Source organism: Marinomonas rhizomae (genome assembly GCF_024397855.1).
In the GTDB taxonomy this organism is placed as follows: Bacteria; Pseudomonadota; Gammaproteobacteria; order Pseudomonadales; family Marinomonadaceae; genus Marinomonas; species Marinomonas rhizomae_A.
This window is the reverse complement of sequence record NZ_CP073343.1, coordinates 230686-288356: the sequence shown is the minus strand read 5'-3', so window position 1 is coordinate 288356 and position 57671 is coordinate 230686. Positions and strand designations below refer to the sequence as shown.

Genomic DNA, 57671 nt, shown 5'->3' with positions numbered 1-57671 from the left:
ATTCCGGAGAAACTAAAGCCCATTACAGCAACCACATTCTCGACCGCATCACGCTGTCCTAAGAATTGCTCAACGTCTTTCATAGTGTCATCAGTTCGGGAAAAAGTAGCACCTGCAGGTAACTGCAAATCGACAATCATATAACCTTGGTCTTCCGTTGGCACGAACGATTCTGGTAAACGCACATAGGCATAACCGAGGCCGATAATCAGCACAAGATACACCAACATGAAACGACCGGAGCGATTAACCAGCTTGCCATTGAGTGTCGAATAACGACGCGTTAAGCCCGCGAATTTTCGGTTAAACCAGCCAAAGAACCCCCCTTTTTCATGATGCTCTTCTGTGTTGATCGGCTTCAATATAGTGGCACATAACGCTGGCGTAAATGTCAGCGCCAAGATACCAGACAACATGATAGAAACGGCAAGCGACATAGAAAACTGTTGATAAATAATACCAACGGAACCGCTCATAAATGCCAACGGGACAAACACCGCAGACAACACTAAGGTGATACCAACAATGGCGCCAGACACTTGTCCCATGGCCTTGATTGTTGCCGCCTTTGGAGGAAGCCCTTCTTCCGCCATGATTCGCTCGACGTTTTCCACCACTACAATGGCATCATCCACCAAGATACCAATCGCCAATACCATACCAAACATGGTCATCATATTGACCGAAAAGCCTATGAAAGACATCACGGCAAAGGTACCTAAAATACACACTGGCACTACGATAGTCGGAATCAAGGTATAGCGTAAATTCTGTAAGAACAGCAACATCACTAAGAAAACCAACAAAATGGCTTCAAGCAAGGTGTAAATTACTTTTTCAATCGCAGCACTAACAAATTTAGAGGTGTCATACGGGAAGCTAATTTGGATATCGTCTGGGAAAGTTTCTTCTAATTCCGCAGCACGGGCTTTCACCGCTTTCACCGTTTCTATGGCATTTGCACCAGGTGATAATTGCACCGCACCCATCACGGCTTTACGACCATTCAGACGCGTCTCAAAGTTATAATCTTGCTTACCTAATTCAACACGAGCCACGTCTTTAAGATACACGGCAGAGCCATCTGAGCTACTGCGCAATACGATATTACGAAACTCTTCAGGGTCTTCTAAAAAGCCTTTAACCACCAAACTGGCGGTTAGCTCTTGTTCATTATCCGCAGGGCGACCACCAAAGCTGCCAGCAGGAACTTGCACGTTTTGGTTTCTAATCGCGTTATTAACATCACCAATGGATAAGCCGTAACTCAACAATTTCTCAGGAGATACCCAAACTCGCATAGCAGCTTCGGTGCCGAAGTATTGCAGCTTACCAACGCCCTCCACACGACGAATATTGTTGTTAATATTACGTGCTGCGTAATCGGCCAGGGCAACGATGCTTTTAGACGAATCATCCCCCTTGAAGGTCAACGCATAAATCATCAAGAAACCAGAGCTCGCTTGGTCTACTTGTACGCCTTGTGCAATCACACTACTTGGTAAACGCGCTTCTGCTTTTTTAAGTCGGTTTTGTATATCAACTTGGGCCAAATCTGGGTCAGTACCTGGTTCAAAAGACGCCGTGATTTGAGCAATACCATTGGCGTTACTAGACGAATCAAAATAGAGCAAACCTTTCGCACCATTTAGCTCTTCTTCGATCACACTAGTAACCGAGTCCACCAATACCTGAGCTGATGCGCCAGGGTACGTTGCACTTACCGTAATCTGCGGTGGCGCGACCACTGGAAATTGCGATACCGGTAGCGTAGGCAAAGCAAGCAGCCCTGCTAACAAAATAAAAATTGCAATTACCCAAGCAAAATTGGGTCGTGCAATAAAGAAATTAGACATGCATTAAGCCTCTAAAAACGTCTTAATAATTGAGATAAAAGGAGCAACGGACTAAATGTTAGAGACCAATTTAACGGAAGGTATTACCTTTTCTCCTGCTTGATACATAGCAGCATTATCAATAATTACTTTATCTTCACTCTTTAAACCGTCAGTAATACGCCACAAATTTTCTGACATAGACCCCGTTGTAATAGAGCGAGACTCCACAGTATTTTGTTCATTCACAACGTAAACAAACGCACCACTATTGCCACGCATAACGGCACGCTGAGGAATTAAAATGGCTGTTGAAGAATAAGATTGAACGGCTTCAACTCGGACATACATACCAGGCAATAGCACTTTATCTGGATTTGGAAATAAGCCACGCAACACAACGTTGCCGGTTTTTTCATCCACTTGGCTATCAGAGAACAACAGCTTACCTTCAAAGCGCTTGTCATAACCGTCTAATCTAGCTATCAATTTCGTGCTATGCGTAGACTCACCTTTTACAGATTGCTTGTATTTCAAGGTATCGGTCACAGACTGAGTAAAATCGATATAAACAGAGTTGAGCTGCTGAATAGTAGCAAGCAGTGTCGCATCACCTTGCCCTACCAACATGCCTTCGCTGACATTCGCTCGCCCAATACGACCCGAAATAGGCGCACGCACCGTTGCATATTCAAGGCTGAGTTCGGCATTCGCCACATCGGCTTTCGCTGAAGCAACCGAGGCGCTAGCACTCAAATAAGCTGCTTGAGCCGCATCAAATGTTTGCTTACTAACAGCCTGAGATTTTAATAACGGAGCATAACGATCCACCAGCATCTTGGCATCGAACAGCGTTGCTTCCGCCATGGCCAATTTACCCTTCGCGCTATCAAGCGCTATTTTTAAAGACGCAGGATCAATTTCGAACAAAACATCTCCCGCCTTAACATCAGATCCCTCTACAAAGGTTCTATGTAAAACGATACCAGGAACACGAGCTCGTACTTCTGCCTCACGAATAGGTTCGATTCTTCCTGGTAAAATGGCATTTTCTTCAAATTCAATAGGTTGCACGGTCATCACGTTCGCCGCTTTTGCACTAGGTGGAGGGCTCGCTTGATCTTCTGGCTCACTAGAAGAACAGCCAGACACAACAAATAACGCGGCCAGCATTAGCAGCGTCCGTCCATTTTTTAGAATTCGTATCATTGTTTTGTACCTTAAAATTTTATCTGACTGGGAAAGATAGGTAAGATACTAAATAAATCCAAATGAATCAACTTAGATTCATTTGATTCTTTATAGCTTTTTATTTCATCTCGTCGACATTCCAAGTAAAATGCCAATATCGAAGAGTTGCACTTACGTCGAAATAAAAGTCAACTGTCAAAAATTTTGGAAAAAGATCATGGCTGAAGAAGAAACGAACAACACATTGCTGAATTCACTTGCACTTGCTTTGGTGGAATATCCTCGAGCATCATTGCAAGAGCTATCCTGTGCTGTCGGTGTGAGCAAGGCTACCTTGTATCGTTTCTGCCGAACGCGAGAAAACCTAATTGAAAGACTGTTACAACGTAGTATTGAGGCTTATCAAGAAGCTATTCGAGACGCCGATCTAGATACAGCGGAACCAAGAGAAGGGATTCGCAAGCTGCTAGAAAACTACTACGCCAATAAAGAGCTAACCATTTTCATCATACAATATTGGCAGCCTGCGTTAGCCGAAAGTGGCGCTTGTGTCGAAACACAAGGCATTCTAGACAAGTTCTTTTTACGAGGTCAGCAAGAAGGTGTTTTTCGAATTGATATAAGCTCAGTTGCCATGACAGAATGCTGCCAAGGCTTGTTCTCTGCGCTTATTGATGCGGAATTAAGAGGTCGAGTACCCAGAATAAAAGTCATCGACATCATAGAAACCATGTTACTAGAAGGCGTTTGCACTCAGTCATACAAGGCCCCCTAACACTCAGCGTTGACTCAATGCGAGCTTTGCACCAAAGCCCAACAACAATATGCCAGTTAGGCCATCTAAGACGAACGCCACTTTTGGTCGCGCCAGCCAAACTCGCGCTTTATGAACCATAAGCGCAAGAAACGTTTGCCACACCATCGCTATGATAAAGTGAAGCGAGGCCATGAAAAGTGATTGAGCCAATGCCGAATGACTCGGATCTATAAACTGCGGCAAAAATGCCATATAAAAAATAATCGGCTTTGGATTCAATACGTTAGATAAAATACCCTGACGAAAGCTAGCCCAAGCCGTCAATGCTTTCGGATTTTTTGCGTCTTTAAAAGTCATCCCAACCGGCTTCATCGCACTACGAATGGCTTGCACACCTAAATACACAAGATACGCCGCACCGGCTAATTTAAACGCCGTAAACAAACCGGCAGAGCCGAGCAAAATCACCGACAGACCTAATGCGGACACGGTGGCATGAGCGAATAACCCCATGCAAATACCTAAGCTGGTCAAAAAGCCCAAACGCCAGCCACCAGACGCCGCGTTGCGCATCACCAAAATCGTGTCTACGCCCGGACTCATCGTCAGCACAGTAATTGCGGCTAAGAAAGGCAACCATTGGAAATGTTCTAACATGTGCTTCTACCTTAAAAAGACGCCAATCAGCGGCATAAAACTAAGACCGACAGGTCAAATCCACCCAAACTGCTACCGATGTTTCTGTCGCTTCACGTTCAGCAGGCGTACAAGTCTCAGCTAGCGCGCCAGATAAACGCACCAAGCCCTCTTCTAAAGGCTCCATGGCAAAATACAATTCATCGTCACCAAAGGCTAAACTCAAAGTCGATGTTTCAAGATTGACCGGAGTGGGTAAATCGATACCCAAGCGAATCCACAACATCTGATCGCGAATGCGAACATCGATAATACGTACGCCTTTTGGCACTAAATCAACACCATCTTGCTTCATTTTGATAAAAAAACCGTACTTATCAAAACTTTTCAGCACCTCGATCATGTCGAGTTTTTCTTGACCTCTGAGCTCTCCATCACCATCCACATCGTATTCGGCGATCAAACTTGTAGAGGTAAAAAGATCCAAACTCCAAGTCGCTTCAAGCGTATCAATACTCGCTTGATCTACCTTGACTCGGTACTGAGAGTCTACCCAAACATGAGGATGCGCCATGGCTGACCCAGCAAAAAAAGCGGCAACACACAAACACAATAAAAAACGCATCAACTGTTACCTTTTAAAAAAACACCTTTTATAAAAACAGCACTTTAAAAAAATCATGCTTTATTGGAACTCTACTAAGCTTGGAGTAAAACGCACTCGCGCCTCTAAAATACGTTGAAACTCCAGCGGATCATGCTGTTGTGCCAAACGCTCTGGATCATGCTTCGCGCCATGCCATGCCTCCAAACGAGACAGCCAAAAACGCAGTGCGGCGATTCTCAACATATATGGCCAAGCAAGCACCTCTTCAGGAGTGGCTTCACGCTCATGCAAATAGGCTTTTATTAACGCCTTATATTTGGCACTGTCCAATTCACCTGTGGTCATATCCGAGCACCAATCATTTACCACAATGGCCAAATCGTACATTACCCAAGAATGGCAAGCATTGTAGAAATCGATAATGGCAGACAGCTTGTTGCCTTCAAACAAAGTGTTGTTGTAAAACAAATCACCGTGGATGGTGGTTTTCGGTAAATCTGGATGCTCGCCAATAAAGTCATCAAATTCAGCAATTTGTGATAACAATAATTGTGCTTGTTCTGGCTCTAACTCGTGGGCAATGGCTTGACTGGTTTTGTGCCACCAAGCAACACCACGGTGGCTATCACGATGTACGGGGAAATCTTCACCAGCAATATGTAACTTAGCTAAGGCTTCGCCCATTAATCGGCAAGAAGTTTCATCTGTGCCTTTTAGCTCTCCACCTGGGAAGCAGTCGACAATAATAGTGGGTCGGCCATTTACTTCACGTAGTCGCTCACCATGAATGTCAATCAAAGCAGCTGGAACATTAAAACCTTTGTGTTTCAAATGGGCTACAACGTCTAAAAAGTACGGTACTTCGTCTAAATCAAACTCTTCAAACAAGGTCACCACATACTTTCCAGTAGTTGTCGTCAGAAAGTAGTTGGTGTTTTCTACCCCTCCGGAAATGCCTTGGAACGAAACCAGTTCACCTAAATAATAATCGGCCACTAAGGCGCGCATGTCAGAGTCCGAAAGGGAAGTGTAAACAGCCAAGTTTCTACCTATTGTTGTCTATAAAGAGATGGAATAAAAAATAATTGCCTATGCTCTACAATTAACCCCAAAAGGTCAATTCTAACTAGCGTAAATAGGTCTTTTTCTGTTCGCATTTTGTCGAGCAATTCATTTACCTGTTACAACCTAGTTAATTAAAGAGACATATATTAACCAAGGAACAACAGCAAGTTGATAACAATGCATCTATGATTAAAAAACAGACTCAACCGAAAGCACTCTATGATGATCCATGACGATGAAAAAAAAATCACTGTATCAGCCGTTTATCGGCTGCTCATTGGAGCGTTTATCACCAGTACCGCTTTTGCTATTTTTTTTAACATCTACCCTACTGCGCACATCATAGACTCCATCATTCCAAGCATCGACGCAATAGTTCTGCTTACCGTACTGATCTACTATCACTACAATCCGCACTCTGATATAAACAAAGTCATTATTTTCTATATCCTTTTCTTCATTATTACTTTTTCACCCGCTACGATCTATTATGTGTGGATGGCATGGAACAATGAATGGCGCTTTGTCGATGAATACCCACCGGTTAGCGGCCTTATCATGGCGGTTATTATGCTTGGTATTATCATGCTGCCAAAGCAATATAAGCGTTACATCGTTCTGATGTGGGCATCCATTTCTCTGCCTATTATTACTTACCTTTTGAGTCATCCTGACGAGTTACAAACACCACGAGGTTATGAGCTAATCGGAACCTTTGGCCCCGCAAGCTTGTTGCTCTATGTTGTTTTTCCTTATCAAAAAAGTATTAATCGACACATGAACAAGGTCACTGGCGACTTACGCCGTTACGAGCTAGAAGCTGGGCGAGATTATTTAACCGATATATACAACCGCAGAGGATTAAGCCTCTGGCTTGGACAACTCAAACATGATGACAATATTGGCGTACTGCTTATCGATGTAGACCATTTCAAACAAATTAATGATCGTCACGGTCACTCGATTGGCGACCGGATTTTGGTTGAACTTGCCTCTCGTCTGCGCACTATCTACTTCGAAAAACACACTATAGCTCGCTGGGGTGGAGAAGAGTTTGCGGTAATACTAGTAAACCCCAAAACCAACACGCTGCCTTTCATTGGCTCTATGTTTCAGCACACATTAAGCGCCTTGCCTTACAAAGCTGTTGGAAAAGTAACCATCAGCGTTGGCATCTCCACGATTGCGCATCATGAGGACTTTTGCAAGCTTATAGAGCAAGCAGACAAAGCGCTCTATTCGGCAAAAAACAATGGCCGAGATCAATCCGTCATGTACAACGACAGCCTTACGGAGCACCATTCGCAAGCCAGTTAACCCCTCTCACATTAAGCTTTCAAAACTTATCAGGCATTTTGGCTGTAAAAACACGCTCAAACACATAGAATAGACCTCATATTTGCCGATTCACAAAGAGGTTCTATTTTGGCTACGGATTCAACAACACAAACACCAATGATCTTGGTAGACGGTTCGTCTTACCTTTACCGAGCATTCCACGCGATTCCACCCATGCACACCAGCGACGGTCACCCAACCAACGCCACGCGCGGTGTGATCAGCATGATCCGCAGCCTAATCAAAACCTACCCAGATTCGCCAATGGTGATCATCTTCGACGCTAAGGGTAAAACCTTCCGTGACGAGATCTACAGCGAATACAAAGCCCACCGTCCACCGATGCCGGACGACTTACGTCCGCAAATAGAACCGATTCATCGCATGGTGGAAGCCATGGGCTTGCCGCTGGTGATCATCGATAATGTAGAGGCAGACGACGTGATCGGTACCATCGCCAAACAAGTGGGCGAAGCGGGTCGCGAAGTGGTGGTTTCCACCGGCGATAAAGACATGGCACAACTGGTTACCGACAAAGTCACCCTTGTGAACACCATGAACAACACCGTCATGGACATCCAAGGTGTGAAAGACAAATTCGGCATTCCGCCAGAACTGATCATCGATTACCTCGCGCTGATGGGCGATAAAGTCGATAACATTCCGGGCGTACCGGGCGTAGGCGAAAAAACCGCCCTTGCTTTACTACAAGGTTTGGGCTGCATCAAAGACATTTACACCCGCCTAGACGAGATCGCTGACTTGGGTTTTCGTGGTTCCAAAACCATGAAGCAAAAAATGGAAGACAACAAAGAGATGGCCGAGCTGTCTTATACCTTGGCGACCATCAAATGCGACGTAGAACTGCCTTTCGAACCACAAGAATTGAAAAACGGCGAAGCCGACAAAGAAAAGCTGCGTGAATGGTTCACCAAGATGGAATTCAAAACTTGGTTGTCCGACCTAGACAAAGCGCCAAGCGTAGAAACCGCAAGCGACACGGTCGGCAATGATGGCCAAGTAGAAACACCGGTAAAATCCAATCTCGAAGCCAACTACGAAACCATCTTAGACAAAACAAGCTTCAACAAATGGCTAGAAAAAATCCAAGCCGCTGAGCTTGTCGCCTTCGACACGGAAACCACCTCGCTTAATTACATGGCTGCAGAACTGGTTGGCTTGTCCTTCTCGGTAGAAGTCGGCGAAGCCGCCTACGTTCCGATGGCGCACGACTATGAAGGCGCGCCAGAACAGCTAGATCGCGCTTGGGTGCTAGAACAACTGAAACCTTGGCTCGAAGATGACAACCAAGCGAAAGTCGGCCAACATCTAAAATACGACGCCAACGTGCTAAACAACTACGACATCACCTTACGCGGCATCGCTTACGACACCATGTTGGAATCTTACGTGTACAACTCCGTGAGTTCACGTCACGACATGGACACCCTTGCCAGCAAGTTCCTCGGCCACACCAATGTGAGCTTTGAAGACATTGCAGGCAAAGGCGCCAAGCAAAAAACCTTTAACCAAATCGACTTAGAAGTCGCCGCGTTTTATGCGGCAGAAGACGCCGACATCACCTTGCGTTTGCATCAAGCCATTTGGCCGAAAATCGAAACCACGCCAGAACTCGTCAGCATTTTTAAAGACATCGAATGCCCATTGATTCCAGTATTGGCGAAAATGGAACAAACTGGTGCCTTGATCGACCCAGAACTCTTGCACCTGCAAAGCACTGAAATCGCCGGCAAGCTGCAAGAACTGGAAATCAAAGCCCACGAAGAAGCGGGCGAAAGCTTCAACCTAAGCTCGCCAAAACAGCTACAAGTCATCTTGTTCGAAAAACAAGGCTTGCCCGTTATCAAAAAAACGCCAAAAGGCCAGCCATCGACCGCCGAACCAATCTTGCAAGAACTGGCGCAAGACTACGAACTGCCTCGCTTGATCATGGAACACCGCAGCCTGTCTAAGTTGAAATCCACTTACACAGACAAACTGCCAGAGATGATCCAGAAAACCGGCCGCATTCATACCTCGTACCACCAAGCCATTACCGCGACAGGTCGTTTGTCGTCGACTGATCCGAACTTGCAGAACATCCCGATTCGTTCTGCTGAAGGTCGCCGCATTCGCCAAGCTTTTATCGCACCTGCTGGCTACAAACTGGTCGCGGCCGACTACTCACAAGTCGAATTACGCATCATGGCGCACCTGTCGCAAGATCCGGGCTTATTAGACGCTTTCACAAAAGACGCCGACGTGCACAAAGCCACCGCCGCGGAAGTCTTCGAAGTCAGCTTAGACGACGTCACCAGCGAACAACGCCGCCGCGCCAAAGCCATCAACTTCGGCTTGATCTACGGCATGTCCGCCTTTGGCCTCGCGAAACAACTTGGCATTGGTCGCCCAGAAGCAGGCAAATACATCAAACGCTACTTCGAGCGTTACCCAGGCGTACAGCAATACATGGAAAACACCCGCGAAAGCGCGAAAGAGAAAGGCTATGTAGAAACCATCTACGGCCGTCGTTTGTACTTGCCAGACATCAAAGCGAAAAACGCCATGATGCGCCAAGCCGCCGAACGCACCGCGATCAACGCCCCGATGCAAGGCTCCGCCGCCGACATCATCAAACGCGCCATGATAAAAATGCACGACTGGCTCGCTGAAACCGACCTAGACGTGAAAATGATCATGCAAGTACACGATGAACTCATCTTCGAAGTGGCCGAAAAAGACCTAGAAAAAGCCCAAGCAAAAATCGTCGACATCATGCAGAACAGTAGTCAGATTGACGTGCCTTTACTTGTTGAGGCTGGGGTTGGGGATAATTGGGATGAGGCGCATTAGGCGCCTTGTATTGTAGCTCTAAAACGAAAAAAGCCATGCTGGGCAGCATGGCTTTCTATTTCGTCTGTCTTCGGTGAGCTGCCTAAGCAAGGAGATTCGAGGCTCTTAACAGCAATATTTAAAAGCATGTAATTTGAATATTTCTCAATAAAACTGAAAAAATCAGTTCAAGTAATAAATCGATTTTCCACTTTTTCCTTTATCTTTATCTTTATCTACTAAGCCTTTTTTCTCCAAAAGGCCAAATATATAGCCTAGACTTCCAGCTAGTGATAACCTGTCAAAATTATAATCATCACTATGAGAACAAATAAAACTTATTATATCACCAATCTTAAAATAATTAGTCTTTGAAGAGCGCGTTATTATGTGCATAGAAATAATAACATGAGCAAATAAAGCAGTATATTTAGGCTCATAATTCTCTTTGAAGAAACCTATCAACGTTTCATCCTCAAAAATACTACTCCTTTTCATAACACCTAAAATAGCTGTTACCCTAGGATTAAGAGTTTTTTTAAATTCAAGACTTTTACCACTTATTTCTTTTATCATGTCACTTTGCGCTAGGATAACACCATGATTTACATCATTTTTTTTTGAAACTTTATTACAAGAAAGGCAAGAACCAGAATGAAAAAGAATTTTTTCATTACAAACAGGACACTTTGCCACAAAAGCATCAAAAGTAAAACTGGAATCTTCCGTCCTTAAATAAAGTGAATTAATACTATTTGGGAAATAATATACAACACTAAAATCTAAATCTAAAGACAGGTATTCGGCCAACAAGACACTCAATATTGGATTCTTATCTGACAAAACAAAATATGACCCAATTTTTTTACTCCAATACACCTTTGTGGGATAAGAAAAAATCAACGTGTTTGAAAAGTCAAGGCTTTCTAATAATTTATTGGTAGACTGAGAAAGAACTAAATCATTTATTTCATTACTTTTATTATCTGTAAGATTTTTTCCTAGCGAATCGTAATCCCCATCATTTATTCTCTTAACATCGAGTATAACTATACATTTAGATGTAGCCCTAGAGTAAGAACAAAAAAACTCAAGGTCTGTTATATTATTTGCACCATATATTATGACTATCGGTTTTTCCAGCCCTCTAAACCGCCCTATACTTTCAACAGTAACTCCCTGAGGTATAAGATCAGTTGCTATACGACCCGAAGAAAAAGGAGCGAGAATGCATATTTCCTCAGGAGATACACCTTCAACAAACAGTTCATCTAATATCTTTCTAACTTCATACTCTTTATCATCGGTTATAATTTCTTGTAATGTATCATCGTCATCATCTCGTTTATTAATAATTGAGTACTTTGGAGACTGAAATAACTTTATACGATCACAAACTTTTTTAGGAATCCTTAAACTTTCACATAATACATAAGCTTTATCTTCAAAGAGCTCTTCTAAAAAGGATAAAGTACAGCCAGTCTCATAAATGAACTTTTGAGATTCATCAATACCTGCTACAATCCTCTTTTCTCTAAAAGCATAGTATAAATGCTGCCAATATTTTTCATTGAAAGCCTGAGATTCATCAATAATTAAAATATCATATTTCTCCACTCCACCATCATCTATTTTTAGTTTCAAAGACTTTTCCATTTTCTCATGATCTTTTATATCAATAGAGCCACCGACGAAGCCATAAAGAGTATAAACATCACAACACCTATAATCCTTAATACAATTATATATTTTATCTCTAAGTAAAGAATTTTGAGTTAGAAACAAAACCTTGAGATTGAGTTTTGAAAAGTAATTGGCGAGCTGCAATAAAACTAAAGTTTTCCCTGACCCTGGCCAACCAGTTATAATACTTTTTCTTTTCATTAACGAAATGATTGCACACTCATATTGCTCTCTAGTAAACTTTAAGAACTTTTTATCATAATCAATACGCTCTGAGAGAAAATCAATACTTCTTTTACTTGGTAATAGAGCATTAACAGCAAAATCAATTGCCTTCCTATCATAATCAGGAATATTATGATATCTCTTTTGCTCCATCATTATTTCAATAATTTTTTCTTCTAAAAAAGGAAGTGATTTTTTTTCAATAAGAAGACTAAAACTTCCATAACATAAAGAAGGCTTCATGATATTTAAATTTGAATCAGGAAATATAAAAGCTCTACTTATTTTAAGCCCCTTCAAAAAAGGATTTAATATATTTTGCAACGGCCACAACCCTCTACTCAATTGTTTTTCAGGGTCTATATATTGCTTTTTTATTTCATTAGAGTAAAAATCACTTTTATCATAATAAAATCCATCTTTATCTATATGCACTTTCCCACCTTTCACCTCAATTGCCAACACGCCATAATGAGGGTGAAAAATAATAAAATCGATCTCACCTATCATACTTTTATTTTGACTTGATCTATTTGGCATTAACCAAGCCAACGAATGAATAACAGTAAAGTCATCATCTAATTTCTTTAATAGATTATAAACATGAGGTTCGGCTTTTAAGCTATCGTTCGTTTTAGGTCCAAAGGTAGGGTAAATTTTCGCCATTTTATTCCTTAATGAGCAATTAGAAAAAGATGCTGAATATCCTCACGAATTTGATATTAATAACAATGAGTTAGCATACGAAGGGAGCGCTCATAATCCTTATAAATCAATAGCTTAGTCAAAAACAATCAAAAATGAGAACCATAAACGGAGCACGATCACTATTCTGAACAAAATACTTCCATTTGTCAGCCCAAATACTCATATAACTCTAAGCAATTGGGGTCAGATGCTGGGGCATACCCACGAATTTCATATAAATAACAACTAGTTAACGCAAGAAGGGAACATTCAGAGTAATTGCAGTAATTGGGGGGCTGCAGCAATTGTGCAGCAATTGGGGTCAGATGAAAAAATTAATCCATCTGACTCGGTTTCCTACCGCGTTTTCTTGGCGTCACTCGCCTACCCGTTAACTTCTCAATCTCTTCTTTGAATCTGTCATTCCCAAGTGCCATATCTGAATGCGTAGCGGATCGAATCCGTCCGAGTTCTTCTTCTGGGATGTGACATTTGAATAAAGCTTGGTAACGCTTCGCTCGAGTTTCTTGCTGACGGCTAAGCTTGAGATAAAGTTCATGGGGTTGCCAAAGCTCACTTTGTAGATCTAGTGACTCCTGGGCGTGAAAGCGATAGCTCGACCATTTGTAGTCAGCAGGATGACCAACCATATTAGCTCTAACGGGATTCAGTTCGATGTATCGCTGGCAGATAAAAAAGTATTCTTCAGCATTGATGACACAAGATTTAAATCGCCCCTCCCACAATGTACCGGTTCTTTGGTAGGTGTAGTTGAAATAACGGACATAGCGGCGCCCCAGTGCTTGCATCATCTTCGAGATACCGCTCTCGCTCATCGGTGTTGCAAGTAAGTGTACGTGATTGGTCATCAAGACCCATGCATGCACTTTAACGTTAAACTCTTGAGCGTATTCCGTTAGCCAATGCGCATAAGCGATGAAGTCATCTTCACTGGCAAAACACACTTGGCGGTTGTTGCCACGTTGGATAATGTGTTGCGGGATGCCAATCGGACAAAGTCGTGGAAGCCTCGCCATATTTCACTCCTTTGAAATAAGCTTTACTGAAAAAACGCTGATACGAACATCCTGTTCATAAATATCAGGCTAACCGATATCTTAGGGTAAACACTTATTGAGTCAAGCTGGCGACCCGTTTTCTATTTTCATCTGACCCCAATTGCTCGGTTTTCTATTTTCATCTGACCCCAATTGCTCGGACCCCAATTGCTCGACCCCAATTGCTCGACCCCAATTGCTCGGTGCTCTATTTTCATCTGACCCCAATTTCACAATTTCACAATTTCAGTGCCCTACCGGAAAGTAGGGCATGAGTCCAAGTTTAAAATTCGATTTCTGTGCCTGCAACGTAGGCCATTTCCGCGCCTTCTTTGTTGGTGTTAGAAAGCTCTGCAAAGACTTTTACGTCTTTAAATTCAGGAAACGCATACGTCACGTTGGTATACCACTCACGAACTTCTTCATCCGATTCAGGCTTATTATTCACATAACCAAGCACCATGGTGGTCGAGTCGGCTACGTCAAACATGGTCACTAGGTTATAGACTTTTAACGTGTCTTTCGCTTCCGAGTAGTCTGCTGCGAAGGTCGCAAAGCCGGCATCGTATTTGGCACTCACACCATACGAGTCCATCTTATCGCCATGAATTGCCACTTCACGATTTTGATAAGCGACGGCGAATTCCACGTCTGAAACATTAAATGATGCAAACGCATCAAATGACTGCTCGTCTTCACTGTCTTCACCTTCTGCTCGTAATTCCGTCGAAAGCATAAGGTTAACTTTGTCTAGGTCGAAGTTTACTAAGATAACGTCGTCGCCACCCGTTTCATCAAAAGCCACATCGTCCGAGTCCATCTCATAGTCCTCCGCCACACCAAACTCATCCGTGGCGTAATCTTGCTTACCAACCGACAGCGCAGTATCACGGTAAGCAAAACCGACATAAGCGTCTTTAAGTGCCGCGCTATTTTGATCTTCGTCATCGTTAGCCGCGTCATCAAAATCAAACTTAATTCGACCAAAAGCACTCAGGTCCTTGGTGAGTTGATAAGAAATTTTGTTATCAAGTTTCAAAGAATCAAAATTCACGTAGAGATTTTTATCTTCACCATTGTCTTTTTGCAATTGGATTTGGATGTCACCATTCAGTTTATATTTAAAGCCGTCTTGATCAACAATGGTGGCCGCCATAACGGAAGTGGTCGTGAGAGAAGAAAGCATCGCGGTTACTAGAATTGTCTGTTTCATTTTAAGTTCCTCGATGAGGCTTGTCCGTGTCGCTAGACAACAGCAACCCCACCTTATTGAAAAGTGTTTATAATTTATTTAAGAGTTCATTAAGTACTGAAAGTGGTGATGTACCGCTAGTGAAGGCTTAATTCATCGCGGTAACAACGTTCTAGTTCGTTTAAACTGTAGAAATACTGAGTGCCTGGAAAGACGTTACAATCGTCTTTAAAGCCGATTTCTTTTTCGTTGTAGAGCATCTTCACCAAAGTGGCACTATTCGGTTTTTTGCTTTTAAACAGATCCCATTGAATGTTCGCAGAGTAAGGCGTGACCCAACCGCCACGCCATGCATTATTTGCTTGGCTATAAAGTTCATCAGGGGCCGCGGATTTCTGGCTGCCTTCGACATGCAGAAGCGCCGCCAAGGGCATAATTTGCTCCGCGTGGGCAAAACGAAGTTTGGCGACATGCTTAACCGCTTGGCGGTCGTTCGCAACGGCGTCCATTTCATTGAACATGTCTTTTAGCAGGGGCTTCGCAATGTTATAAGTCACGCCATGGCCATCCGCAAAGCTTGGCCCTTTTTCATAGAAATCTTCCGCATCAGACTGGTAAGCGAACCAAGCGGACTCTTCTGGCGTAATAAACTGTTTCAGATCCCATTCACCACCTTGTGCTTGGGCCTCTCGCAACATCCCAGGCGCGATAATAAACATGTTGTAAAGCTTGGATGCCGCATCGACTTCGTTTTGCACGTACTTCCAATCGTCTTCTGTTTCATCTGGTTTACGAGTATTGGTTTTAAAGCAATCTCCAGCCGCCACATCGCAGTTTTTGTCATCAGAAATTTGGTGCTCAAGGAAGTCGACAAACTCCTTGCTATAAATGCGTTCTAGCATCTCACGAGCCAATAATTTGGTTTGCGGCAGTCTTGCTAGTTCATCAAAGGCCGCTTCTAGCTTGTCTGATTTTTTAAACGCTTTATACGCTTCATAATTGCCTTTGTACTCTTGATAATTAGCGTTTTTCGCTGGATTGGTTTTGTGGGAGTAAAGCTCGTATTTATTGACCATTTTCTTATCAATTTTATTGGCTTGTGTTTGGGTTTGATAACACTGCGCCGCATCATCACTTACATAATTAACGTCTTTTGCAAGCGACTGCATGAAGAAATGGGCTGTTTGATTGGCCCGCGCTTTACCTGATGTTTGCACTTGGATGCAGACTGGCTGTTGGGATGTATTCCGCATGAGCGGTGACAAACGCTCAGCCATGCGTGTAGCAATACCTGAAGGCTCTTCTTCACCAATTTTTGTGAGTAAGCCGTAGCCTAGAGTTTTGTTTGCGGCGGTTACTTGATCTGTGATCGGCCCAAGTTTTTCACCTAGCTCTGTTAATTGACCGCGTTGTTTCGCCAACGTCCATACTTGCTTAGTCAATATATCGTATTTAGGACTTGATAATGCGCGTGCTCCATGGCGTTCAACCAATTGCGTATAAGCAATTTCATAACCATTAGGTACGGCTTCGTAGCTGTTTAAATCTTGTTTAGGTACATAAGTTGCCTTGCTGCTGTATTGATATTCAACAGACTGAGCGAGGCTACTAGACGCACTCAACAAGGCGATAGTTGCTGAGGCGATGAGAGAATAACGATTCATGAATCTTCCTAAAAATGAAAGTGAAATAGGTATGATGCGATTTCCAAAAAACAAGCGGAACAGTAACCTGTCAATATGACAACCTGATTGCATAAAAATGAATTTTGCACATAGGTGCAAAATTAATCTAACGTCCATTTATTTCATTTGTGATGATTTTTCGGGCTATGAGAGGAGCAATTGGGGGCAGATGAAAATTAGGCTTATGCTCGATCTTTTTACTGGCGACTCAATTGGCTATAGAGATAATGCACTATTTCCATCTTCCCCAATTTTCGCACTTTAAAAAAACCTATTTTCCTTGCAACCCGTACTGGATGTTTTTAGAATCATACACAGTGCTTCAGGGCGCATCCGACTCGCGGAAAAAGGTTAACCTTACCTGTAATGCTCCACTCTTTTATATGACATTTTAGCTTTCTGTGCTTTCGCGAGTTAAGTGCAACCTATGTAGGAGAGCTTAAATGAAAACCTTGCCAAATAACCCCAGCATTGAATATCTACATCGTGCCGCACGTGCTTTGCGATCTAAACATCGCGCAGGCGATCCAAGTGTCGTAGAGCTGATCAGTCATTTCGATACTTCTTTTCAAAATTTGCAATCTGAGCAAGTCTTAGCGCAACCTTTTTCTATTCTAGATGCGCAGAGAGTCACTGCTCGACAGCATGGCTTTGCCAGTTGGCGCCGCTTGAAGTTATTCATTCAAAAATCCACTCAACCAAGTGCCGACTATGACCCAGCACTCGCGGAGCAGTTAACACGACGCAATGCTATGCGTATCGCTATGATGCGCCGTTATTCACCTAAAAAAGCTGGCTGGTTCGACAACTTAGATGATTTTAATGAAGAGTCCATCGAGATGCTCGAAGCGATCTATGACAAATACGGATGGCTCGGCCCTCAAATCGTTGGACGAGAAGGGATGGAGGCGTGTTACTGGTTGGGGATTAACTGCTTAAAGAACAGTCAATTTCAATATCGAAGTGCTGAATTAATGCGTAAGGCTTTGCCTTTAGGCGAGTGCTATGGAGGATATTACGCAGTCTCGATTGATCGTTGGTTATCCCTCTCGTATAAACCATCCATCTTTGGCGCATTCAATGACTTCAATGAGCGCAGTGATCGAGTGGAATACAGCGACAATGTCGTTGATCCAAAGAACCTTGATAAGAGACGCGCGCAAGTAGGTTTGATAAATTTAAACAAAGCCAATAAAGAGTGGGCTGATATGATTCGTCAGCGTAAAGCTTATCGATACACCCAAGATGAGTGGCAGGCACTAAAACGTAAATGGGCATTAGAAGGCGGCTACATTGCTGCATAGCAGCTATTAGCCGATACATGCCACTGCAGTCAGATACTCTTCCATCTGACTGCAATTCTTCGATATATATTTTATTTAACTACTTCACCTGATACATGGCTTCGATGGAAAGTAACCAGAGTCAGGTGAAAATTTAATCCGTCTAACTCGGTTTCCTATCGCGCTTTCTTGGCGTCACCCGGCTGTCCCTTTTACCTTAATTCTCGGTTCATAAAAGTACTTTTCAGCATATAGGCTAATTTTTTATCCATAAAGAGAGAATGGTCTACACTCTATTTATACAAGCATTTTGAATGGAGTTAAAAAATGATGTTATTACCTACTGAAGCAATCGGAAGCATCCCTAGATCACCGGAGTTAATGCGGGCGCAACGGCAATTTGATGAAGGCAAGATAGATTCAGCGGCAATGGAAGCATGCTATGAGGAGGCGATTGAGCAGACCATTCGTGCATTCGAAGCGACTGGGTCGCCGATTTTAAGTGACGGAGAACAGCGAAAGACTCACAACTTCGTAACTTACTCCGTTGAAGGCGCTAAGAATCTCGCCCCAGATGGTCTCGAAATCCCCTTTAAAGATGGGCATGTGCGGCGCTTACCTCGGCTTACAGCTGGCCCATTCCACTTTTTGCTTAATGCCTACAAAACATTCAGCGTAGCCAAGCGTTTCACCGCACTTCCACTCAAGCAATCTATTATTTCTATCTCTGCTTTAAGCTTATTGTACCCAGCAGAAAGCTTGCCGGAATACAGCCGAGAAGACTTTTTAAATGACCTAGTCGATGAGCAGGAAAGAGAAATTCGTGGTTGTTTTGAGGCTGGCGCTTATAAAGTTCAAATTGATTTTACCGAAGGGCGTTTGGCCGTCAAGCTCGATCCAAGTGGTGGTTTATTAAACGCTTTTATAGAGCTTAATAATCGAGTGCTAGTGCGCTTTAGTGAAGAGGAACGGGCTCTAATTGGCATTCATACTTGCCCCGGTGCAGATCACGATTCGACCCACAGCGCGGATGTGGATTACGCTGAACTGCTGCCTAGTCTATTTGAGCTGAAAGCGGGCAACTTTTACATTGCCATGGCGGGGGAAGACAATCCAGAGCGGGCCTTAAAGATAGTGGCACGTTATTTAAAACCAAATCAACGAGCTTTTATCGGTGTGATCGATGTCATTGACCCTAACATTGAAACACCTGAAGAAGTCTGCCAACGAGTGTTACTCGCTGCTCGCTATATACCTTTAGGGCAACTGGGGACTACGGACGACTGTGGCTTTTCCCCTTTTTGTGATGATGTATCAACCACTCGCGAAACAGCGTTTGCTAAGATTCGTGCACGCGTGTTGGGAACCGCTATGGCTGCGGAACAATTAACAAACAAGCAAGGAATGCTGCATGAATGAGTTGCGACCCTTCAGTCGTAGTTTTGCCGTGTTTGATGATCAGCAGTGTTTGTTAGACTGGACGCCGGGCTTCGCCGAAGAGTTTGCTGATGCTGCGCCAATTTTGACAAAAGGCATCAGTGCCAAAGAAATTTACGATGCCTGTTTACTGCCAGAGAGAGCGCTAGACTTGTCATGGGCAGGCCGTGACGAAAACATAAAACCTTTAGAGTATATCAATAATCGGCAAACTGTTTTGGTGGAGCAAGAAGTCAGTGCTTCCGGCAACATTGTTCGTCTGGCGCAAAGCACGAGCATTGCGTCTCAAGTGCACCCTTCCATGCATGATAGTAATGATGAGTTACTTCGTTCCGCTGCGCTTCAAGTCTCTATTTCTGTCCTTAAACAACGTGAGGAAGAAAACTCACGGTTAAGCGCGCAGGCTCAAGCGGCTGCACGCACATCTAAAGTGAAATCTGAATTCTTAGCGAATATGAGCCATGAAATACGTACGCCAATGAACGGTATATTAGGCATGGCAACACAATTATCGCATACACCTTTGACCGACTCACAACAGGAAATGCTCGATATTATTACTTCGTCTGGGCAGAGCTTATTAGTAATAATTAATGACATTCTCAACTTGAGTAAAATCGAAGCCGATAAAATTGAGCTAGAAAGTCGCCCTGTCGTGTTGAGTAAGTTGTTAAAAGATCTTGAGCTGCTATTTAAAGGGCTAGCTGTGTCTAAAGGCGTTAACTTATCGACTAAGAATCAGCTTGAAATGGAAGATATTGTCTTCACCGGTGATGAGACAAGAATCAAGCAAGTACTTATTAATCTGCTCGGTAACGCGATCAAGTTCACCGATCAAGGCGAAGTTATCTTGGCTGCGGAGGTCTCTAAGGGACCAAAAGAAAGTATAAGTGTGATGTTCAGTGTGACTGATACAGGAATGGGCATCGAGCAAGAATATGTCGAAAAGCTGTTTGACGCATTTTCACAAGCAGACACTTCTATTACGAGAAAATTTGGTGGAACAGGGCTGGGGCTGACCATCGCCAGCAAGTTACTCACACTAATGGGATCTGAACTCAAAGTAGAGAGTGAAGTCGCAAAAGGGTCGACGTTCTTTTTTGCCATTGAGACGAGTGCATGCGAAGCCGAAAAGCAGATTATCCCCATACAAGAAAGCGACAATGCGTCAGGACAGGTTGATTGTTCGCAATTATCGGTACTGATCGCCGAGGATAATAAAACCAATCAAATTGTGCTTAACGGATTTCTTAAGCGGTTGGGCGTTGTCACAATCACCATCGCTCAAGATGGTGAAGAAGCCATTACTTTATGCAAAGCTGGGCACTTTGACCTCATCTTTATGGATATGCAAATGCCCGTTAAAGATGGGCTTCAAGCCACCGTTGAGATCAAACAGATGGCAGCCTATCGTGAGGTTCCCATCATCGCGCTCACTGCAAACGTATTGGAAGAAGACAAAAAACGCTGCTTAGACGTAGGCATGTGTGATTTTATTAGTAAGCCGATCAATTTAGCACTACTAGAAAGTGCCCTTAACACATGGTCTCAAAAAACAATTAGTGAGTTTTGATATTGTTGATCGTGCTGGAGCTAACGACAACATTCGCGCTGTAGTCAGTCAAGCCTTTCGAAACAACATCTTTGCCTTTCCCTACCCTTGATTGTTTTGATGATTATTCCACAGTTGCGTATAGAGGGAATCATCATTCGCTAATAACTCTTCATGGTTTCCGGCTTCTACTACGACTCCGCCACCAATGCAGACTATCTTGTCCGCCCACGTTATTGAGGCTAAACGGGAACAATTGGGGGCAGAAAAACTTAATCGCATTGGAATGCATCAACTTCGTTTTTTGTAGTCTGCATAGGCTTTTACATGTTGATGGATTATATCTAAGGCAATTTCATCATCCATCAAGTTGGCTGGAATACCTTCCATCTTATCCATCCCATCGGCTGGATGTAATGGTCGCTCTAGCCATTTCCAAGCTTTGGGAATACTGCCTTCAACACCTTTCTGGCTTAGGGTATTCAGAACCTCTTGAACTCTTTCAGGATACCTAAACCAACTAACAGGCTTTATGGCAGATTTCGCCCCGACGACGCGGCATGGTAGCTGTGAAATTTGCAATTCTTCTTCATGTATATACTTGATAGTCCAATCGGCAAAATCTTTTAAAGACTTATTTCCTTGTCTTTCTGAGTCGCCCTTTCTCATTGGAATGATTAAACCTATTTTGACGGAAGAGCGTTGTTTCAAGGCATTATGAGACTGAATTTTTCGTAATACAGGAATGATATCGGTGTCGTTGGTCACAAAAACAATGTGCTCAAGTGTTAAGTCTGTCACTGCATCATAGACTGCTTCCAAAGCCACATTAACATCGCTTTGTTTCTCTTCCATTTTCCATATTTTCACCCGATCAGAAGACTTGGGCTCTGTCTCTTTGCCTCTTTCATCTCGCTCAACTTTAGGAAATTTGGTTTTATCAATTGAGTATTTGCCCTTTATGGTCTGCAATCTACCTTGGCGGTGATTATGCAACGCAAGATGATAAGCTCGTTGATCCTTCAAAGAGCTGCTATCCGATGCTGCGCGTTCAGAGATTTCAGCGGTAAAAAAATTTAACCGCCAATTCATCAAGAACGGATTCAGGGACACCAGAACGCACCAGTAAGGTTTCAATAAGAGAAACAGGATCCAACCATTTATATGGCGTGCCTTTTAAGCAACCAAAGTAGAAGTTGTAACCATCAATGTAGACTCTCGTTTTCATATTTTCAGTCCACTTACTTAGAGGTCATAGTGACTGGCGAGTCTAATACCAAAGAGACAAAAGAAGAGAGGTAAGGACTTTCCATATCCATTGTTCATTCACGCCTACCAAGGCCGTAGATGTGAAAAAACCGGCACGAGGCCGGCTTATTCGTCCAACTCCAAGGGTCTGTATGTCGCCACGCGTGGAAGAAGGATAAGTTGTGCTCATAATATAGCCAAGTAAAGTTTACATTGCAATATCTATATTATTAAGACAAAACTATTCGCGAGCACGCTGTAAATAGATCACATACAGTCCACTGGCAATGACAATGCCCGCTCCTACAATGGTCCATCTGTCTGGTAGTTCGCTAAATACTAAGAAGCCGATAATAGTGGCAAATACCAATAAGCTGTAGTTGAACGGTTGTAACACTGAGGCAGGCGCATACTCTAGCGCTTTCACTAACAAAAGCTGTGCGGCGACACTCATAATAGAGATCACGGCCAATAACACCCATTCCTGCATGCTTGGAGCTCGCCATGCCGTCACACCAAAGAGGGTTGCACACACTAAGCCGATCAACGCCATATAGAGTATGTTGGTATGAAAACCATCACCCGCAGAGCTGACCTGACGAGTCACCACGTGGTAGCAGGCAAAACACAAGGCTGCGCTTAATGGTATCAATGACTCAGGCTTGAAGACGTCCAATCCAGGTCGAAGGATAACGAGCGTTCCGGCAAAGCCAACACAAACCGCCAACCAAGATTTTATGCTTACCCGTTCCCCTAGAATGGGTGCCGCCAAGGCAATCACCATTAATGGGAACGCCGCCATCAGCGAATGGGATTCTGCCAAGCCAAGATGACGCAGAGCTAGATTAAAAATCGCAATCTCAGCGATGGATAATAAGGACCGCAATACTTGTAACTTAGGGCGAACAGAACGCAATGCATGGCGAATGGTGCTGGTGCGCGACACCCAGATGATGGCAAACAAGGCAAATACCCAATAGCGCACTAATACCACTTGCGCCACGGACATATCCTGTACGAGAATTTTTGTCACGGCATCTTGTGACGCGAACACCAACATCGCAGCTAAACATAACAGCACGCCTTTTCCCACTAAGGTGCGCTGCGCCTCCATTTCCAATGAGCTCATTTGGTTATTCGCCTTTCATCGTTCGTTTAATAATCGGGAATGTTCGGATTGAAGAACATCTTAATATAGGTATTTTATCTGCCTCCAACTTACACCAATTTGTATAAAGATCATTGTCCCAAGGGGCGAATTTTTTCGCCCAACACGTCGCACACATACAGCATTTGCACGACAACGATCATGGATACCAGCATGGGGGTCGATAACGCTAAGCCCTGTAAGCCGAACACCGCGCCCATCAACATTTGACCACTGAGCATGACGGCAGGAGGAAGCGATACGGCTTGTTTCTGTACGTAAGGGGTTAAAATGTTACTTTCCAAAAGCTGCACAATGAAATACACCAACACGACATAGAGCGCTTGGTTTGGGCTGTCTATCAACCCAACCAAAATAGCAGGAATAGCTGCGGCTATTGGGCCAATAAAAGGAACGAACGACAATAGACCTGCCAATAATGCCAGCGCCATGATCAATGGCATATCAAGCAGCCAAAGACCAACCGCCGTTAATAAACCGACAGCCGCCATGGATGTTGCACGTCCAATTAACCACCATTTTAGTGCGTGGTAAACGGAAGACATGACTTCGTTCAAACGGTCCCGCTTTTCTCGCGGAAAAAGGAATAGAAAACCTTGAACATAAGGCTTGGGGTGGAGAGCCAAATAAAAGCCAATAAACAGCATGACAAACAAATCAGCAACGGCACCGAAAATGGTGGAAAACGCCCCCGTTACTTGGCCCATTAATTTTCCTGGCGACAAAGGCGCTTGTTGCCATTGCTCTTGGGCCCACTTCAGTAAGGCTTCACCCCATGTTTGCTGTTTTAGATAGCTCTCCAACTGATTTAAGCCGCCACTCAACTGCTCACTTAGTTGAACCATTTGATCGGCAACGGCAGGACCTGCCAAATACCCCGCGAGCAATAATAATCCGGTAAACACGATAGCAACCAGTAATACTAAACTCCACCGAGGAAGCGGTATAAAGGCTTGCAAAGGGCTAGCAAGCCCCACCAAAAACACAGCAAATAACGCACCGCCAAAAAGTAATACCAGCACATACGCTAGGTGCCAAAATAATAAAAAAACACTGACCGCGATCGCGATGATACCTATGGTCGCCAATAATCGGCGCATGTAATGGTTATAATCAGATCCCATGAATCTCTTCCTTGGTTTTATAGAGACATATCTTATAGACCCTAACACATCACGACTGTCTGTTCGCTTTTCAATCACTTCTTTAAATCTATCACTCCCCAATGCCAGACTAGGTTGGCCTGCATACTCAACCTAGTCCGACTTACCTATTAACCCAATTTACCACTCACCCAAAACGACCTACTTTGGTGCAAAAATGACGTGTTTTGTCCGTCTGTTTAACAATGAAGTCGGTAGAATCGAGTTTTACCATGACGGATGAAGTAGGCAAGGCAGATGGATTTTAATATAAAGCTTGTTTTTAGCGGCATTGCTATTGCGTTGGCGATGGTTGGTTTTGTGCCTTATATTGCGCTGATTTTACGCGGCCAAGTGAAGCCTCATGTGTTTTCGTGGGTAATTTGGGGCATTACCACCACCATCGTTTTTTTTGCTCAACTGGAAGCCGATGGCGGTGCTGGAGCATGGCCCATTGGATTATCTGGTTTTATTACAATTTTCATTGCCTTCTTAGCGTATATAAAGCGCGGGGATGCCACTATTACTAAATTGGATTGGGGATGTTTGGCTCTTGCCATGGCATCCTTGCCTCTGTGGTACGTAACCAATGATCCCTTGTGGGCTGTGTTGATTCTGACCACGATCGATATGATAGGTTTTGGTCCGACCTTTCGAAAAGTTTATCACCGCCCTTTTGAAGACAGTCGTATTTTCTTCATTATTATGATTCTACGTAATGTGTGCTCTGTGGTGGCGCTGGAAGCCTACTCTGTGACGACAGTGCTGTTTCCGTTCTGCTTGGCGGTAGGGTTTTTGATTATATTGGTTATCCTGCAATTCCGTCGCAATGTTCTCTCTCAGCAAGTGGTTTAGTGGGATTGGTCATTTTGACTGATCCCAATCTATTACTGTTTGCGTAACTACGGGATGACTCATAAAAAAACCCATTTACCCGAAAAAATTTGTCCCGTCTGCCAGCGTCCATTTGCCTGGCGTAAAAAATGGGAAAGGGATTGGCCACAGGTAAAATACTGCTCTGAACGCTGCAAACGCCAAGTAAAAAAAGAGGTAAAATAGTCCACCTCTTTTTATTTAGATCTGCTGAATTTACTAAACGAAATGACTCTAAGAAGTCGTCTCCTGAAGCTGTGTTGATAGGGCTTTTGCTTCAAGGGTTCGTTCATTAAGGTGCTGCAGTCGCTCATTCACTTCTATAGCCAATTTACCAATATTGATTTGTTTGACGGAGTTTTCATTAACGAGTTGGTTGATTTCATTCACTTCAGTACATATTTCAATCAAAGAAACGCCTGCTTTCTTGGTAAATTCAACGGTATTTTGCACCGACTGAACACTGCCATCGATGTTATTAACTGCCTCCGCTACGCCTTTTTGGAGACTTTCAATCATAGCCTGAATGTCTTGGGTGGACTGTTGGGTTTTGCTAGCTAAGTTGCGAACCTCGTCCGCGACGACTGCGAAACCTCGTCCTTGTTCACCCGCACGGGCTGCTTCAATGGCCGCATTAAGTGCCAACAGGTTCGTTTGGTCGGCAATGCTACGAATCACATCTAAAACAGAAGATATTTGCGCCGAGTTATTTGAGAGCAGATTAATCACGTCCGAAGTCGAGGTGACTTGGTTAATAAGTTCTTGAAGAACACCCTCAGCCAATTGTAAGTTTTGTTGACCTTGATTGGCATCATCCACCAAGGCTCCTACCTTTTGAGTGATGATTTTGGTATTGGCCGCGACACCTTGAATGAGCGGAGCACTGTGCTGACGACGTTCGAGAATATCTGACAGATCTTGCTCCTGTTTATTGGCAATCTGACTCAGTTCATCAATTTGACTATGAAGTGCCGGAACGGTGTTTAATTCAGCCGTCTGCAATTTTTCATGTTTATGCTGTGTTAATTGGTGAATGGCATGATCTATCCATAGTGGAAAATCATCCAAATTGTTAGGTAATGCCAACTGAGTATGATCAGAGGAATGCTTAGCCAATACATCACTAACAAATTGGAGCATTTGATGTTGTTGTCCTGTACTTTTTCGATAAATGAATAGGGTAAATATTGCCGCTACGGTGAGTAGCCAGATCAGTATTAAGCTGATACCTGTTGGCATAATATCTGTCAAAGCGAGCTGTATTGTAAAAGCAATGGCAATGACTATTTCGGCAATCAGTAACCCAATAAACCGCACATTCTGTCTAGCATTCATGATGAGTTCCTATTTTTATTTTTGTGAATAATGCTTTCAAAGAATTTAATCAGATCACAAAACAGATGAGCTTAATAATTGTTTATTCGCTAACCAATTTCAATTTTGAGATAGCCACTTGGGACATACAAGCCTTGTCACACTCGCTATTTAGTTTTACTGATTGGCCCTTTTTCTATTGTCTTTGCTGACACTTTTAGCAAAATGCGCAAATTACACACTGCTTGCTGACTATCTATGCTGAGTTAATCAACTTTCCTACTGGCAATTTTGTTCTAAAGTAACACTATCGATAAGCGCTTTTTAGGAGCTAATTATGACGACTTATACAAATGGTGTTTCGCTGAATGCAAAGCGTTATAACGACAAGCTGTTACTCAATGTAAAAACCTCAGGTCACCCAAGTGACATGGATTTTGAAAGCATCACGCCTAAACTAGAGGCGGCGCTGTACACCATCCATTCCCCTTATGCGGGTTTGTTGGTGGATATTAGTGAGTTTGAAGGCTGGAGCATGAAAAGCGCTTGGTCCGAGTTTTTACTAAGTCAGCGACTGGGCGGTGAATTCAATCGCATTGCCATCTACGGGAAAAGCCGTTGGCAAAATAGATTCATTCGTGTGATTAGCTGGTTTATCTCTGCAGACATTAAGGTGTTCAAGCGTAAGAAAGAAGCGACAGACTGGGTTATGTCTTCATAAGCCAGTCTTGATCCTATGACCCCATTTATCCCTCTAACCCCAAAGCTGACGTAATTCGTTTAGCTCTTGTGTAAACCAGTCTGATAACTGTACGTTCTCCGGCCACCAAGTAAAGACGGTTAGCCAAGCCTCTGCACTTGGGCTTAACCAATAACCCACAACGCAGCAGAGCACCAACATCAGCGACGCCAGCGGCTCACCCCAATCGGTGAGCTTCATCGCGGTGCCAAACGAGCGTTTGATGCGCATGCCAGACAATTCAATACTGTATAGCTCATCAAGTATGAGATGGATGGTCGCACCCAAGAAGATAAAACCACCAATACCCCAAGCAGTTTTCGCTTCAAGAGCGAACAAATGGTAAGTAATAGGAACGGCAAGCATGGCAAACATTATATTAGCCAGCAGACTGTGCAGCGTACCTCTGTGTATGGTGAATTGCTCAAACGCCCAACGAATCGGAAAACGCACAACTAAATAACTGACAATCGCTAAGGCGAGTACCTGCCAATGGATCAGTTTATCCATTCCAAACGCAATCGCCAGACCACCAGCCAAGGCGCCAAAGAGCCGAAATATCAGACGAATAGCGGCAGAATCATCGGCATCGATATCAGGCAGCAATCCACCAAGGGTGCCAGCTAAGGCGTAAAAAATGGCCTCGTTCATATTGGCAAAGCCCATAATAAAGGTGCTGGCTGCCAATGGTGCGCTGAGTATGGCAGCCACAGTAACGTGAGTTTTAAAGTCGGCCATTTGGCAATGTCCTATTGCTATGATGTAAGGTGAAATCCGATGTTGCGGACGGTAAAATTTTGGTGGGCGAATGCTACAGGAATCGAGGTATAGAGTCTGCGCAGCAAAAACTAAAGATTCATTAAAGATTTACCACTGTTATTGTTTATACTCTTGGTTGTCGCGGGCTAGAAAGCCTCGTTCGAATAATTAAGAGAGCATAAATGGCAAAGCGTAAACAGGGTATTTTCAAAAAAGCTTGGACGATTCTTTGGCGTGCTTTGCTATTGCTGATTCTTGTTTTACTGGTGTTTCGCTTTATACCGCCACCAACCACAGCGTTTATGTTGCAAAGTCCTTATCCGGTCACTCAAGATTGGATCAGCATTGATAAGCTACCGCCCTATATGCCACTCGCCGTGGTTGCTTCTGAAGACCAACGCTTTCCCAATCACTTCGGCGTTGATTTTACCGCGATAAGTAAGGCGCTTGACCAATACGATGATGGACAAGGTCTTCGTGGTGCGAGCACGATTACCCAGCAAACCGCGAAGAATCTTTTCCTTTGGTCTGGTCGAAGTTTTATTCGCAAAGGATTAGAAGCGGGCTTTGCCGTGAGCCTTGAAACACTTTGGGGTAAAAAACGCATTCTCGAGGTGTATTTGAACATAGCGGAGTTTGGGCAAGGCATTTATGGTGTCGAAGCCGCGAGCCAGCATTATTTTGGCCGCTCCGCTAGCAAACTCACCGAGAACCAAGCGGCGCGCTTAGCCATCATGCTGCCAAGCCCACGTACTCGAAATCCTAATAATTTAACCTATTATCTTCGTCAAAGAGTAGCCTGGGTTGAACAGCAAATGCAGCAACTTGGCCCGGACTATTTGAAGCCCATTCTTGAATAATCTTTAACGCTCGTATTTCACCATTCTAATACGAGCATTCCACCCGTTTTCTCCTTCCCCTTGCGCCATAAAGTGCGCTTTTTTGCTTTTAAGTCGATGGAATACGTCCATGTGTAGGAGAAACGCATTATTTTGGCGTTTTCAGAACACTTTTGTGTCGTTGAACAAGCTTACACTCCTGCACTAGAACGAATGTTATACAGATTTTCTTATGTCGTTTTGTGTTTAAACAAAGAAGCAATGCTCTGTTAGGGTGCCAGCCATGGATGTAAGCAGTATCTATGGGGGATAAAAAAGACAGTGAGCCCCTTGTCCGGTTTTAGAATAGCCACAACGCCAGAGCATACGTATTTAACTATCTTGCAGGTAATGAACAATGACTTCAATTGAGCAACTTAAGTCCGCTCGCGCCAGTGCGCTTTCTCTGACTAAAAATGGCGCTCCTCAGGCGACTAGCAACCAGTTCTTCGGTGTGGGTCCTATTACGGATATGACTCAGAATGAAGTCGATGCGCGTCAACTCCGTTTCGAATTCGATGCATGGATAGAAGCAAACTATCCAAAATTGGATGATAAAGGCAATCGTATTGGTAGTTTCACTACCGCAGAAATCGGTCGTGGTATGCACCGTGGCTACCCTGCTGACAAAGTCTTAAATGACATGATGCGTGAAATTCACCGTTACTTTGGCTTCCCTAAAGCAAACAGTATGGCGGTTGGTCTAGGTGGTGGTCACAGTGGTTTCACGGCGGCCGCGCTTCATTTGATGACAGCAAACGATCCGTCTCAGATCGTCTTTGTTGATACGCCTAAGCCAGAATCAGTTGAAGGTAAAGCGGGTGGTTTCTTCCGCCAATCTTGGGGAACTCAGCTAACTGAGCTACAACGCTACGCGACGAACGGTGACGAAAGCCGTATTCTTTTCGCTGAAGGCGAAGGTAGCATCCCAAGCGCAGACTTCCTGATAGAAAAAGGTGTGAAATTATTCTTTGGTGTGGGCCATGAAACAACTGGCGCAACCACTTACACAGAACAAGAGATTGCTAACCTACTTGCTTGGGTTGATGCTAATCCAGAAGAACATCATGCGGTCATTGATGCGACGTCTCTACTTGGTGCGATGCCTTGGTCGCAAGAACTAGTAGACGGTGTGCTTACGAAATGTAACCTATTTATGCCGTTCCAAAAGGCAATCGGTGGTATTTCTGGTTACTTTATCGTTTCTCTAACGAAGCCAGCGCTTGCTCGCATCAATGCGAACCAAAAAGATCCATCTTGGGCGATTCCACGTCAGCTTAAAATCGCTGTGCCACGTGACGCTAAAGAGCCTCTATCAAGCGAGAAAACAACAGACCTTGGTCCAATCTACGACGCCGAAAAAGACCAAATGCTGGGCGGCATTATCAACACGTTCAGCACGCTAGCCTTTGCCGAAACGACTTTTGCGATTCTACGCAACGAAAAAATGATCGGTGATGTGTATGCTCTAAACGCTCGCTCTACTGCGAACCGTGTACAAGTAAACGACTGGATCAATAGCAATGATTTGTTTGAACTAGGCGTAGCCAATACGGACTCACGTGGTGCGGCGGTAACACTTCTAAAAGTGACTGACGGTGACATCACAGACGCAGACGTTCACGCTCGTATCATCGCGAAATCTAAGCAAATGCTTGGCTACGAAGGCGTCACTCATACTGACGGTGCGCATGAGAAAGGTCTAGACGTTGCTCGTTACGTAAACGCATTCCCAGGTACGCCAGGTGACTACCGTGCATGGATCGGTGGTATCCGTCCTTCACAAGACATCACGGCGCTACTAGAAAACATCCAGTACTGCTACCTACGTGCGAAAAACGCGGTTCTTGAAGAATTGCTAGCGGAACAAGGCGAGTCATTCGAAAGCGCTGTATCAGCGTCAGCTGAAGGCGACGTACGTGTAGACGATGCAAACCGTGCTTACAAAGTACTGATTGCTGATCTTGTTGGTATGGTATTCGATGCTGACGGCAACGCTGATTGCAGTGAAGTAGCAGCTTACATCAAGTCTCAAGGCGGTGAATTCCACTTCGGTTCTGTTTCAGCAGCAGGCGACCTTGCGAAAGGTAAAGTGCATTTCTTCTACCAGCCAAGCCTAAGCCGTGAAGACGAGCTACTAGCGGAAACTGGCGAAGGTCAATACGATGCCGTGATCGCGGCGGCGACATTCTTCCCAGCGGAATCTAAGTTCGAGCTAGGTGGCGTACGTATCGGTGCGGGTACAGGCAACATGGGTTCTGCTAGCTGGGGCGGCGGCAACGGTGAAGGTGGTGTTGCACCACTGATGAACACACCAAGCTTCAACTCTCGTGCAACCGCACAAGCAGCAATGAAAGCGCTGCTTAAAGTGCTTCCTGATCTACAAGTATCTGCCATGCATGATCGCGTTGTGGCTGGTGATTTTGATACAGGCAAGAACCTTGCAGAGTTCCCAACGACTAAGCTTGAAGGTAAGAAGCTAGCGGTTGTTGGTTACGGCAATATTGGTCGTGAAGTCGCGAAACTGGGCGCAGCATTTGGCATGAATGTATCTGTATACGCTCGCCCTGCTCACCAGAAGTGGATTGAGTCTGAAGGCTTCACTTACGCCTCTAGCATCGTTGAAGCAGCACAAGACGCTGACGTACTTAGCCCACACACTGGCCTAGGTGCATTCAACGCTGACACTGGTAAATTCAGCAATTCTGACATCATCAATGCAGACGTTTTCTCTGCAATGAAACAAGGTGCCGTGCTAGTTAACTACGACCGTGGCGAAGTAGTTGACATCGAAGCGTTAGACGCTGCCTTAGCAAGCGGCCAAATCCGTTACGCAGCAATCGATGCGGATTTGTTTAAAGACCCAGCTACTGGCGAATTGTCTGGTCCTATGGTGCCGTACCGTAACATTTACGAAAAACACGTCGGTAAGATGGAGCTTCTACCGCACGCGGCAGCTGACACTGAGCACGTGTCTCGTGTTGAAGGTGCTAAGCAAGCGGTTGATCAACTATTATCCGTTATTCAATACGGTAAAGTCGTGAACCTAAAAGGTGATCTACCTGAAGGCTTCACCGATGGCGGCGCTAAAACAGTAAACGGTGTAGGTAAAGTAAACTCTAGCTCGGTTGCGAACTTATCTGCTGAGCAGATCAAGCAACTAGCAGAAAGTGCAACGCAATTGGCAGCGTACTGGGGCGCAATCAACGCAACAGAAGACGCCGACAAGCGTGCTGCGTTGGTAGCAGAGTACACGGAAATGATGGTATTGAACTCAAATATCTACGGTACGCTACTTGCTCAGAACGGTCTTCAAGGTCCTTTCGGCAAATAATAAGTCGTATCTAGTTACATAGATAGCTCGATAAGCCGCATCAACGCCGTGACATATGTCCTGTTGATGCGGCTTTTTTTTACGCGAAAAAAGAATATGCTAGTAAGGCAATCACTGCCATGATTCAAGTAATTGGCATGTTACGCAAATAAGGAGAACGAGTTTGAGTTCACACGATAAAGAATCTGCTGTCACTATTTTCAATGCCGCTATTGATGCCGTTGCTGGGTACAATGCAACCTACCGTGCCGTCGCTGAATTTGAAGGCTTTCAGCCAGATCAAATCATAGCCGTCGGCAAAGCAGCCAGCGGCATGTGTGCTGGCGCATTAGCCGCACTCAAGTACAACTGCCCAGCGCTGTTGGTCACAAAATACGACCATACAGATCAAGCTATGTGGGACGCCAACAATGTGACCGTTATCGAATCTGCACACCCAGTGCCAGATCAAAACTCACTGGATGCTGGCCAAAAAATGCTTTCTACTGTGACGCAAATGTCATCTGGTAGTCAGTTATTACTGCTCGTTTCTGGTGGTGCATCGGCGCTATCTGAAGCCTTACCCGATGACGTATCACTGGCTGACTGGCAAAAGCTCACAGATCAAATGCTGGCTGCTGGCTACAATATCGGCCAGATCAATACCCGCCGCAAAGAAACGTCTCTTCTGAAGGATGGCAAATTATTAGAAGGCTTTAAAGGCGCTGACGTTCGTGTATTGGCTATCTCAGATGTTGAAGGCGACGACATTAGTGTCATCGGCTCAGGAACAGGTTCCATTAAGCGTTGTCCCTCTACAGCCAACGTTGCCTTGATTGGCACCAACCAAGTTGCCCGACAAGCATCCGCTGCCAAAGCGTTAGAACTTGGCTATACGGTGATGGAAAATAACGAATCGCTTTATGATGATGTGGAAATATTATCTAGCTATATCGGCAAACAACTACTTGATGCGGTGCCGGGTGTTTACATTTTTGGTGGTGAGCCAACGGTAAAACTACCAGAAAACCCTGGTAGTGGCGGTCGAAACCAAGCTCTTGCGCTTGGCATTGCTGAACATATCGCTGGGAAGGATAACATCCTCGTCCTTGTTGCTGGCACAGATGGCAGCGATGGCCCCACAGATGCCGCTGGCGGTATTGTAGACGGTTCGACAGCAAAAGATCTGCATGCGGTACGTGACGCGCTTAAGCGTGCTGACGCAGGTACCTACTTGCGTGAACAGGATGCTATTTTCATTACAGGCCCAACCAATACCAATGTCATGGATGTGATAATTGCCATTATTCGCTAGTTTTATCTAATATAATCCGCCACCAGCCCCGAATTTACGGGGCTTTTGTGCAGGTCATTTGCTAGAATCCGCCTATTCCGACTAGGTATTACTGTAAAGGCAAGGCTATGACCGTTCTTCTGATGACTCCACCCATGACGCAACTGAATACACCGTATCCAGCAACGGCGTATTTGACTGGCTTTTTGCGCTCTCGTGGTTATGAAGCAGTGCAAAGGGATCCTGCCATTGAGTTATTCCTGGAGATGATGACAGCCCCTGCGCTGGATATTATTCGCCAACATGTAGAAGACAACTTCGAATCATTTGAAGACGACGAACTGCCCGATGCCATTTTTACCTTTCTAGCAGAATTTGATCGCTATCGACTTTGTGTTGAACCCGTTATTCGATTTTTACAAGGCAAAGATTCCAGCCTTGCCCTGCGCATTACATCTCGACGTTTTCTTCCAGAAGGTCCTGCGTTTGATGCCATAGAACAGATGGAAGCTGTGTCTGGTGATATTCTGAAAACCGCCTTTGGTCAACTGGGTGTGCAGGACAAAGCCAAATATCTAGCGACTTTGTTTATTAATGATTTGTCGGCTGTGATTACTCAAGGCGTCGATCCGTATTTTGAAGTAAGCCGTTACGGTGAGCGTTTAGCCGCAGCCAACCCAAGCTTTGATGATCTTTATAATACATTGATGGGCGAGCCGAGCTTTAGCTCTGAGATTCTAGAACAGTTAGTCGAGCAGTACTTGGAAGAAACCCAACCCAGCGTCGTGGCGTTAACCGTACCCTTCCCCGGTAATATGCTTGGCGCGCTGCGTATTGCACAAACCTGTAAAAGCATTAATCCAGACCTGCCTGTGGTATTGGGCGGCGGTTTTATCAATACCGAGCTGCGTGCACTGAAAGACCCTCGCGTGTTTGAGTTTGTCGATTTTCTCTGCCTTGATGATGGCGAACGTCCTTTTATGACCTTGCTGGAATTTTTTGACGGCCAGCGCGAAATTGATGAGTTAGTGCGTACTTACTTCCTCTCTGAAGACGAAGATGGCGAACCATTCGTTCACTACAATGAAAACGCCGAGCTGCATGATATTCCCCAAACCGATGTGGGCACACCGATTTACGACGGCTTGCCGTTAACCGAATATTTGTCCCTATGTGAAATGCTTAACCCCATGCACCGCATCTGGAGTGATGGACGCTGGAACAAGCTGACTATTGCCCACGGTTGTTACTGGCGCAAATGCAGCTTTTGCGATGTGACACTGGATTATATAGACCGCTACGATGCGGCAGGTGCCGATATATTGGTGGATCGAATAGAAGAATTGATCGAAGAAACTGGGCAAACAGGTTTCCATTTTGTCGACGAAGCCGCTCCGCCCAAAGCCTTGTTTGCCTTAGCACGACGCTTAATCGAACGCGGCGTGGTGATCAGTTGGTGGGGCAATATTCGTTTTGAAAAAACCTTCACGCCAGAGCGTTGTCAGCTACTGGCCGATTCAGGCTGTATTGCTGTCAGTGGTGGTCTCGAAGTCGCATCGGATCGATTACTTAAACTGATGAAAAAAGGTGTCAGCGTCGAGCAAGTGGCGCGTGTTACCAAAGCCTTCAGTGATGCGGATATTCTGGTGCATTCTTATTTGATGTATGGCTTCCCTACACAAACCGAACAAGAAACCATTGATGCTTTAGACATGGTACGTCAGATGATGGCGGAAGGCTGCTTTCAATCGGCTTTTTGGCATCGTTTCGCTGCCACAGCGCACAGTCCGATTGGTATTAATCCAGACGAATATGGCATCACACTAGCAGAACGTCCTGATATTTTGTTCGCGGAAAACGATGTAGACTTCACCGACCCGACAGGCACAGATCATGACATGTTAGGCGATGGTCTTCGTAAAGCGCTCTACAACTACATGCACGGCATTGGATTTGATCAATCAATGGACTTTTGGTTTGATAAACCAGTGAAACCGACCTTGGTAAAACAGAACTTGATATCCAAAGCCTTGAACGATTTGATCGTCAGCCAATAAGGCTGACGATCATTAGAGAATAGCTCCGCCATACTTTCAGATTTCTGGCTGTAAGAAGCTGTCAGAACGTGGTTTGTTGGATTGGCGCTCATGCAAGAAGATATACATTGCTAATACAAACAATATGACAGCCAGCCCGCAGATCAACAAATACACATTAGATAAACTACCAGTCGCATCATAAATCATCCCCGCCAAGACATTGCCAAGAGCACCACCCAGTCCAAATGTCACCATGCCAATACCGTTGATCTGCATGGTCGCTTTGGAAGAGTATTGTTTGCTTATCCAGCCAGCAATAATGCCCCAAATAGGAAAATACATCATGCCGTAACCAAAGCCTGCAAGCATAACAAACTGCTCGGGGCGATAAGTGAAAGCCAACAACCCTAAAGCAAAAATGCCAAAAATAACCAAAAGCGTGACACTAGGGCCTTTCTTATCTGCCAATTTGCCAACAAAGAAACCCGCGATCATGCCCGTTAACCCAATGATGCTCCAGGTATACCCTCCTAATGCTGGCGGTAGTGATAACTCCGCCAAATAGGTATTCAACCAAGTGGTAAACGTCATGGTTGAAGCGCCCACTAGTAGCAAAATCAAGCAAGCAAGAAAAGCGGTGCGTTCACGCAATACGGTTTTAAACAACTGCCGTGTGCCCATTGCGAAAGTAACATCAATGTCTTGATCCTGTGACTGAGATCGAACGCTTTTAAGCAATCTAAAGGTGACTACCAAGGTAATCAGTCCAAGTACCGATGCAGCCATCCAACCGCTACGCCATCCCAATAGTGGAACAATCAGTAAAATGATCAAACCGTTAACGCTGTAACCCCAAGCGGTCCCACTTGAAGCGATAGACAGGTTGGTTGCGGTTCGATCTGGGCGACCATAGCGAGTAACCAATTCCACAATCGACCCCCAACTAATCGCCGCGCTCGCCGCCATCACGGTGAGAACAAAAATCATGATTGTCGTATTATCTAGCCATGCCATGGTAAACAGCAAAGACGTGGTTAAGCTACCCGTGATCAATAACAATCGACCCGAATCTAAACGCGGGCCAATCACTCCCAATAACATGGCGCCAACAAGATAAGACACTTGTGTCAACGCCCCAGCAAGGGCGAGATGCCAGCTATTTATATCAACAGAGCCTTGCATCATTGGCACTAATGCCGCAAACAAAAAAACGCCAAAGCCGTGACTGATAACCTGATTAAAGCCGAATGTTATTGGAATGCGCATCACAAACTCCTTGCTTAAACACCTCTAAAGGCATGTATAAAAAACAATCAATGGCGCCATATTAGGGGCTTGCTTTTATTCGGTAAATCGATAAATATTCAACTCTACGTTCAACTATATTGAAAACTAAACAATGCGTGATTTACCGATAAATTTACTTCGCACTTTTATGGTGGTGGCTGAGACGCTAAACCTGACTGAAGCAGCCAAACAGCTGCACAAAGCGCCATCGACAATTAGTATGCAGCTCAATCGTTTGGAGGATTTAATCGCCAACCCACTTATGGAACGTGGTCAACATGGTGTGCGATTAACGGCTGTCGGAGAGCAATTAAAAGCGCATGCTCAACAGCTTTTAAATCTGCATGATCAAATTATGGGTTCGTTTCAGAATATGGACATCAGCGGTGTGGTTCGGTTGGGAACTCATGATCAATACGCCAGCCGCACGCTTGCTCCACTTTTGCAGGACTTCATTTTGAGCTACCCGGAAGCAGAGCTAGAAGCGGTTTGTGATTACCGTCCAGATTATTTGCTGGAGCTTTTGGACAAAGGCAAGCTTGATATTGCTTTAGTTGAAATGCTGGCTGATACCGAAGGCGGCGTTCGATTGCGCCGTGACGAATTGGTTTGGATTGGGCCAAAAAATCATTTTGTTCATACTCAAAGCGTACTGCCATTGGTGGTATTTGCAGAGGGTTGTAAACACCGTCAATTTGCCTGTGAAGCACTCGACAATGCTAAGATTCCTTATCGCATCGCCTTTACCAGCCAAAGCCGTTCAGGCGTTCTAGCAGCGGTTCGTGCTGGCGTGGGAATTGGTATTGTCCCCTACCATACTTTAGAAGATGATTTGGCTATTTATGAGGACTTGCCTACTCTTCCAGACATGGAAGTGACGCTTTTCACATCGCCAAAAGCCAATGAGGCAACGCGACGTTTAGAAAAAATTATTGTCGAAAACTCGATCTTTAACCCACTAATGATAGGTGCCAGATACTAAGACAATTCTGCTCAAAATCTGCATTTTATTGCGAGATTCTTTTTTCTGCCTGTACCTTTACAGGCTACTGTCTTACTTTTAAAAAACAGTATGTTACTCTGTTTGAACTATGGCTGGACTCTTGGGAGAGTTGTATTGTTTAAACCAAACTATTATTTATTGGTCACTGCCGTGTTTGTTTTGTTGGTTATTATGACCAGCAATATTTATTTCCAGCTCGCTTGGGCATGGTTCGCCTTGTCTTTTTTCACTGTCAGTCTTGCCTACCTTCTTAACAAACCCACTATTTTTCGTAAACGCTCCGATGGCTCGGTACCCGTTTATATTCGCTGGGTATTCATGCCGTTTTTGTGGAGCACACAACTTTATAATAGCTGGGCAAGAAGCACGGATTCTGTTCCTGCGTTGCAAAAAATAGACGAAGGCTTGTACCTTGCTCGACGTTTATTTCCTTCTGATATTCACCAAATTAAAAGCGAAAACATCAATGCCGTCTTAGATGTAACGGCAGAATTTAGTTCTTTAAATTGGGTGTCTTATCAAACTGATATCGATTATTTAAACGTTCCGATACTTGATCATTCAGTTCCTTCCGATACACAGATACATCGAGCGCTGAACTGGATACACACTCACCGTAAAACGGGGCGTTCGGTGGTTGTACATTGCGCGTTGGGGCGTGGTCGCTCGGTATTTATGATGGCAGCGTATTTACTAAGCCAGAACCCAAAGTCGTCCCCCGATGACATCATGGATAAAATTCGTGGAATCCGTCAAACAGCTCGGCTTAACAAACGTCAGTTTAAATATTTAAAACGTGCCTTGGATAATAAGCTGTTAGTGGTGCATAACTCTGCTTGGTTAATCGCCAACCCTGTGTCTGGAACACGCCAATGGGAAGAGCAAAAAGACGTCATTTTGCGATACTTATCAGCCTATTTTGATGTCACAGTGAAAACCACCACACCAGAGAAAAATGGCACAGCATTAGCCAAAGAGGCAGTTAAAGCCTCGCCGGATATGATCATTGCTTGCGGTGGCGATGGCACAGTCACCGAGGTTGCTGCAGCCATGGTGGGCTCTAATATTAAGCTGGGCATTATTCCGTTTGGCACCGCCAATGCGTTAAGTCATGTATTGTGCGGCACCATGTCAAAAATCGCGCCATTGGAAACCATTTGCTTGAATCTAATTGATGGCTGCGAGCAACGTATCGACACAGCAACCTGTAACGGTGAGTTAATGCTATTGCTGGCGGGCGTTGGTTTTGAACAACAAATGATTGAAAAAGCCGATCGCAGTAAAAAGAATACCAGTGGTCAGCTCGCTTACTTGAAAGGTTTATGGGAAGCCATTGGGCAGAACGATGTCCATGAGTTTACTATTCAGCTAAATGACGATGAGCCTTTTACCATCAAAACACCAAGCCTAACCATTGCTAACGCCGCACCTATCACCACTTTGTTAGCACAAGGCAAAGGTGTGCCTAATATTATGGATGGCGAACTGGATTTAACTTGGTTAGATCCTGAGCGTATGCAGATATTGAACTTAGCGGAATTGGCCATGCTTGGCATGGGCGACAGAAACGAAGACAGCGACTTACCAGAAGGTAACAATGGTATTTTTCACCGTTCCGCACAACGTGTGACCGTGGATATCAGTCAAGTTGGTCATTACGTAGTGGATGGTGAAGAACGCGAAGCAGAGAAACTAGAAGTCATCGTTAGCCCTAAATCCTTAAGTGTCATCGTTCCTGAGTCGGTTATTAGCGAAAAACAAAACTAGTTGCGCATAAGCAATTTAATAAAAAGCCAGCATTCACTCATTGAGTCAATGCTGGCTTTTTTTGCTTAGCGCTTTAAGAAATTAAGCTACGACACCGTATTCCAAGGCAATTGCCCTGGCGCGGCATCAACAAAGTTGAAGTACTGTTCTAGCTGGTCAATCAAATCTCGAATGACTTCATCTTGGCTGCAGCCATAGAGTTCATAACCCAGAGCACCATTGCGAATATACACATCCGCTTGCCAATGCGTATCGTATTTGGAGTTCTCACTGTGCGCCTCTGGTATTTCATGCTCTGTCGCCACGACTTGGTAATAGAAGTCCAATTTTTCGTCACGCTCTAGCTGGAACGTCACGCCATTTTCCTCTCGGGTGATATTGGCTTTCCACCCATGAGTTGCTAGCTCTTTTTGTACTTCTTCCATCGCCGGTTCCACCACATCTTTAATAAAGTGTGTCACCTTGGCTTCACCAGGGAATTTAAACAGAGTGCTTAAACGTTTACGCCAGCTGCCTTCATTACTGAATGCTCGTCCTGGTGTTGCTGCGGCTTCCACGGCTGCGCCACGGTGTCCTTCAATCACCAAGGCTCGCCATAACCCCAGTACCGCCACCAGCATGATGATAGCGAAAGGCAGTGCCGCCAGAATACTCATAGTCTGCAAGGCACCTAACCCACCAGCCAGCAATAAGGTAGCAGCAATGATACCTTCAAGAGACGCCCAAAAGACGCGCTGCCAAACCGGTGTTTCTAATGCGCCACCAGAAGCCAATGAATCAACGACTAAGGACCCCGAATCCGAAGAGGTAACGAAGAAGGTAATAATCAAAAAGACGGTAACCACAGATAGAAACGTAGACCAAGGCAATAAATCATAGAACTGAAATAGTGCCACCGAATGATCGGCTTGCACTTCGCCAATCAATACATCTTTACCCTGCTCCATAATCAAATACAGTGCGGTATCACCAAAAATGGCAAACCATAGGAAAGTAAACAGCGTCGGAACCGCAAGCACACCGAAGATAAACTGACGAATAGTACGACCACGGCTAATCTTGGCAATAAACAAACCGACGAACGGTGCCCAAGCAATCGTCCACGCGAAGATAAACAGCGTCCAGTTACCAATCCAATCACTTTGCGTATAAGCCTGTAGATTAAACGTACGCTCTACAATGTTGCTGAGATACGAGCCAGTGTTTTGTACGAAGGCATCAAGAATATGAATACTTGGGCCGACGAAAAACACAATCACCATGATAAAGACAGCCAAGCCCATATTCAAAATCGAAAGGTTTTTGACACCCTTATCCATACCCGCAACCACAGAACCAATTGCAGCAAGCGTAATTAAACCAATAGCGGTGATTTGCACCGTGGTGTTAATCGGTATGTCTTCCCAAAGGTAATGTAAACCCGCGTTGATTTGAGTAACCGACAAACCCAGCGTGGTCGCCAAACCAAATAAAGTACCGAGAATGGCAAACACATCGACAATATGACCGATAGGCCCGTAAATACGATCACCAATCAGGGGGTATAGTGCAGAGCGCACCGACAATGGCAAACCATGGCGAAAGGCAAAGTAAGCTAGAACCAGCCCCATCAGGCCGTAAATGCCCCAGATATGTAACCCCCAATGGAAGTAGGCAATCTGCATGGCTTCACGAGCGGCACCAATGGTTTCGGCTGTGGCATTCGGTGGTTGAGAAAAGTGTAAGACAGGCTCAGCCACACCAAAGAATAACAAGGCAATCCCGTAACCTGCGGAAAAAAGCATCGCAAACCAAGCGGGAAAACTGTATTCAGGGTCTCCATGGTCTGGACCTAAACGTATATTGCCCCAACGACTGAAGCCGATACAAACCAAAAATACGAGAAAAATGGCGGTGGCCAACATATAGAACCAGCCAAAGGTTTGTGTCACCCAAGCCAATGCACCTTGAAATACTTCTCCAGCTAACTCTGGATTACTTAGAGTTCCAACAATAAGAAATAAGGTAACAATCACGCTTGGGATGAATACCGGTAACAGTATTGCACCCGTTGCCGTCTTCTGTGAATTGGTCATAAAAGGTTCCTCCTCTTTTTATACCCTGACAAAAGAAAAGAGGAATAGCAACCCGAGAGGCTAATTATAATTAGACATCTAAATATTTTTATAAGAAAAAGTGTCCATTAAATAGGCACAAAAAAAGCCAGCATGGATCCCTAATCTATCCATGCTGGCTTTACAACATTAACAATGATCAGCAACGTTTCTGCTAAGTTTTTGCCTTAATACCACCCATAAGGTAAAAGCAAATCAAAGGCTAAAGCGCAGCCTCTCAACCTATATCAATTAATGTTGAGCAGCGACTTGAAGCGCCTTCATTTCATCATGGCACTCTTTCATTCTGACTTTCACTCGGCGCAGCGTCACTTCGCAATCTTGAGTCTGGTTTCTTTCTAGCGCGAGATCAAGCTCTTCTAGCACCTTGTCTTCCACTTCTTCAAGCTGATCGACATAGGTAAAAGCCGTGGATTCGCTGGAGATTTTAGACATTAACTTAGTGTAAGACTGACGTGCTTTGACCAAGTTATTGGTATCGGTTTCTACTTCACCTTGCTGAACAACAGCAAACGGTTGAAGCTCTGCGACGGATTCGGATTTAGCACCTATCATGCGGTCAAAAAAAGCATTATAAGTTGTGTCGTCTAGTTTGGTTTTCGCTTCTTGGTAGAATTCAATACCGCCGTTCATTACTTTAATAATGTCTGTAATGTGGTGGGCTTGTGCAGTTTGATTTTGCATATGTTCCTCCTAGTTAGCGTTACTTTTATTCCGTGTTCCTACATACATACTTGGCGATGGCTGGATTAAAAACAACCGTATTCCTGTAGATGCACTTAGACTGCACCTTTTTTGCAAAAAACTACGCGACGATATCCCCCCTCAGAAAAACCGCATAATAAACATGGAAAAGGCGTTACTAGAGTACTTAGCACCACCTCAAACAATAACCAAACTTATATTGGCAACCGTGTTGATGCTTTAAGCTCTCGCAAGGAGATATTCGAAGCGATTGCTGAAACGCCAGGTAACTTTCTGAGAACCTGATCCACAAAGCGGCTGTAATCATCTAAATCTTTGGCAACCACTTGCAGCAAGAAGTCCGCCTCACCTGTGGTGTTATGACAAGACAAAACATTGTCACACTGCTGGATCATCTGTTCGAAAGTTTGAGTGATTTCTGCATCGTGCTGATTACAGGTTAACTGCACAAATGCCATCACACCAAAGCCTAATTTACGTCGGTCAAGGTTCGCCTGATAATCGGTAATGATGCCCTCTTCCTCTAGGCGTTTTAGCCGACGCCAACAGGGTGTTTCACTTAATGAAAGTTCGCTGGCTAATTTTGCGTTAGTCAACTTGCCGTCCTGCTGCATACGTCGAACGATATCAGTGTCTACCTTATCCAAAGCCTTCATTGAAAGATTTCCCTCTTAAAAACCAAATATCTGAAATAGTATTTCTTAAGTTCGCCGATATACAAGGAAAAGAGCAAGGTAATTTCTTCTATATTCAGTAGTCTATTAGGCTGACGTATTGATCACCAAAGGAGAACACCATGAAAGCCGTTGTCTACGAAAGCTTTTCAGCCACACCTAAAATTATGAATGTCGAAGATCCAACGCCAGAAAACCATGGCGTGGTGATTAAAGTTGAAGCGACAGGTGTTTGCCGCAGTGATTGGCATGGCTGGATGGGACACGATCCAGACATTGTGCTGCCACACGTTCCAGGTCATGAGTTTGCAGGTGTTATTGAAGCCGTAGGCAAAGATGTTCAGCGCTTTAAAGTCGGTGACCGAGTTACTGTGCCCTTTGTGAGCGGCTGTGGCTCTTGTCCTGAATGTCACGGCGGTAATCACCAAGTCTGTGGTAATCAAACCCAACCCGGATTTACTCACTGGGGCTCTTTCGCAGAATACGTCTCTATTCACCATGCGGATGTAAACCTTGTTACCTTGCCAGAAAGCATAGACTTCACCACAGCGGCCAGTCTTGGCTGTCGTTTTGTGACGTCGTTTAGAGCGGTTGTCGATCAGGGTAAAGTCAGTGCAGGACAATGGGTGGCTGTGCATGGTTGTGGCGGTATTGGCTTGTCAGCCATCATGATTGCTAACAGCATTGGTGCCAATGTGATTGCGGTGGACGTGACAGACGATAAACTTGAACTAGCAAAAGCCCTAGGCGCTTACGCGACCATAAATGCCACCAGCGTGGCTGATGTAGCAGAAGCAATTAAAGAGATCACCCGTGGCGGAGCTCATGTATCAATCGATGCTTTAGGCCACCCAACAACCTGTATCAACTCCATTAAAAGTTTGAAAAAGCTAGGCAAGCACGTTCAGGTCGGCTTGCTGTTAGCGGATCAAGCCACACCGCCAATTCCGATGAATCTGGTTATTGCTCACGAGCTAGAAATTATTGGCAGTCACGGCATGCAGGCGTTCCGTTACGATGCCATGTTATCAATGATCAAGTCAGGAAAACTCAGCCCAGAAAAACTACTTGGCCGCACCATCAGCCTAGAAGAATCTATTGCAGCGCTAACCAACATAGACAAGATCAATCCACCGGGCGTGACTGTCGTTACACGTTTCTAAACTCTGTATCACATGTAAAAAAAGAGCGCTTACCCTTGAGGGCTGCGCTCTTCTCTTTTTTAGACGATTCGTTTGTTCAGAGAATCCTCTGATACTAACCGTTATTAGCTCTGTTTGGTTTCTAAGTGCATTTCAGACTGATTACCCGCATTAGGATCATTATAGACACTTTCGTCTAACTGTCCTTCGCTCTTAGCAACCACGGTAGACACTACAGCATCACCAGACACGTTAACCGCAGTACGAATCATGTCTAACAAGCGGTCCACTCCCAAGATCAAGCCAATACCTTCGATTGGTAAGCCTACTTGAGCAAACACCATAGACAGCATAATCAAGCCAACACCCGGCACGCCTGCGGTACCAATCGATGCCAGTACAGACATCAAGATCACTGTTAGGTAACCCATCATACCAAGCTCTACATTGTAGATATTAGCTATAAAGACGGTCGCGACACCCTGCATGATGGCGGTACCATCCATATTAATGGTCGCACCAAACGGCACAGTAAAAGACGCTACTGAGTTCTTCACACCCAAACGTTTTGTCACTGCACGTAAAGTGACAGGAATAGTCGCATTGGAGCTGGATGTACTAAAAGCAAACACTTGAGTGTTACGCATTTTCTTCATGAAAGTAATTGGGCTCAAGCCAGACAAGACTTTCAGGATCACTTGCAAAGTCACAAATAAGTGGAAGAACAAGACGCCAATCAGCACCAATACATAACCTAACAACTGAGCGAGCAAATCCATTCCCAAATCCGCTATCGCTCTAGCGATAAGACAGAACACGGCATACGGTGCCACTTCCATAATAATGGTGACCATCTTCATCATTATGTCGTTCAATGACTCAATGAAATCGCTAACAACCTTAGCTTTTTGCCCTACCATTAAGATGCTGACACCAAACATGATCGAGAAAAAGATCACCGGAAGCATGTCACCTTGCGCCATGGCGCTAATAGGGTTTGAAGGAACGATATTAATCAATACCGTCGATAATGGTGGAGAGTCTTTCCCAGTAAAGGTGGCAGAGGACTCGGCATTCATACCTTCACCAATACCAAAAGCAGTGGCAATAGTCAGTGCTGCGGCAATCGCAATGGCGGTGGTCACTAAATATAGAATGAAAGATTTAGACCCAATCCTTCCCAGCAGCTTTATGTCACCTATGCCGCATACACCACACACTAAAGAGAAGAAAACCAGCGGAACAACAAGCATTTTCAGGGCGTTAACGAACATTGTACCAACGACTTTAAACAAGCCATCCGTTAAATAACTGTTCGCCCATGTTCCATCCGCATTTAGCCCCGTTAAATTAAGGATCAAGCCAACGATGATGCCGAGCCCCATCCCAAGTAGCACTTTAAACGTTGTATTCATAAGACCCTCTCATTCCATTTATTATCGTTGTTTTAGCTAGAAAATTATCGAAGCGCTAAAATAAAAGTCACGCATAATACATGCCATTATAGTGCATGAAAATTATTTTTTTCGGTATGAAGGGCAAAGACAGCGTAATGACCAAGAACAGAAGAGGTAAAATTGGTAGCGTTTTTAAAAGTTCTTAGAAAAGAAAAAACGCTTAACACAGCAGAACGATAAAGATTTAAGTTAATGTTATAAAAAGATAAAGTACATACGTTCGGTATTTTATCTTAATAGACTTATTAAGCGGTTAAATTTTGTGCATCACAAAAAGCCAGCACATCTTTAAGCGGTAGTGGATGGCAGAAGAAATAACCCTGAATTTTTTGTGCGCCCAATTCTTGCAGCACTTCTAGCTCCGCTAAGGTCTCCACTCCCTCGCCTAAAACTGTGCTTTTGGTTTCTTTCGCGAAGCCAATGAGTGCGGCAACCAAGGCTCTCTTTCTATGATCTGAATTGATATTAGCGATTAAGCTTCTATCTAATTTAATGATATCGGCCTCCAGCTCCAATATATGCTGGAAGCTGGCAAAGCCGGCCCCTGCATCATCAACGGCAAGGCGCATGCCTCTGTCTCGAAAGTGCTGAATGGCATTTCTAAACGCCTTATAGTCTGGAATAGATTCACGCTCGGTTACTTCTAGAATAATACGGTGCAAAGGGGCTTTGTCTAACATGGTTTGCAGATAAGACGAGGTAAGGTACTTAGGAGAAATATTGAGCGTGATGTAATACTGCTCTGGAATACTGGGCAGAAGACTTAACGCTTCTTCAATGGCAAACAACTCCAGCGCTTCACCAACACCAGACACATTGGCTTGATTAAACCAATAATCAGGCGAACGATATGGCTCGGTTTGAAAACGTGATAAACACTCAAAGCCTTTAATGGACTTACTTTTAACATCATAAATCGGCTGAAATACAACAGTCAGTCGTTTGTTATTAATAATATCGAAAATATTATCTCTTGCAGACTGATGCAGTTGGCTCTCGTTCAGATCTTTTTCAATATTACGCGCAGCAAACTTGGCGAACAGCGTTAATATCGAAAGATCTTTATTCGTCAATGACTCATCTGCTTTCTCGCTGAAACAACACAAGGTGCCATAAAGAGAATCATCAGAGAGATAGATAGGGACACCAATATAACTGCCTATATTTAAAATGTTTGTTACGGCTAACGCTTTGGTGATTTCGTTTTGCGACGTATCTGGAATAATTTTCGGCAGTTTTTCTTCGGCAATTAGCTGGCAATAAGTTTCTTCATTTTTATCCTTGTGGCCTTTATTGAGTGAGCCATTACAAATGTCTTTTTTGTCGACTTGTAACATTTCACGATGACCATTATGAAAACGAGACAAAAAAGCGACATCCATCCCTAAATGCTGTCGAATAGTTTGAACTAGATGCTCTAAATCACTACTAAATGAACCGGCTAAAAGCTCCGCGTCCATTCTGCTTTGATTCTGAACACCCAAAATAGACATCATTAAATCGACGCTATTATTTATTTTTGCTGTGTTTGTCTCGAACACCTTCTACCTCTAAGAAATGGTTTTATATGTATTAGGCATGATGAAGTTCACCCCAAGACGTAGATAAAGCATACCAAAAGCACTAAATCTCTTACCGTATTTTTTCCGCGCCAATATGTAATCAAATGAGTCTAGCGTTTTTTTTCAAAACTATTGCGTAAACAAATGAATAGTTAAGTAAACAGATCAAAGATAATTTAACATTCGCGATTGTTATAAAGTTTTTTTATAGAAATTGATGGCTAAATATTTCTCACTTTTCAGACGGTAGTATTACTCAATACATGTCATCTTCCTCCTTAAAGCCATTTTTTCACCATTCTAATTTTCCCATTTATCCACTTAACTTCCCTCTTTGCGCCTTTGTAAATAGCCTCTTAAGGTGCTTTAATTCCCCTATTCGCTGACACCTCTTTTCATTCAAGTCTCAGCGTACATTAACAATTCAAAAAGGACATTCTATGGTTACCGCGATTATCATGCTTTCTGTTGAGAAAAAGTACATCAACCAAGTCGCTGAAAAATTGGCTTCTATTGAAGGTTTATCTGAAGTGTATTCAGTCAGCGGTTCATACGACATCACCGCTATTGCACGTGTGCAGACCAATGATCAATTATCTGAATTGGTGACACAGCATCTTGCACAGATCGATAACATTTTGAAAACAGAAACTATGCTGGCGTTTCGCGCTTATTCAAAACATGATTTAGAAGGCATGTTTTCTGTCGGCGTTTAAGTTTAAAACTCTCTTTGGAGCGAACTGTTATGAGTCATCTTCACGCTGGATCTTGTTTGTGTGGTGCAGTTAAGTTTGAGTTGGAAGGGGAATTTAAGAAGTTTTTCCTTTGTCATTGTAGCCGTTGTAGAAAAACATCTGGCACGGCGCATTGTGCCAATCTATTTGCTCCAGGCGCTACGTTAAGTTGGTTAAGCGGCGAAGATAAACTCAGCTTTTATCGATTAGAAGACACTAACTTTGCTCGTACATTTTGCTCTGTTTGTGGCTCCAATGTCCCTACCGATGCGAAAGCTCGTGGTTTGGTTGTCGTACCGGCAGGTTGCTTAGATACAGATGTCGATATAACGCCACAGGCGCACATATTCCTAGACAGCAAAGGCAACTGGGATGAGAGCTTAGGCGATATTCCTACATTCGACGCTATGCCAAGCTAACTTGATGGCAATAATCTAGCAGCCTATGCATCTGTTTTATGCTGCTAGAGAGTTTGCTGAATTGGATAAATAATCGCCTCTTCTAAACGTAATGGCTTCGCAAAGTAATATCCTTGCAAATAATCACAGCCAAACTGCAACAATAAATCGGCTTGTTGTCTGGTTTCAACGCCTTCTGCGACAACCGTAATTCCCAATTTGTGAGCCATGGAAATAATTGCTTCACAAAGGGAAGAAGAGGAGGACTCAGGACCCAGTGTTTGCACAAAACTTTGGTCGATTTTCAAGAAATCAATGTCGTAATTCATTATGTACGCTAATGATGAATAACCTGTACCAAAGTCATCTAACGCCACTTGTATACCATTTTTTCTGAAGTCTAATAAAACTTGACGAGTATGCTCATCCAGCTCCATTAATAGATTTTCGGTGATTTCCACTATCAAACCATTCGTTTCATCTGCTCCATGATTTGACTCACCAGAGTCGGTCATCAAGCTCGATAAAAACACATTGGCACCTTCACGGCGATTTAAGAGCTGCAATGGAGATACATTGACCCCTATCTGCACATCCTGTCCTCGAGCAATTTGTAGTGTAGATAATGCCGTCTTCGCTTCTTGAATGACCCAATCTCCAATATCTATGATAAGACCGGACTCTTCGGCGGCAGGAATAAATTGATCGGGGCTAACAAGGCCTTTTTCTGGATGATTCCAACGGATTAAGGCTTCAAATTTTGATGCCTTACCGGCTTGATCGACTATGGGCTGATACACCAAAAAGAACTCATCATTTTTTAACGCTTTATTTAAGTCTTTAATCAACTCGACTTTATCTAACAGTGCCTGCTGCAAGCTCCAATCAAAGCGTTTAACACAATTCCGACCACTGGCCTTCGCATGATACATAGCTTGATCCACGGCCCCCATTAAGGCTCGACTGTCACGCCCATCATCAGGATAAACCGCCACACCGCAACTTGCTGACACCATCACATTATCATTGAATACAAAATAGGGTTGTTTGACGAGGCTATGAATATTTTCTGCCAACATAAGAACCTTTGATAAATCAACCTGTTGATCATCAAACAAGAAGACAAATTCATCCCCACCCAAGCGGCTAATGCACTTAGCATAAAAAGGGTATTGTATGAGGCGGTCAGCAATCTGCTGCAAAATAGCATCTCCGACTTCGTGCCCACGGGTATCGTTTATTTCTTTGAAATTATCAAGATCGAGCAAAATAACCGCTAACTTCCCATGTTGTGGATCAACTTGCGCCAAGCTATCAGAGAGTATTTGACTAAATGCATCACGATTAGAAATGCCGGTTAAACGGTCAGTTTGAGCCTGTTCAATAATGTCTTGCTCTGCTTTTTGCTTCAATGACGCCATTTCCAAGAAACGTCGCTGTAGGTAATCCATTTCCTTAACCCCAATCGGACTATTAGTCGGCATTTTTTCATTTCGACCTAACCGAATGGCCAAGTCCGTCAAGACATTTAACGGTTTTAATATTGAGCGCATAAAAAAGAAATGCATCAATATCAAAACCAATATAATCAAAACAGAAAAGACCATAGTGATCATAATGTATCGTTTATTTACGGCACTTAACGCTGTGTCAACCGCAACGCCCGTTAGGAAGGTCAGTTGTACATTGCCTTCATCGTCCATTATCTGGCGCTTGTGAAATACACGATTAACGCCATCCTCTGACCGCCAAAAGCGATCAAGTACGGCCGGAGGAACATATTTAATGCCTGGGGGATAAGTTGCTACTGATTGGTTATTAGCATCTAAAATATACGCCACACTACGCGGTGGTAATTGGCTTCTTTCCATAAAGGAGCGCCACCACTCTAACGAAATAACCACCACTGCAGCACCGACGACGTCATTTATATTCTGCTGATTTAAAATGGGGTAAGCGAAATTAACCGTAGGCACGCCTGTCACTCGATCAACTTGTACACCACTAGATGTAAAGTACCGACCAGTAATCGCGTCACGAATATAACTGCGATCACTGACATCAACTGCTTGAGATAATGGCATCCCATTACAAGTAAGAATCCCATTACGATTTGGCACGCCAATGTTGACATAGCTACTGTATAGGGGAAGTAACTCGACAACAAAGCGTCGGCATTCATCAGAATCGGGGTCTTGTAACTTAGGGGAAACGGCAAGATTGGATAAAAAAACATACGCAGATTGAACCAAGTGCTCTTGAATATCAGCCACTTGATAAGACACGATGTCTGCGACTTTAAGCACTTCATCTTTCACGATGTTTCGACTGTAGCCAAAACTCTCATATATAAAAAGATAACATGGAAATATTATAAGGAAAGCAAGAAAGTACACCCGTCCTTTTAACGTGTTAAACATAATAGATGATCATATCCTTGCTACTACAAAAAGTATCTTCAAATCAAACATGTGGTAGAAATAACGTCTCAACACTAAGCGAGATAAATGAATTGCCTATATTTATCAGTATAACGTTAGTTATCTGACAAATAAAAAGACATATACAACACGCATCAATATGAAACATATTACACTCAAAAGTTTCAACAATTTTTACAATTGAGAAAGTCTTTGCGCGGCTTCTAATAAAGTAATTTCTTCTTTAGCAAAACATAGACGAATTATGCGCTGATCTCTTGGCGCTTGCTGGTAAAAAACGCTCACAGGAATCGCGGCCACGCCGACTTGATCAATAAGCCATTCGCAAAACGCCACGTCGTCCAAATCACTGATCGCGCTGTAATCCAATAATTGAAAATAGGTGCCTTCACAAGGCAATAGCTTAAAACGGCTGTTAGCTAATGCGCCTCTCAATACATCGCGCTTTTGACGATAAAAGCTGGCCAAGCCAGTGCTTGCTTCAGGTTCAGCGGTTAGGTGTTCTCCCAAAGCCTGTTGCAAAGGCGTTGCTGTGCAGAAGGACACAAATTGATGCACTTTGCGCAGTTCCATGGTTAATTCCGTTGGCGCCACAACATAACCCACTTTCCAGCCCGTTAAGTGAAAACTTTTACCAAAAGACGATACCACCAAGCTACGCTTTGAAAGCTCTGCGTGTTTGTGAACACTAACAGCGGATTCACCAAAGTGGATAAATTCATACACTTCATCAGACAGGACATAAATGTCTCGGCTCGCAATAGCTTGCCATAAGGATTCTAAATCCTCTGCCAACCAACAGCTTCCCGTCGGATTATGAGGCGTATTAATTAAGACCAAACGTGTCTTATCGGTAAGTAATTCAGCAAATGCCAGCCAATCAGGGCGAAAGTTTGGCGCGGTTAACGTCACTCGCTTACAAACACCGCCCGCTAAGCTCAGCGCTGGCTCGTATAAGTCATAAGCGGGATCAAACAGAATCACTTCGTCACCGTCATGCACTAACGCTGTAATTGCATCAAAAATGGCTTCTGACGCACCACTGGTTACCGTAATTTCATTTAAAGCACTGACCTGACGGTCATAGTGACGCTCAATCAAGTTAGCAATAGCATCTCGTAATATTGGCAAACCAGTCATAGGAGAATACTGGTTATTACCCGTTAGAATCGCTTGCGAGGCACGCGCCAATAATCGCGCATCAGGTGGAAAATCTGGAAAGCCTTGCGACAAATTAATCGCACCTTTTTCCGCTGCTAATGCCGACATTCTGGTAAAAATAGTGGTGCCGACGGATGGTAATTTGGAAGTAAGAGTAGAAGAGATGGTCACGATGTTTTGCCTCATCATATAAGGTTGGGCAGTGGAAGTCCTGAATTTGAAAGCCATTCTCTATGAAAAAATAATCCAGAGTCAAAGATTATTAATAACTCTCATTTCAATGTGATGACTCTACCCTTATTTTATTAAAAAAGGCATGCTGATAATCACTGCAGTAAAGCGTTGCTTATTCAAACGATGATAAATTTACTTCAGAAAAGGGTAAAAACAGTTTACCTTGTTAATCTAAATAGAAAATATCAGCTCGCTCTGGATGGAAAAAACGAGTGAAAAACGCGACTGAAAAAGTCAGAAGCCAAGGGATTGGAGGCTGTATCTGTATGAACTCTCACACCCGAATTGCGCTCTCTCCTGAGAGTGATCCAACACTTCTTACTCTGTTTCAGCTTACCTCGTGAAGGCAATGAATAATTGTCGCACACACTCGATTCTTACATTGCCCTAGCGATATAAACACAGCTCTAGAGATGCCTCATAGCAGCACTCTTACAGGGCTATTTCGGAAAACGTTAAAGGGAGGAGAGTGCTACCGTATCGAAAACATAAGTCTTAAAGCTATTTTATGAATACCTAAGGAAGCGCAATAAACACAGGGAGGTGAGATTAATGCAAGGTGGCAAATACACAGATCTAAGCCAGTTCGCAATATTTTCATCCAAAAACAAAAAAGATAAGAGTGGAGAGAGAAATGATTATTTATGGCGTCGCGTTATTATCAATATGTACGTTAGCAGGAATTAGTATAGGTCAGATTTTGGGTCATTTAATGGGCCTTCCCGCAAATGTTGGCGGTGTTGGTATTGCCATGATCCTGCTGATTCTTATCAGTAGCTATTTGAACAAAAAAGGTTACATCGATGCAAAGACAGAACAAGGAGTCGAGTTCTGGAGTGCCATCTACATACCCGTTGTTGTCGCGATGGCAGCAACTCAAAACGTTTATGGTGCTTTAAGCGGTGGCCCAATGGCAATCCTTGCCGGTGTCATGGCGGTTGTCGTCGCATTTGCTTTGGTGCCTGTTATTGATCGCATGGGAAGCAGCGGCGATAAGACGTCAGACAATGCCTCTAAATCAACCAGCAATCTATAAGGTGACTGTATGTTCGAATCATTACTTTTAGTTAGCACGAAATACAGCTTAATTACCGGATTTGCTGTTATTGGTTTCACTATGTGGATCTCCTATTGGCTCTCAGAAAAATTGACTCATGGGCGTATTCATGGCTCCGCTATTGCTATTCTTCTTGGCCTAACAATGGCGTATTTCGGCGGTCTATTTACTGGTGGCAGTAAAGGCGTTGTAAACGTTCCTTTGTTGTCTGGTATCGGGCTGCTGGGCGGCTCAATGTTACGAGACTTTGCCATTGTCGCAACGGGCTTTGGCGTCAAGATAGACGAACTTAAACGCGCGGGAATGGCGGGTGTTACTGCCCTTTTCTTCGGTATTTTTTCTTCTTTTATCGTGGGCGCTATTATCGCTGTGATGTTTGGTTATACCGACGCCGTCAGTATAACGACTATAGGTGCGGGAGCGATTACTTACATTGTTGGGCCTGTCACAGGCGCTGCCATTGGCGCAAGCTCCGAAGTGATTGCCCTTTCTATCGCCGCAGGTTTGGTGAAATCTATCCTTGTGATGGTGATGACGCCTTTTGTAGCGCCACTTATTCGACTGAATAACCCAAGAACGGCCATTATCTTTGGCGGACTAATGGGCACATCGAGTGGTGTGGCGGCAGGGCTTGCTGCAACGGACGCAAAGCTGGTCCCTTATGGCTGTATTACTGCCGCTTTCTACACAGCGCTTGGCTGCCTGTTGGGGCCTTCTATTTTATTTATAGCCGTCAGAACCATTCTTCCAGGCTAATTTAGCCATTACAAACAAAAACGCCAAGGCAATTGCCTTGGCGTTTTTTGTTCGCTACATCAGGTTTATGTATTACGCAGTCATAAATGGATAATCGGTATAACCTACGGCACCAGATGTGTAGAAGGTGTTTGGATTAGGCTCGTTTAATTCAGCGCCCGCCTGAACACGTTCGACAAAATCAGGGTTGGCAAGAATGTCTTTACCAAACGCCACGCTGTCCGCTTGATTATCTGCTAGCACTTGATTGGCTTCTTCTGGCGAGTAGCCCATGTTTACCATCAAATGACCTTTGTAAGCCTCACGCGCAACGCTGACAACATCAGCTTGCTGCTCGCCAAAGAAGTCCGCACGCATTAAATGCAAATACGCCAAGTTAAAGCGATTTAAGTGCTCACTCAAAAATCGAGTCCAAGCCAGTGGGTCGCCTTCTTTCATGCTTTGGAAGCTATTGAGCGGAGATAGACGCAAGCCAACTCGATCACTGCCAAATACGCCTGTTACCGCTTCGATCACTTCCGTTAAGAAGCGGACACGATTTTCCAAGGAGCCACCATATTCATCAGTGCGTTGGTTAGAGCTTTCACGCAAAAATTGATCAATCAAGTAACCATTGGCACCGTGAATTTCAACACCATCAAAACCTGCTTCTTTTGCATTGATGGCCGCTTGACGAAAATCTCCCACAATGTCTTTGATTTCAGACACGGTTAATGCACGAGGTACCGTGTAGGGCTTTTTGCCTTCAGGTGTATGAGTTTCACCATCGATTGCAATGGCGCTAGCAGAAACAGCTTCTTTGCCACCATTTAATAACGGATGACAAGCACGACCACCATGCCAAATTTGCATAAATATACGGCCGCCTTTTTCATGAACGGCGTTTGTCGTTAGCTTCCAGCCTTCGATCTGTTCAGCGGAATATATACCTGGATCATCACCAAAGGCTGATGTGCCCTCAGTCACCATAGTACATTCGGTGATCAACAACCCTGTGCTGGCGCGTTGAGCATAATATTCTGCCATCAAGGCATTTGGCTGATGACCAGGAGCACGTGTGCGAGTCAAAGGCGCCATGATAAAACGATTAGGTAACTCTAAGTTTCCCACTTTTACTGGGCTGAACAGGTTTGTGGCTGTGTTTGTCATGATGAACTCCAGAATAATTTTCAATCTTTATAGAAAGGATAAACACTAGATATGGCAGTTATTTTAAAAAACAATCTCGTGCACTTTCTTTCCTGAATAGTCGTTCAAACTTCTCTCAAATACAGATCAAAAAATAAGCATCAAGAGTGCTTGCAGGTCACCTTTTCAAGGACTATATTGCGAGCATCAGACGACATTTATGTCGACTTTCTTTTACCCGTTTGAACACGTTTCGTGTGAGGGAATTCAAGCTAATGACATCCGACTCCAGCAGGCCAATCGCGCCTTTTGGCACCCTGTTAGGTATAGCGCCAGGCAATGTGCCCGTTTACTCTTCCGACTATGATTCCGCCGATGACAATGAATTGCCCAACCGGCATGCCTATCGTAGTTATGTAGATGGCATTTTCATGGGCTACAAGTGGCAATGCGTTGAGTTTGCTAGGCGTTGGTTGTATCTCAATAAAGGCTATATCTTTGATGATGTTGCTATGGCTTATGATATTTTTCGTTTAACGTCAGCTCGGCTCATTGCCGACGAGAGCCGCTTGCCACTGAAATCCTTTCGCAATGGCTCATTACGACATCCTGAAGTCGGTGCTCTTTTGATTTGGAACGAAGGCGGTGAATTTGAAGTTACCGGCCATGTGGCGATTGTCACTAAAGTTTTACCGGATCGCTTATACTTGGTCGAGCAAAACGTCGGCCATCAAGTGTGGGAAGAAGGCCAAGATTACTCTCGCGTGCTTGATGCGCGTATCAGCAAAGATGGTGGTTATTGGCTGCGTTGCTCCTATGGCGATGCGTCCATTATGGGCTGGGTCATCCAAACTGAAGATGACCTGCACGCAGAAAATATTGAACCAGACGACCCAGCGTTGTTTGATTTACAAATTCGCCATGTACCAAACAAAGGCCAAGCTTCTCGTGCTTGGCTAAATATAGCGAATCTAGCGGAAGAAGCCTTTGTCGACATGATGGGCGGGCACAAACTCGCCAGTCGACCGGAAGACGACTACAAATACATGGTGATGACAGAGTCCGCTGAACGAGAACTAAAACGCGCGACCAATGAATTACACGCCTTGTTTATGCACGCTACCGATTATGTGCTGCAAAACGATGATCTGCTTTCTAGCTTTAATATACCTCCTGCCTTGTGGCCTAAAATCCATCAATCTTGGGACAACCGTCGCAACCAGATGATCACCGGACGCTTTGATTTCAGCCTGTCTGCTCAAGGCATCAAGGTATACGAATACAACTGCGACTCAGCCTCTTGCTACATGGAAGCCGGTATTATTCAAGACAAGTGGGCCACGCATTATGGCGTAGCGGAAGGCGAAGGTTCTGCGACAGAATTAGTCGATGAATTGATCGAAGCGTGGAAAAACAGTGCGGTAAAAGGTGTGATTCACATCATGCAGGACACAGACTTAGAAGAGAATTACCACGCGCTTTTCATGAAGCGTACCATGGAAAAAGCGGGGCTCGATTGCAAAGTCATCAAGGGCGTCAGTAGCTTACGTTGGGACGAAGACGGTGATGTGGTCGATGCTGACGGTGTCAAAATCCGTTGGGTATGGAAAACCTGGGCATGGGAAACGGCACTAGATCAAATCCGTGCCGAATGCGATGACGATGAGCAACGCCTTCGCGACTACAAAACCGATGCACCTCGCAGTGAGGCACCACGTTTAGTCGACGTTTTATTGCGTAAAGACGTCATGGTATATGAACCACTTTGGACACTTATTCCCAGTAATAAAGCGATTTTACCGGTTTTATGGCTGCTTTTCCCAGACCATCCCTATTTATTGGAATCGTCATTTGACTTAAGCGATGCATTAAAAACCAACGGTTACGTGAGTAAACCTATCGCTGGGCGTTGTGGCTTTAACATCAGCTTGTACGATGGCAAAGACGACTTAATGGAAGAGACAGCTGGGCGTTTTGCTCATCAAGATCAAATTTTCCAAGCCTTATGGAAGCTGCCTGATATTGAAGGATATCGCTCGCAAGTGTGTACTTTTTCGGTCGCGGGACACTACGCTGGCAGCTGCTTACGTGTTGATCCAACCTTGGTTATTACCAAAGACAGCGACTTAATGGCCTTGCGCGTTATCGAATAACAAGCCAGCCCTGGCCAAACCAATAAATTAAATTGCGTTTATATCGAAGCCTTTGCCTCAGACGATGG

Annotated in this window: 45 protein-coding genes (1 of these 45 running past the window's edge); 21 read left to right on the top strand and 24 right to left on the bottom strand. The window is 44.2% G+C overall.

The features are described from left to right. Together KDW99_RS01200 and KDW99_RS01195 are read right to left on the bottom strand one after the other, a co-directional pair. A protein-coding gene (locus KDW99_RS01200) for an efflux RND transporter permease subunit (RefSeq protein WP_255827517.1) crosses the window boundary here: on the bottom strand, positions 1-1856 show its 5' portion. Its footprint begins 1246 nt before the window's first position; 1856 of the gene's 3102 nt are visible here — the first part of the coding sequence; the start codon lies at positions 1854-1856; its stop codon lies beyond the left edge, outside the window. A gap of 51 nt (positions 1857-1907) precedes the next feature. Next, positions 1908-3044 carry an efflux RND transporter periplasmic adaptor subunit gene (locus KDW99_RS01195; RefSeq protein WP_255827516.1) on the bottom strand — a complete coding sequence of 379 codons (1137 nt, stop codon included), beginning with the start codon at positions 3042-3044 and terminating at the stop codon, positions 1908-1910. A 199-nt stretch (positions 3045-3243) separates the two neighbouring features. Between KDW99_RS01195 and KDW99_RS01190 the strand changes: the two genes are divergently transcribed. Beyond that, complete coding sequence (locus tag KDW99_RS01190) at positions 3244-3801, top strand: TetR/AcrR family transcriptional regulator (RefSeq protein WP_255827515.1); 558 nt, start codon at positions 3244-3246, stop codon at positions 3799-3801. Positions 3802-3804: 3 nt separating this feature from the next. On the opposite strand, the gene KDW99_RS01185 is transcribed toward KDW99_RS01190, so the two are convergent. From KDW99_RS01185 to KDW99_RS01175, 3 genes are read right to left on the bottom strand one after another with little or no spacing between them, the layout of a single operon-like run. Next, on the bottom strand, positions 3805-4440 hold the full coding sequence (locus KDW99_RS01185) for a LysE family translocator (protein WP_255827514.1): 636 nt from the start codon (positions 4438-4440) through the stop codon (positions 3805-3807). 40 nt (positions 4441-4480) lie between these two features. Beyond that, complete coding sequence (locus KDW99_RS01180; protein WP_255827513.1) at positions 4481-5044, bottom strand: DUF1007 family protein; 564 nt, start codon at positions 5042-5044, stop codon at positions 4481-4483. Positions 5045-5104: 60 nt separating this feature from the next. After that, positions 5105-6067 (bottom strand): homoserine kinase, encoded by a 963-nt coding sequence (locus KDW99_RS01175; RefSeq protein ID WP_255827512.1) that lies wholly within the window; start codon positions 6065-6067, stop codon positions 5105-5107. Between the two features lie 243 nt (positions 6068-6310). On the opposite strand from KDW99_RS01175, the gene KDW99_RS01170 reads away from it, so the two are divergent. Together KDW99_RS01170 and polA are read left to right on the top strand one after the other, a co-directional pair. Then, the gene (locus KDW99_RS01170; protein WP_255827511.1) at positions 6311-7408 is read left to right on the top strand and encodes a GGDEF domain-containing protein; all 1098 of its coding nucleotides are present in this window, start codon (positions 6311-6313) and stop codon (positions 7406-7408) included. A 138-nt stretch (positions 7409-7546) separates the two neighbouring features. Beyond that, on the top strand, positions 7547-10282 hold the full coding sequence (gene polA, locus KDW99_RS01165; RefSeq protein ID WP_255829242.1) for a DNA polymerase I: 2736 nt from the start codon (positions 7547-7549) through the stop codon (positions 10280-10282). Positions 10283-10444: 162 nt separating this feature from the next. On the opposite strand, the gene KDW99_RS01160 is transcribed toward polA, so the two are convergent. The 4 genes from KDW99_RS01160 to KDW99_RS01145 all read right to left on the bottom strand — a co-directional run bounded on the left by KDW99_RS01160 (position 10445) and on the right by KDW99_RS01145 (position 16770). Continuing rightward, entirely contained in the window at positions 10445-12835 is a 2391-nt protein-coding gene (locus tag KDW99_RS01160) for a DNA/RNA helicase domain-containing protein (RefSeq protein WP_255827510.1), read from the bottom strand. Positions 12836-13191: 356 nt separating this feature from the next. Continuing rightward, complete coding sequence (locus KDW99_RS01155) at positions 13192-13893, bottom strand: transposase (RefSeq protein WP_255827509.1); 702 nt, start codon at positions 13891-13893, stop codon at positions 13192-13194. A gap of 304 nt (positions 13894-14197) precedes the next feature. Beyond that, entirely contained in the window at positions 14198-15127 is a 930-nt protein-coding gene (locus KDW99_RS01150; RefSeq protein WP_255827508.1) for a porin, read from the bottom strand. A 116-nt stretch (positions 15128-15243) separates the two neighbouring features. After that, positions 15244-16770, bottom strand: a complete 1527-nt coding sequence (locus KDW99_RS01145; protein ID WP_255827507.1) for a histidine-type phosphatase — start codon at positions 16768-16770, stop codon at positions 15244-15246. Positions 16771-17234: 464 nt separating this feature from the next. Here KDW99_RS01145 and KDW99_RS01140 point away from each other — a divergent pair, with 464 nt between their 5' ends. The 3 genes from KDW99_RS01140 to KDW99_RS01130 all read left to right on the top strand — a co-directional run bounded on the left by KDW99_RS01140 (position 17235) and on the right by KDW99_RS01130 (position 21084). Beyond that, positions 17235-18095 carry a DUF6624 domain-containing protein gene (locus KDW99_RS01140; RefSeq protein WP_255827506.1) on the top strand — a complete coding sequence of 287 codons (861 nt, stop codon included), beginning with the start codon at positions 17235-17237 and terminating at the stop codon, positions 18093-18095. 306 nt (positions 18096-18401) lie between these two features. Further along, entirely contained in the window at positions 18402-19493 is a 1092-nt protein-coding gene (locus KDW99_RS01135; protein ID WP_255827505.1) for a cobalamin-independent methionine synthase II family protein, read from the top strand. Continuing rightward, positions 19486-21084: a response regulator gene (locus KDW99_RS01130; RefSeq protein WP_255827504.1), complete on the top strand. Its 1599-nt coding sequence runs from the start codon at positions 19486-19488 to the stop codon at positions 21082-21084. The genes KDW99_RS01135 and KDW99_RS01130 overlap by 8 nt, the downstream gene beginning before the upstream one ends. A 270-nt stretch (positions 21085-21354) precedes the next feature. On the opposite strand, the gene KDW99_RS01125 is transcribed toward KDW99_RS01130, so the two are convergent. From KDW99_RS01125 to KDW99_RS01110, 4 genes are all read right to left on the bottom strand, one after another. Beyond that, positions 21355-22089 (bottom strand): NYN domain-containing protein, encoded by a 735-nt coding sequence (locus KDW99_RS01125; protein WP_255827503.1) that lies wholly within the window; start codon positions 22087-22089, stop codon positions 21355-21357. 34 nt (positions 22090-22123) lie between these two features. Further along, entirely contained in the window at positions 22124-22291 is a 168-nt protein-coding gene (locus tag KDW99_RS01120) for a hypothetical protein (RefSeq protein WP_255827502.1), read from the bottom strand. Positions 22292-22552: 261 nt separating this feature from the next. Continuing rightward, positions 22553-23440, bottom strand: coding sequence for a DMT family transporter (locus KDW99_RS01115; protein ID WP_255827501.1), 888 nt, complete (start codon positions 23438-23440; stop codon positions 22553-22555). A 110-nt stretch (positions 23441-23550) separates the two neighbouring features. After that, positions 23551-24603 carry an AI-2E family transporter gene (locus tag KDW99_RS01110; RefSeq protein ID WP_255827500.1) on the bottom strand — a complete coding sequence of 351 codons (1053 nt, stop codon included), beginning with the start codon at positions 24601-24603 and terminating at the stop codon, positions 23551-23553. 276 nt (positions 24604-24879) lie between these two features. Here KDW99_RS01110 and KDW99_RS01105 point away from each other — a divergent pair, with 276 nt between their 5' ends. Continuing rightward, the gene (locus KDW99_RS01105; RefSeq protein WP_255827499.1) at positions 24880-25476 is read left to right on the top strand and encodes a hypothetical protein; all 597 of its coding nucleotides are present in this window, start codon (positions 24880-24882) and stop codon (positions 25474-25476) included. A gap of 54 nt (positions 25477-25530) precedes the next feature. Beyond that, positions 25531-25680, top strand: a complete 150-nt coding sequence (locus KDW99_RS01100; protein WP_255827498.1) for a DUF2256 domain-containing protein — start codon at positions 25531-25533, stop codon at positions 25678-25680. Between the two features lie 48 nt (positions 25681-25728). Here the strand turns inward: KDW99_RS01100 and KDW99_RS01095 are convergent, their stop codons facing one another. Further along, positions 25729-26829: a methyl-accepting chemotaxis protein gene (locus KDW99_RS01095; RefSeq protein ID WP_304941376.1), complete on the bottom strand. Its 1101-nt coding sequence runs from the start codon at positions 26827-26829 to the stop codon at positions 25729-25731. 316 nt (positions 26830-27145) lie between these two features. Between KDW99_RS01095 and KDW99_RS01090 the strand changes: the two genes are divergently transcribed. Further along, positions 27146-27529, top strand: a complete 384-nt coding sequence (locus KDW99_RS01090) for an STAS/SEC14 domain-containing protein (protein WP_255827497.1) — start codon at positions 27146-27148, stop codon at positions 27527-27529. 33 nt (positions 27530-27562) lie between these two features. Here the strand turns inward: KDW99_RS01090 and KDW99_RS01085 are convergent, their stop codons facing one another. After that, positions 27563-28285 (bottom strand): metal-dependent hydrolase, encoded by a 723-nt coding sequence (locus KDW99_RS01085; RefSeq protein ID WP_255827496.1) that lies wholly within the window; start codon positions 28283-28285, stop codon positions 27563-27565. A 203-nt stretch (positions 28286-28488) separates the two neighbouring features. Here KDW99_RS01085 and mtgA point away from each other — a divergent pair, with 203 nt between their 5' ends. The 4 genes from mtgA to KDW99_RS01065 all read left to right on the top strand — a co-directional run bounded on the left by mtgA (position 28489) and on the right by KDW99_RS01065 (position 35848). Beyond that, on the top strand, positions 28489-29166 hold the full coding sequence (gene mtgA, locus KDW99_RS01080) for a monofunctional biosynthetic peptidoglycan transglycosylase (RefSeq protein WP_255827495.1): 678 nt from the start codon (positions 28489-28491) through the stop codon (positions 29164-29166). 376 nt (positions 29167-29542) lie between these two features. Next, complete coding sequence (locus tag KDW99_RS01075; RefSeq protein ID WP_255827494.1) at positions 29543-32518, top strand: NAD(P)-dependent oxidoreductase; 2976 nt, start codon at positions 29543-29545, stop codon at positions 32516-32518. 163 nt (positions 32519-32681) lie between these two features. Then, positions 32682-33812, top strand: coding sequence for a glycerate kinase type-2 family protein (locus KDW99_RS01070; RefSeq protein WP_255827493.1), 1131 nt, complete (start codon positions 32682-32684; stop codon positions 33810-33812). 107 nt (positions 33813-33919) lie between these two features. Then, complete coding sequence (locus KDW99_RS01065) at positions 33920-35848, top strand: B12-binding domain-containing radical SAM protein (RefSeq protein WP_255827492.1); 1929 nt, start codon at positions 33920-33922, stop codon at positions 35846-35848. 36 nt (positions 35849-35884) lie between these two features. Here the strand turns inward: KDW99_RS01065 and KDW99_RS01060 are convergent, their stop codons facing one another. Next, positions 35885-37096: an MFS transporter gene (locus KDW99_RS01060; protein WP_255827491.1), complete on the bottom strand. Its 1212-nt coding sequence runs from the start codon at positions 37094-37096 to the stop codon at positions 35885-35887. A gap of 133 nt (positions 37097-37229) precedes the next feature. Here KDW99_RS01060 and KDW99_RS01055 point away from each other — a divergent pair, with 133 nt between their 5' ends. Beyond that, complete coding sequence (locus tag KDW99_RS01055; RefSeq protein ID WP_255827490.1) at positions 37230-38099, top strand: LysR family transcriptional regulator; 870 nt, start codon at positions 37230-37232, stop codon at positions 38097-38099. 135 nt (positions 38100-38234) lie between these two features. Continuing rightward, positions 38235-39887, top strand: coding sequence for a diacylglycerol kinase family protein (locus KDW99_RS01050; protein ID WP_255827489.1), 1653 nt, complete (start codon positions 38235-38237; stop codon positions 39885-39887). A gap of 86 nt (positions 39888-39973) precedes the next feature. Here KDW99_RS01050 and KDW99_RS01045 read toward each other — a convergent pair whose 3' ends face one another. The 3 genes from KDW99_RS01045 to KDW99_RS01035 form a co-directional block, all read right to left on the bottom strand. After that, positions 39974-41962: a BCCT family transporter gene (locus KDW99_RS01045; RefSeq protein ID WP_255827488.1), complete on the bottom strand. Its 1989-nt coding sequence runs from the start codon at positions 41960-41962 to the stop codon at positions 39974-39976. Between the two features lie 270 nt (positions 41963-42232). Beyond that, a complete protein-coding gene (locus KDW99_RS01040; protein ID WP_255827487.1) occupies positions 42233-42685 on the bottom strand; it encodes a PA2169 family four-helix-bundle protein in 453 nt (150 codons plus the stop codon). A gap of 215 nt (positions 42686-42900) precedes the next feature. Continuing rightward, positions 42901-43362 (bottom strand): Lrp/AsnC family transcriptional regulator, encoded by a 462-nt coding sequence (locus KDW99_RS01035; RefSeq protein WP_255827486.1) that lies wholly within the window; start codon positions 43360-43362, stop codon positions 42901-42903. Between the two features lie 140 nt (positions 43363-43502). Between KDW99_RS01035 and KDW99_RS01030 the strand changes: the two genes are divergently transcribed. Next, on the top strand, positions 43503-44543 hold the full coding sequence (locus KDW99_RS01030; RefSeq protein WP_255827485.1) for a zinc-dependent alcohol dehydrogenase family protein: 1041 nt from the start codon (positions 43503-43505) through the stop codon (positions 44541-44543). 104 nt (positions 44544-44647) lie between these two features. On the opposite strand, the gene KDW99_RS01025 is transcribed toward KDW99_RS01030, so the two are convergent. Both KDW99_RS01025 and KDW99_RS01020 read right to left on the bottom strand, forming a co-directional pair. Beyond that, positions 44648-45937 carry a dicarboxylate/amino acid:cation symporter gene (locus KDW99_RS01025; protein ID WP_255827484.1) on the bottom strand — a complete coding sequence of 430 codons (1290 nt, stop codon included), beginning with the start codon at positions 45935-45937 and terminating at the stop codon, positions 44648-44650. 287 nt (positions 45938-46224) lie between these two features. After that, entirely contained in the window at positions 46225-47520 is a 1296-nt protein-coding gene (locus tag KDW99_RS01020; RefSeq protein WP_255827483.1) for a sensor domain-containing phosphodiesterase, read from the bottom strand. Between the two features lie 461 nt (positions 47521-47981). On the opposite strand from KDW99_RS01020, the gene KDW99_RS01015 reads away from it, so the two are divergent. Together KDW99_RS01015 and KDW99_RS01010 are read left to right on the top strand one after the other, a co-directional pair. After that, positions 47982-48257 carry an Lrp/AsnC family transcriptional regulator gene (locus tag KDW99_RS01015; protein WP_110574507.1) on the top strand — a complete coding sequence of 92 codons (276 nt, stop codon included), beginning with the start codon at positions 47982-47984 and terminating at the stop codon, positions 48255-48257. A gap of 29 nt (positions 48258-48286) precedes the next feature. After that, on the top strand, positions 48287-48694 hold the full coding sequence (locus KDW99_RS01010) for a GFA family protein (protein ID WP_255827482.1): 408 nt from the start codon (positions 48287-48289) through the stop codon (positions 48692-48694). A gap of 44 nt (positions 48695-48738) precedes the next feature. Here KDW99_RS01010 and KDW99_RS01005 read toward each other — a convergent pair whose 3' ends face one another. Beyond that, positions 48739-50991 carry a bifunctional diguanylate cyclase/phosphodiesterase gene (locus KDW99_RS01005; protein ID WP_255827481.1) on the bottom strand — a complete coding sequence of 751 codons (2253 nt, stop codon included), beginning with the start codon at positions 50989-50991 and terminating at the stop codon, positions 48739-48741. Between the two features lie 297 nt (positions 50992-51288). Continuing rightward, positions 51289-52446, bottom strand: coding sequence for a methionine aminotransferase (locus KDW99_RS01000; protein ID WP_370646869.1), 1158 nt, complete (start codon positions 52444-52446; stop codon positions 51289-51291). A gap of 697 nt (positions 52447-53143) precedes the next feature. On the opposite strand from KDW99_RS01000, the gene madL reads away from it, so the two are divergent. Both madL and madM read left to right on the top strand, forming a co-directional pair. After that, positions 53144-53545: a malonate transporter subunit MadL gene (madL, locus tag KDW99_RS00995; RefSeq protein ID WP_255827480.1), complete on the top strand. Its 402-nt coding sequence runs from the start codon at positions 53144-53146 to the stop codon at positions 53543-53545. A 9-nt stretch (positions 53546-53554) separates the two neighbouring features. After that, positions 53555-54322: a malonate transporter subunit MadM gene (gene madM, locus KDW99_RS00990; RefSeq protein WP_255827479.1), complete on the top strand. Its 768-nt coding sequence runs from the start codon at positions 53555-53557 to the stop codon at positions 54320-54322. Between the two features lie 72 nt (positions 54323-54394). Here madM and KDW99_RS00985 read toward each other — a convergent pair whose 3' ends face one another. Then, positions 54395-55471, bottom strand: a complete 1077-nt coding sequence (locus KDW99_RS00985; RefSeq protein WP_255827478.1) for an alkene reductase — start codon at positions 55469-55471, stop codon at positions 54395-54397. Positions 55472-55725: 254 nt separating this feature from the next. Here KDW99_RS00985 and gss point away from each other — a divergent pair, with 254 nt between their 5' ends. Beyond that, positions 55726-57603, top strand: a complete 1878-nt coding sequence (gss, locus tag KDW99_RS00980; protein WP_255827477.1) for a bifunctional glutathionylspermidine amidase/synthase — start codon at positions 55726-55728, stop codon at positions 57601-57603. Positions 57604-57671 lie beyond the last annotated feature (68 nt).

What these genes read in the sequence shown, in the direction of transcription:
- KDW99_RS01195 (WP_255827516.1), bottom strand. Translation starts at nt 3,044, where the DNA reads ATGATACGAATTCTAAAAAATGGACGGACGCTGCTAATGCTGGCCGCG.
- KDW99_RS01190 (WP_255827515.1), top strand. Translation starts at nt 3,244, where the DNA reads ATGGCTGAAGAAGAAACGAACAACACATTGCTGAATTCACTTGCACTT.
- KDW99_RS01185 (WP_255827514.1), bottom strand. Translation starts at nt 4,440, where the DNA reads ATGTTAGAACATTTCCAATGGTTGCCTTTCTTAGCCGCAATTACTGTG.
- KDW99_RS01180 (WP_255827513.1), bottom strand. Translation starts at nt 5,044, where the DNA reads ATGCGTTTTTTATTGTGTTTGTGTGTTGCCGCTTTTTTTGCTGGGTCA.
- KDW99_RS01170 (WP_255827511.1), top strand. Translation starts at nt 6,311, where the DNA reads ATGATGATCCATGACGATGAAAAAAAAATCACTGTATCAGCCGTTTAT.
- polA (WP_255829242.1), top strand. Translation starts at nt 7,547, where the DNA reads ATGATCTTGGTAGACGGTTCGTCTTACCTTTACCGAGCATTCCACGCG.
- KDW99_RS01160 (WP_255827510.1), bottom strand. Translation starts at nt 12,835, where the DNA reads ATGGCGAAAATTTACCCTACCTTTGGACCTAAAACGAACGATAGCTTA.
- KDW99_RS01155 (WP_255827509.1), bottom strand. Translation starts at nt 13,893, where the DNA reads ATGGCGAGGCTTCCACGACTTTGTCCGATTGGCATCCCGCAACACATT.
- KDW99_RS01150 (WP_255827508.1), bottom strand. Translation starts at nt 15,127, where the DNA reads ATGAAACAGACAATTCTAGTAACCGCGATGCTTTCTTCTCTCACGACC.
- KDW99_RS01145 (WP_255827507.1), bottom strand. Translation starts at nt 16,770, where the DNA reads ATGAATCGTTATTCTCTCATCGCCTCAGCAACTATCGCCTTGTTGAGT.
- KDW99_RS01140 (WP_255827506.1), top strand. Translation starts at nt 17,235, where the DNA reads ATGAAAACCTTGCCAAATAACCCCAGCATTGAATATCTACATCGTGCC.
- KDW99_RS01135 (WP_255827505.1), top strand. Translation starts at nt 18,402, where the DNA reads ATGATGTTATTACCTACTGAAGCAATCGGAAGCATCCCTAGATCACCG.
- KDW99_RS01130 (WP_255827504.1), top strand. Translation starts at nt 19,486, where the DNA reads ATGAATGAGTTGCGACCCTTCAGTCGTAGTTTTGCCGTGTTTGATGAT.
- KDW99_RS01120 (WP_255827502.1), bottom strand. Translation starts at nt 22,291, where the DNA reads ATGAAAACGAGAGTCTACATTGATGGTTACAACTTCTACTTTGGTTGC.
- KDW99_RS01115 (WP_255827501.1), bottom strand. Translation starts at nt 23,440, where the DNA reads ATGAGCTCATTGGAAATGGAGGCGCAGCGCACCTTAGTGGGAAAAGGC.
- KDW99_RS01110 (WP_255827500.1), bottom strand. Translation starts at nt 24,603, where the DNA reads ATGGGATCTGATTATAACCATTACATGCGCCGATTATTGGCGACCATA.
- KDW99_RS01105 (WP_255827499.1), top strand. Translation starts at nt 24,880, where the DNA reads ATGGATTTTAATATAAAGCTTGTTTTTAGCGGCATTGCTATTGCGTTG.
- KDW99_RS01100 (WP_255827498.1), top strand. Translation starts at nt 25,531, where the DNA reads ATGACTCATAAAAAAACCCATTTACCCGAAAAAATTTGTCCCGTCTGC.
- KDW99_RS01095 (WP_304941376.1), bottom strand. Translation starts at nt 26,829, where the DNA reads ATGAATGCTAGACAGAATGTGCGGTTTATTGGGTTACTGATTGCCGAA.
- KDW99_RS01090 (WP_255827497.1), top strand. Translation starts at nt 27,146, where the DNA reads ATGACGACTTATACAAATGGTGTTTCGCTGAATGCAAAGCGTTATAAC.
- KDW99_RS01085 (WP_255827496.1), bottom strand. Translation starts at nt 28,285, where the DNA reads ATGGCCGACTTTAAAACTCACGTTACTGTGGCTGCCATACTCAGCGCA.
- mtgA (WP_255827495.1), top strand. Translation starts at nt 28,489, where the DNA reads ATGGCAAAGCGTAAACAGGGTATTTTCAAAAAAGCTTGGACGATTCTT.
- KDW99_RS01075 (WP_255827494.1), top strand. Translation starts at nt 29,543, where the DNA reads ATGACTTCAATTGAGCAACTTAAGTCCGCTCGCGCCAGTGCGCTTTCT.
- KDW99_RS01065 (WP_255827492.1), top strand. Translation starts at nt 33,920, where the DNA reads ATGACCGTTCTTCTGATGACTCCACCCATGACGCAACTGAATACACCG.
- KDW99_RS01060 (WP_255827491.1), bottom strand. Translation starts at nt 37,096, where the DNA reads ATGCGCATTCCAATAACATTCGGCTTTAATCAGGTTATCAGTCACGGC.
- KDW99_RS01055 (WP_255827490.1), top strand. Translation starts at nt 37,230, where the DNA reads ATGCGTGATTTACCGATAAATTTACTTCGCACTTTTATGGTGGTGGCT.
- KDW99_RS01045 (WP_255827488.1), bottom strand. Translation starts at nt 41,962, where the DNA reads ATGACCAATTCACAGAAGACGGCAACGGGTGCAATACTGTTACCGGTA.
- KDW99_RS01040 (WP_255827487.1), bottom strand. Translation starts at nt 42,685, where the DNA reads ATGCAAAATCAAACTGCACAAGCCCACCACATTACAGACATTATTAAA.
- KDW99_RS01035 (WP_255827486.1), bottom strand. Translation starts at nt 43,362, where the DNA reads ATGAAGGCTTTGGATAAGGTAGACACTGATATCGTTCGACGTATGCAG.
- KDW99_RS01030 (WP_255827485.1), top strand. Translation starts at nt 43,503, where the DNA reads ATGAAAGCCGTTGTCTACGAAAGCTTTTCAGCCACACCTAAAATTATG.
- KDW99_RS01025 (WP_255827484.1), bottom strand. Translation starts at nt 45,937, where the DNA reads ATGAATACAACGTTTAAAGTGCTACTTGGGATGGGGCTCGGCATCATC.
- KDW99_RS01015 (WP_110574507.1), top strand. Translation starts at nt 47,982, where the DNA reads ATGGTTACCGCGATTATCATGCTTTCTGTTGAGAAAAAGTACATCAAC.
- KDW99_RS01010 (WP_255827482.1), top strand. Translation starts at nt 48,287, where the DNA reads ATGAGTCATCTTCACGCTGGATCTTGTTTGTGTGGTGCAGTTAAGTTT.
- madL (WP_255827480.1), top strand. Translation starts at nt 53,144, where the DNA reads ATGATTATTTATGGCGTCGCGTTATTATCAATATGTACGTTAGCAGGA.
- madM (WP_255827479.1), top strand. Translation starts at nt 53,555, where the DNA reads ATGTTCGAATCATTACTTTTAGTTAGCACGAAATACAGCTTAATTACC.
- KDW99_RS00985 (WP_255827478.1), bottom strand. Translation starts at nt 55,471, where the DNA reads ATGACAAACACAGCCACAAACCTGTTCAGCCCAGTAAAAGTGGGAAAC.
- gss (WP_255827477.1), top strand. Translation starts at nt 55,726, where the DNA reads ATGACATCCGACTCCAGCAGGCCAATCGCGCCTTTTGGCACCCTGTTA.